Annotated in this window: 52 protein-coding genes and 1 pseudogene (1 of these 53 running past the window's edge); 28 read left to right on the top strand and 25 right to left on the bottom strand. The window is 56.7% G+C overall.

Annotated elements, in window-relative coordinates:
• Positions 1–90, bottom strand: a pseudogene (locus FQK12_RS27810) (inorganic pyrophosphatase); the annotation flags it as partial.
• Between the two features lie 403 nt (positions 91–493).
• Here FQK12_RS27810 and ytfQ point away from each other — a divergent pair.
• The 4 genes from ytfQ (at position 494) to yjfF (ending at position 5072) form a co-directional block, all read left to right on the top strand.
• Complete coding sequence (ytfQ, locus tag FQK12_RS25420; protein ID WP_004098043.1) at positions 494–1450, top strand: galactofuranose ABC transporter, galactofuranose-binding protein YtfQ; 957 nt, start codon at positions 494–496, stop codon at positions 1448–1450.
• Between the two features lie 110 nt (positions 1451–1560).
• Positions 1561–3063 carry a galactofuranose ABC transporter, ATP-binding protein YtfR gene (ytfR, locus tag FQK12_RS25425; RefSeq protein ID WP_014227644.1) on the top strand — a complete coding sequence of 501 codons (1503 nt, stop codon included), beginning with the start codon at positions 1561–1563 and terminating at the stop codon, positions 3061–3063.
• A 10-nt stretch (positions 3064–3073) separates the two neighbouring features.
• Positions 3074–4099, top strand: coding sequence for a galactofuranose ABC transporter, ATP-binding protein YtfT (gene ytfT / locus FQK12_RS25430; protein WP_014227645.1), 1026 nt, complete (start codon positions 3074–3076; stop codon positions 4097–4099).
• Positions 4086–5072, top strand: a complete 987-nt coding sequence (gene yjfF, locus FQK12_RS25435) for a galactofuranose ABC transporter, permease protein YjfF (RefSeq protein ID WP_004098052.1) — start codon at positions 4086–4088, stop codon at positions 5070–5072. The genes ytfT and yjfF overlap by 14 nt, the downstream gene beginning before the upstream one ends.
• Before the next feature lie 44 nt (positions 5073–5116).
• Here the strand turns inward: yjfF and fbp are convergent, their stop codons facing one another.
• Positions 5117–6115, bottom strand: a complete 999-nt coding sequence (gene fbp, locus FQK12_RS25440) for a class 1 fructose-bisphosphatase (protein WP_004098053.1) — start codon at positions 6113–6115, stop codon at positions 5117–5119.
• 175 nt (positions 6116–6290) lie between these two features.
• Between fbp and mpl the strand changes: the two genes are divergently transcribed.
• Both mpl and FQK12_RS25450 read left to right on the top strand, forming a co-directional pair.
• Positions 6291–7664 carry a UDP-N-acetylmuramate:L-alanyl-gamma-D-glutamyl-meso-diaminopimelate ligase gene (gene mpl, locus FQK12_RS25445; RefSeq protein WP_014227646.1) on the top strand — a complete coding sequence of 458 codons (1374 nt, stop codon included), beginning with the start codon at positions 6291–6293 and terminating at the stop codon, positions 7662–7664.
• Positions 7665–7728: 64 nt separating this feature from the next.
• Entirely contained in the window at positions 7729–8274 is a 546-nt protein-coding gene (locus FQK12_RS25450; protein WP_014227647.1) for a GNAT family N-acetyltransferase, read from the top strand.
• 291 nt (positions 8275–8565) lie between these two features.
• Here FQK12_RS25450 and FQK12_RS25460 read toward each other — a convergent pair whose 3' ends face one another.
• The 4 genes from FQK12_RS25460 to yjgA form a co-directional block, all read right to left on the bottom strand.
• On the bottom strand, positions 8566–9774 hold the full coding sequence (locus FQK12_RS25460) for an aldose 1-epimerase family protein (protein WP_014227648.1): 1209 nt from the start codon (positions 9772–9774) through the stop codon (positions 8566–8568).
• Positions 9775–10101: 327 nt separating this feature from the next.
• On the bottom strand, positions 10102–11244 hold the full coding sequence (locus tag FQK12_RS25465; protein ID WP_014227649.1) for an iron-containing alcohol dehydrogenase: 1143 nt from the start codon (positions 11242–11244) through the stop codon (positions 10102–10104).
• Positions 11245–11438: 194 nt separating this feature from the next.
• A complete protein-coding gene (locus tag FQK12_RS25470) occupies positions 11439–12950 on the bottom strand; it encodes a CoA-acylating methylmalonate-semialdehyde dehydrogenase (protein ID WP_004098061.1) in 1512 nt (503 codons plus the stop codon).
• Positions 12951–13586: 636 nt separating this feature from the next.
• Complete coding sequence (gene yjgA / locus FQK12_RS25475) at positions 13587–14138, bottom strand: ribosome biogenesis factor YjgA (protein WP_004098062.1); 552 nt, start codon at positions 14136–14138, stop codon at positions 13587–13589.
• A 94-nt stretch (positions 14139–14232) separates the two neighbouring features.
• Between yjgA and pmbA the strand changes: the two genes are divergently transcribed.
• From pmbA to FQK12_RS25535, 12 genes are all read left to right on the top strand, one after another.
• A complete protein-coding gene (pmbA, locus tag FQK12_RS25480; protein ID WP_004098067.1) occupies positions 14233–15585 on the top strand; it encodes a metalloprotease PmbA in 1353 nt (450 codons plus the stop codon).
• Between the two features lie 36 nt (positions 15586–15621).
• Positions 15622–16008: a cytochrome b562 gene (gene cybC, locus FQK12_RS25485; protein ID WP_009652340.1), complete on the top strand. Its 387-nt coding sequence runs from the start codon at positions 15622–15624 to the stop codon at positions 16006–16008.
• 291 nt (positions 16009–16299) lie between these two features.
• Positions 16300–16638 (top strand): PRD domain-containing protein, encoded by a 339-nt coding sequence (locus tag FQK12_RS25490; protein ID WP_004098070.1) that lies wholly within the window; start codon positions 16300–16302, stop codon positions 16636–16638.
• 11 nt (positions 16639–16649) lie between these two features.
• On the top strand, positions 16650–17012 hold the full coding sequence (locus FQK12_RS25495) for an SFCGS family glycine-rich protein (RefSeq protein ID WP_004098072.1): 363 nt from the start codon (positions 16650–16652) through the stop codon (positions 17010–17012).
• A 2-nt stretch (positions 17013–17014) separates the two neighbouring features.
• Entirely contained in the window at positions 17015–17314 is a 300-nt protein-coding gene (locus FQK12_RS25500) for a DUF4312 family protein (protein ID WP_004098073.1), read from the top strand.
• Positions 17315–17335: 21 nt separating this feature from the next.
• Positions 17336–18112, top strand: a complete 777-nt coding sequence (locus FQK12_RS25505; RefSeq protein WP_004098075.1) for a DUF4311 domain-containing protein — start codon at positions 17336–17338, stop codon at positions 18110–18112.
• A 12-nt stretch (positions 18113–18124) separates the two neighbouring features.
• Positions 18125–18769 carry a DUF4310 family protein gene (locus tag FQK12_RS25510; protein ID WP_004098076.1) on the top strand — a complete coding sequence of 215 codons (645 nt, stop codon included), beginning with the start codon at positions 18125–18127 and terminating at the stop codon, positions 18767–18769.
• A 42-nt stretch (positions 18770–18811) separates the two neighbouring features.
• Positions 18812–19945: an amidohydrolase/deacetylase family metallohydrolase gene (locus tag FQK12_RS25515; protein ID WP_014227651.1), complete on the top strand. Its 1134-nt coding sequence runs from the start codon at positions 18812–18814 to the stop codon at positions 19943–19945.
• The gene (locus FQK12_RS25520) at positions 19929–21047 is read left to right on the top strand and encodes a DgaE family pyridoxal phosphate-dependent ammonia lyase (RefSeq protein WP_014227652.1); all 1119 of its coding nucleotides are present in this window, start codon (positions 19929–19931) and stop codon (positions 21045–21047) included. The genes FQK12_RS25515 and FQK12_RS25520 overlap by 17 nt, the downstream gene beginning before the upstream one ends.
• Positions 21044–21784, top strand: a complete 741-nt coding sequence (gene dagF, locus FQK12_RS25525) for a 2-dehydro-3-deoxy-phosphogluconate aldolase (protein WP_014227653.1) — start codon at positions 21044–21046, stop codon at positions 21782–21784. The genes FQK12_RS25520 and dagF overlap by 4 nt, the downstream gene beginning before the upstream one ends.
• Before the next feature lie 87 nt (positions 21785–21871).
• A complete protein-coding gene (locus tag FQK12_RS25530) occupies positions 21872–23023 on the top strand; it encodes a lactonase family protein (RefSeq protein WP_014227654.1) in 1152 nt (383 codons plus the stop codon).
• Positions 23024–23045: 22 nt separating this feature from the next.
• Positions 23046–24956 carry a BglG family transcription antiterminator gene (locus tag FQK12_RS25535; protein ID WP_014227655.1) on the top strand — a complete coding sequence of 637 codons (1911 nt, stop codon included), beginning with the start codon at positions 23046–23048 and terminating at the stop codon, positions 24954–24956.
• A gap of 54 nt (positions 24957–25010) precedes the next feature.
• On the opposite strand, the gene FQK12_RS25540 is transcribed toward FQK12_RS25535, so the two are convergent.
• Positions 25011–25403 (bottom strand): DUF4280 domain-containing protein, encoded by a 393-nt coding sequence (locus FQK12_RS25540; protein ID WP_038422892.1) that lies wholly within the window; start codon positions 25401–25403, stop codon positions 25011–25013.
• A 576-nt stretch (positions 25404–25979) separates the two neighbouring features.
• Between FQK12_RS25540 and FQK12_RS25545 the strand changes: the two genes are divergently transcribed.
• Positions 25980–26465 carry an Hcp family type VI secretion system effector gene (locus FQK12_RS25545; RefSeq protein WP_014227657.1) on the top strand — a complete coding sequence of 162 codons (486 nt, stop codon included), beginning with the start codon at positions 25980–25982 and terminating at the stop codon, positions 26463–26465.
• Positions 26466–26655: 190 nt separating this feature from the next.
• Complete coding sequence (locus FQK12_RS25555) at positions 26656–28488, top strand: type VI secretion system Vgr family protein (protein ID WP_038422891.1); 1833 nt, start codon at positions 26656–26658, stop codon at positions 28486–28488.
• 17 nt (positions 28489–28505) lie between these two features.
• Here FQK12_RS25555 and nrdG read toward each other — a convergent pair whose 3' ends face one another.
• The 3 genes from nrdG to FQK12_RS25570 all read right to left on the bottom strand — a co-directional run bounded on the left by nrdG (position 28506) and on the right by FQK12_RS25570 (position 32545).
• Complete coding sequence (gene nrdG, locus FQK12_RS25560) at positions 28506–28970, bottom strand: anaerobic ribonucleoside-triphosphate reductase-activating protein (RefSeq protein ID WP_014227659.1); 465 nt, start codon at positions 28968–28970, stop codon at positions 28506–28508.
• A gap of 322 nt (positions 28971–29292) precedes the next feature.
• Complete coding sequence (nrdD, locus tag FQK12_RS25565) at positions 29293–31431, bottom strand: anaerobic ribonucleoside-triphosphate reductase (protein ID WP_014227660.1); 2139 nt, start codon at positions 31429–31431, stop codon at positions 29293–29295.
• A gap of 370 nt (positions 31432–31801) precedes the next feature.
• Complete coding sequence (locus FQK12_RS25570; protein ID WP_032695179.1) at positions 31802–32545, bottom strand: MurR/RpiR family transcriptional regulator; 744 nt, start codon at positions 32543–32545, stop codon at positions 31802–31804.
• A 260-nt stretch (positions 32546–32805) separates the two neighbouring features.
• Here FQK12_RS25570 and FQK12_RS25575 point away from each other — a divergent pair, with 260 nt between their 5' ends.
• The 3 genes from FQK12_RS25575 (at position 32806) to celB (ending at position 35883) form a co-directional block, all read left to right on the top strand.
• Entirely contained in the window at positions 32806–33114 is a 309-nt protein-coding gene (locus FQK12_RS25575; RefSeq protein ID WP_014227662.1) for a PTS sugar transporter subunit IIB, read from the top strand.
• Between the two features lie 79 nt (positions 33115–33193).
• Complete coding sequence (locus FQK12_RS25580) at positions 33194–34501, top strand: 6-phospho-beta-glucosidase (RefSeq protein WP_014227663.1); 1308 nt, start codon at positions 33194–33196, stop codon at positions 34499–34501.
• 26 nt (positions 34502–34527) lie between these two features.
• On the top strand, positions 34528–35883 hold the full coding sequence (gene celB / locus FQK12_RS25585; protein ID WP_014227664.1) for a PTS cellobiose transporter subunit IIC: 1356 nt from the start codon (positions 34528–34530) through the stop codon (positions 35881–35883).
• Between the two features lie 124 nt (positions 35884–36007).
• Here celB and treC read toward each other — a convergent pair whose 3' ends face one another.
• The 3 genes from treC to treR form a co-directional block, all read right to left on the bottom strand.
• Positions 36008–37663: an alpha,alpha-phosphotrehalase gene (gene treC / locus FQK12_RS25590; RefSeq protein WP_014227665.1), complete on the bottom strand. Its 1656-nt coding sequence runs from the start codon at positions 37661–37663 to the stop codon at positions 36008–36010.
• Between the two features lie 54 nt (positions 37664–37717).
• Positions 37718–39136, bottom strand: a complete 1419-nt coding sequence (treB, locus tag FQK12_RS25595; protein ID WP_014227666.1) for a PTS trehalose transporter subunit IIBC — start codon at positions 39134–39136, stop codon at positions 37718–37720.
• Between the two features lie 128 nt (positions 39137–39264).
• Positions 39265–40212 carry a trehalose operon repressor TreR gene (gene treR, locus FQK12_RS25600; protein WP_014227667.1) on the bottom strand — a complete coding sequence of 316 codons (948 nt, stop codon included), beginning with the start codon at positions 40210–40212 and terminating at the stop codon, positions 39265–39267.
• Positions 40213–40392: 180 nt separating this feature from the next.
• Here treR and mgtL point away from each other — a divergent pair, with 180 nt between their 5' ends.
• Entirely contained in the window at positions 40393–40446 is a 54-nt protein-coding gene (gene mgtL / locus FQK12_RS28055) for a mgtA regulatory leader peptide MgtL (protein WP_219620490.1), read from the top strand.
• Between the two features lie 144 nt (positions 40447–40590).
• Positions 40591–43299, top strand: coding sequence for a magnesium-translocating P-type ATPase (gene mgtA, locus FQK12_RS25605; protein ID WP_014227668.1), 2709 nt, complete (start codon positions 40591–40593; stop codon positions 43297–43299).
• 67 nt (positions 43300–43366) lie between these two features.
• Here the strand turns inward: mgtA and ridA are convergent, their stop codons facing one another.
• From ridA to FQK12_RS25635, 5 genes are all read right to left on the bottom strand, one after another.
• Positions 43367–43753, bottom strand: a complete 387-nt coding sequence (gene ridA, locus FQK12_RS25610) for a 2-iminobutanoate/2-iminopropanoate deaminase (RefSeq protein ID WP_009652347.1) — start codon at positions 43751–43753, stop codon at positions 43367–43369.
• 154 nt (positions 43754–43907) lie between these two features.
• Positions 43908–45377, bottom strand: coding sequence for an N-acetylglucosamine-binding protein GbpA (gene gbpA, locus FQK12_RS25615; protein ID WP_041165261.1), 1470 nt, complete (start codon positions 45375–45377; stop codon positions 43908–43910).
• Between the two features lie 260 nt (positions 45378–45637).
• Positions 45638–46099 (bottom strand): aspartate carbamoyltransferase regulatory subunit, encoded by a 462-nt coding sequence (gene pyrI, locus FQK12_RS25620; protein WP_004098115.1) that lies wholly within the window; start codon positions 46097–46099, stop codon positions 45638–45640.
• Positions 46100–46110: 11 nt separating this feature from the next.
• Entirely contained in the window at positions 46111–47046 is a 936-nt protein-coding gene (gene pyrB, locus FQK12_RS25625; protein WP_014227670.1) for an aspartate carbamoyltransferase, read from the bottom strand.
• Positions 47047–47082: 36 nt separating this feature from the next.
• A complete protein-coding gene (locus FQK12_RS25635) occupies positions 47083–47187 on the bottom strand; it encodes a pyrBI operon leader peptide (protein WP_072351778.1) in 105 nt (34 codons plus the stop codon).
• Positions 47188–47379: 192 nt separating this feature from the next.
• Between FQK12_RS25635 and FQK12_RS25645 the strand changes: the two genes are divergently transcribed.
• The gene (locus FQK12_RS25645) at positions 47380–47832 is read left to right on the top strand and encodes a YhcH/YjgK/YiaL family protein (protein WP_014227671.1); all 453 of its coding nucleotides are present in this window, start codon (positions 47380–47382) and stop codon (positions 47830–47832) included.
• Between the two features lie 111 nt (positions 47833–47943).
• Here the strand turns inward: FQK12_RS25645 and argF are convergent, their stop codons facing one another.
• Positions 47944–48948 carry an ornithine carbamoyltransferase gene (argF, locus tag FQK12_RS25650; RefSeq protein WP_014227672.1) on the bottom strand — a complete coding sequence of 335 codons (1005 nt, stop codon included), beginning with the start codon at positions 48946–48948 and terminating at the stop codon, positions 47944–47946.
• Positions 48918–49013 carry a putative translational regulatory protein ArgL gene (gene argL, locus FQK12_RS28060; protein WP_370798676.1) on the bottom strand — a complete coding sequence of 32 codons (96 nt, stop codon included), beginning with the start codon at positions 49011–49013 and terminating at the stop codon, positions 48918–48920. Before argL ends, argF begins: the two co-directional genes overlap by 31 nt.
• A 99-nt stretch (positions 49014–49112) precedes the next feature.
• On the opposite strand from argL, the gene rraB reads away from it, so the two are divergent.
• The gene (gene rraB / locus FQK12_RS25655; protein WP_004098122.1) at positions 49113–49538 is read left to right on the top strand and encodes a ribonuclease E inhibitor RraB; all 426 of its coding nucleotides are present in this window, start codon (positions 49113–49115) and stop codon (positions 49536–49538) included.
• A gap of 52 nt (positions 49539–49590) precedes the next feature.
• The gene (miaE, locus tag FQK12_RS25660; RefSeq protein WP_014227673.1) at positions 49591–50349 is read left to right on the top strand and encodes a tRNA isopentenyl-2-thiomethyl-A-37 hydroxylase MiaE; all 759 of its coding nucleotides are present in this window, start codon (positions 49591–49593) and stop codon (positions 50347–50349) included.
• A gap of 40 nt (positions 50350–50389) precedes the next feature.
• On the opposite strand, the gene FQK12_RS25665 is transcribed toward miaE, so the two are convergent.
• The 5 genes from FQK12_RS25665 to pepA form a co-directional block, all read right to left on the bottom strand.
• Positions 50390–51412 (bottom strand): alpha/beta hydrolase, encoded by a 1023-nt coding sequence (locus tag FQK12_RS25665; protein ID WP_014227674.1) that lies wholly within the window; start codon positions 51410–51412, stop codon positions 50390–50392.
• Between the two features lie 152 nt (positions 51413–51564).
• On the bottom strand, positions 51565–52068 hold the full coding sequence (locus FQK12_RS25670; protein ID WP_004098126.1) for a GNAT family N-acetyltransferase: 504 nt from the start codon (positions 52066–52068) through the stop codon (positions 51565–51567).
• A 122-nt stretch (positions 52069–52190) separates the two neighbouring features.
• Entirely contained in the window at positions 52191–55046 is a 2856-nt protein-coding gene (locus FQK12_RS25675) for a valine--tRNA ligase (RefSeq protein WP_004098127.1), read from the bottom strand.
• The gene (holC, locus tag FQK12_RS25680) at positions 55046–55489 is read right to left on the bottom strand and encodes a DNA polymerase III subunit chi (protein ID WP_014227675.1); all 444 of its coding nucleotides are present in this window, start codon (positions 55487–55489) and stop codon (positions 55046–55048) included. Before holC ends, FQK12_RS25675 begins: the two co-directional genes overlap by 1 nt.
• Positions 55490–55611: 122 nt before the next feature.
• Positions 55612–56955, bottom strand: partial view of a leucyl aminopeptidase gene (gene pepA / locus FQK12_RS25685; RefSeq protein ID WP_004098131.1) — the 3' portion only. It continues 168 nt past the right edge of the window; the window shows 1344 of its 1512 coding nt (coding positions 169–1512); its start codon lies beyond the right edge, outside the window — the gene reads right to left on this strand; the stop codon is at positions 55612–55614.

Below are 56955 nucleotides of genomic sequence, written 5' to 3' on the forward strand. Positions count from 1 at the left end.
TTTGATAGGATCTGCGTTCGCCGGGATCTCGATCACGACGTAGATGTCTTCCGGCAGATCTTTGCCCGCAGGTACGTTGAGTAAGCTCATGTCTGTTTCCTTTAAAATGTATGGCAAACAAGTGCCCGGTATTATAGCCAACTCACATCGAATGTCTTCGCTTCTTTTTCCCCAGAACGGGTGGGTGGAGTCTGAATTTTTCAGCGTAAGACAGCCTGAAAATCCATAAACATAGCCGCATACTGAATAAAATTATGTAACCGTTTTCATTGCATATGCTTGATATCTCAAAGTGTGCAAAATTTCGTCATAAACGGCGAAGCTCGCGCGGCTCGCGAAGCCTCACCGGCTCTCCGCTGGTGAGATGGCCGCCGATTAACATCTAATTAACTTTTTTGAAGTGTGATGTAACGCATTCAGTTACATCTCCGATTGTCTATAGTTTGTCCGCAGGTGAGGCTTTAACCAACAATAACCCTACGAGGATCCTCTTATGTGGAAGCGCTTACTTCTTGTCACAGCAGTTTCCGCAGCTATGTCGTCTATGGTCATGGCTGCCCCTCTTACCGTAGGTTTTTCGCAGGTCGGTTCTGAATCCGGCTGGCGTGCGGCCGAAACTAACGTCGCGAAAGAGGAGGCCGCGAAGCGCGGCATCACTCTGAAGATTGCCGACGCGCAACAAAAACAGGAAAACCAGATTAAAGCCGTACGCTCCTTTATCGCTCAGGGCGTCGATGCCATCTTCATCGCGCCGGTCGTGGCGACCGGCTGGGAGCCGGTACTGAAAGAAGCGAAAGAGGCCAAAATCCCGGTATTCCTGCTCGACCGCTCAATTGATGTTAAAGACAAAGATCTCTACATGACCACCGTTACCGCGAACAACGTGCTGGAAGGCCAGCTGATCGGCGAGTGGCTGGTCAAAACCGTCGACGGTAAGCCGTGTAACGTTGTTGAACTGCAGGGCACCGTAGGGGCCAGCGTGGCGATTGACCGCAAGAAAGGCTTCGCTGAGGCCATTTCTAAAGCCTCTAATATCAAAATTATCCGCTCCCAGTCCGGCGATTTTACCCGCAGCAAGGGCAAAGAAGTCATGGAGAGCTTTATCAAAGCGGAAAACAACGGCAAGAACATCTGCATGGTTTACGCCCATAACGACGACATGGTGATTGGCGCCATTCAGGCGATTAAAGAGGCCGGGCTGAAGCCGGGCAAAGATATCCTCACCGGCTCTATCGACGGCGTGCCGGATATCTATAAAGCGATGATGGCCGGCGAGGCCAATGCCAGCGTCGAACTGACGCCGAATATGGCCGGTCCGGCGTTCGATGCGCTGGAGAAATACAAAAAAGACGGCACCCTGCCTGAAAAAGTCACCATCACCAAATCGACCCTCTACCTGCCGGATACGGCGAAAGAAGAGTTAGAGAAGAAGAAAAATATGGGCTACTGAGTAGCCGAATGACAGGTTCACCGCCGCCTCCGGGATGTCCCCGGTCGCTAAAGCGCGGCTGATTTCCCTCTCCTCCCATCGGGGAGAGGGCAAAGGTGAGGGGGGAGAGCATGAACGGCGAATTACATCAGGAAATCCTTCGTACTGAAGGGCTTAGCAAATTTTTCCCCGGCGTGAAGGCGCTGGATAACGTTAATTTTAGCCTGCACCGGGGCGAAATCATGGCTCTGTTAGGCGAAAACGGCGCGGGTAAATCCACCCTGATCAAAGCGCTGACCGGCGTCTATCATGCCGATCGCGGGGCCATCTGGCTGGAAGGGCGGGAGATCGCGCCGAAAAATACCGCTCACGCCCAGCAGCTGGGGATCGGCACCGTCTATCAGGAAGTGAACCTGCTGCCTAATATGTCGGTGGCGGATAATCTGTTTATCGGCCGCGAGCCCAGACGCTTTGGCCTGCTGCGGCGTAAAGAGATGGAAAAGCGCGCCACCGCGCTGATGGCGTCCTACGGTTTTTCTCTTGATGTCCGTGAACCGCTGAACCGCTTTTCGGTGGCGATGCAGCAGATTGTCGCGATCTGCCGGGCGATCGACCTGTCAGCAAAAGTGTTAATTCTTGATGAACCGACCGCCAGCCTGGATACCCAGGAGGTGGAGATGCTCTTTACCCTGATGCGCCAGCTGCGCGATAGCGGGGTCAGCCTGATTTTCGTCACCCACTTCCTCGACCAGGTGTATGCCGTCAGCGATCGCATCACCGTGCTGCGTAACGGCGGTTTTGTCGGCTGCCGGGAAACCCGCGAGCTGCCGCAAATTGAACTGGTGAAGATGATGCTGGGCCGTGAGCTGGAGCATAACGCCCTGCAGCGCGCGGGCCGCACCCTGCTGAGCGATAAGCCGGTGGCCGCCTTCGAAGATTTTGGCAAAAAAGGCACCATCGCACCGTTTAGTCTGCAGGTCCGTCCCGGTGAAATCGTCGGCCTGGCGGGGCTGTTAGGCTCGGGACGTACGGAAACGGCGGAGGTGATCTTCGGCATTAAACCCGCCGACAGCGGCAAAGCGTGGATCAAAGGCAAGCCGCAAACCCTGCGCTCGCCGCATCAGGCATCCTGCCTCGGGATCGGCTTCTGTCCGGAAGATCGTAAAACCGACGGCATTATCGCCGCCGCCTCGGTGCGGGAAAATATCGTTCTGGCGCTACAGGCGCAGCGCGGCTGGCTGCGGCCGATTGGTCGGCGCGAACAAAATGAGATTGCCGAACGTTTCATTCGCCAACTGGGTATTCGTACCCCCAGCGCTGAACAGCCGATTGAATTTCTCTCCGGCGGTAATCAGCAGAAGGTGCTGCTCTCCCGGTGGCTGCTGACGAAGCCGCAGTTCTTGATCCTTGATGAACCGACTCGCGGTATTGACGTTGGCGCCCACGCCGAAATCATCCGCCTGATTGAAACCCTGTGCGCCGATGGTCTGGCGCTGCTGGTCATTTCTTCAGAGCTGGAAGAGCTGGTGGGTTACGCCGATCGGGTGATTATCATGCGCGATCGCCAGCAGGTGGCGGAGCTGGCTCTGAGCGAGCTCTCCGTGCCGGCGATCATGAACGCTATTGCGGCATAAGGAGTAACCGATGATGCCTCAATCTGTTCCGAAAACCGGCCAGCCGAAACGGCGCTTTAACTGGCCAAAAGGGATGCCGCAAATTATTGCGCTGCTGCTGGTGCTGGTCGTTGACAGCCTGGTCGCCCCGCATTTCTACCAGATCGTGCTCCAGGACGGGCGACTGTTCGGCAGCCCGATAGATATTTTGAACCGCGCCGCGCCGGTGGCGCTGCTGGCGATTGGCATGACGCTGGTTATCGCCACCGGCGGGATTGACCTCTCCGTCGGAGCGGTGATGGCGATTGCCGGCGCAACGGCGGCGTCAATGACCGTGGCGGGGCACAGCCTGACGGTTGTGCTGCTCGCATCGCTGGGGGCCGGCGCGCTGGCCGGTCTGTGGAACGGCATTCTGGTGGCGGTGCTGAAGATCCAGCCGTTCGTCGCCACGCTGATCCTGATGGTCGCCGGACGCGGCGTGGCGCAGCTGATCACCTCCGGGCAGATCGTGACCTTTGACTCTCCGCATCTGGCGTGGCTCGGCAGCGGATCGCTACTGCTGTTCCCGACGCCGGTGATTATCGCCATCGTGACGCTGGTGCTGTTCTGGCTGTTTACCCGCAAAACCGCGCTGGGGATGTTTATCGAAGCGGTGGGGATTAACATTCGCGCGGCAAAAAACGCCGGGGTAAATACTCGCATCGTCGTGATGTTGGCCTACGTGCTGAGCGGCGTTTGCGCGGCGATTGCCGGCATTATCGTTGCGGCGGATATTCGCGGCGCGGATGCCAATAATGCCGGGCTATGGCTGGAGCTGGACGCCATCCTGGCGGTGGTTATCGGCGGCGGCTCGCTGATGGGCGGGCGCTTTAACCTGCTGCTCTCGGTCGTCGGGGCGCTGATTATCCAGGGGATGAATACCGGGATCCTGCTGTCAGGATTCCCGCCGGAGCTTAATCAGGTAGTCAAAGCGGTGGTGGTGCTGTGCGTACTGATCGTCCAGTCGCCGCGCTTTATCAGCATACTGAAGGGGATGCGCGGCCATGATAAAACGTAATTTACCGTTAATGATTACCCTCGCGGTCTTCGTACTGGGATACCTTTACTGCCTGACCCAGTTTCCCGGCTTTGCCTCGACGCGGGTGATCTGCAATATCCTGACCGACAATGCCTTTCTTGGGATCATCGCCGTCGGCATGACCTTCGTGATCCTCTCCGGCGGGATCGATCTGTCGGTCGGGTCGGTGATCGCCTTTACCGGCGTATTTCTCGCTAAAGCGATCGGTTTCTGGGGGATTTCGCCGCTGGTGGCGTTTCCGCTGGTGCTGGTGATGGGCTGCGCCTTTGGCGCGTTTATGGGCCTGCTTATTGATGCGCTGAAGATCCCGGCGTTTATCATCACCCTCGCCGGGATGTTTTTCCTGCGCGGCGTCAGCTACCTGGTCTCGGAAGAGTCGATTCCCATTAATCATCCGGTGTATGACGCGCTGTCAGGACTGGCATGGACCATCCCCGGCGGTGGGCGTCTGAGCGCGATGGGGCTGCTGATGCTGCTGGTGGTGATCGGCGGAATTTTTATGGCCCACCGCACCCGCTTCGGTAATCAGGTTTATGCCATCGGCGGCAACGCGACGTCGGCGAACCTGATGGGGATTTCCACGCGGAGCACGACGATCCGCATTTATATGCTCTCTACCGGGCTGGCGACGCTGGCGGGGATCGTCTTCTCCATCTATACCCAGGCGGGCTATGCGCTGGCGGGCGTTGGCGTTGAACTGGACGCGATTGCATCGGTGGTTATCGGCGGTACGCTGTTGAGCGGTGGGGTGGGGACGGTTCTCGGCACGCTGTTTGGCGTCGCCATTCAGGGGCTGATTCAAACCTACATCAACTTCGACGGTACGCTGAGTTCATGGTGGACCAAGATCGCTATCGGTATCCTGCTGTTCATCTTTATCGCGCTGCAGCGCGGCCTGACGGTGCTGTGGGAGAATCGGCAGAGTTCGCCGGTGACAAGGGTGGGGCACTGACGGAAGGATTTCCCCTCCCGTAAGGCGGGAGGGGAAGAGGCGGGTTACGCGTCCGGGAACTCTTTAATAAAGTTTTCGACGTCTTCAACCATATGGTTGTTGCCGACGAAGAAAGAACGGCGCTGATGCAGACTTTCCGGGATGATATCCAGAATACGCTCTTTACCATCGCTGGCCTTACCGCCCGCCTGTTCCGCAAGGAACGCCATCGGGTTGCATTCGTACAGCAGGCGCAGTTTACCGTCCGGGTGGCTGGCGGTGCTCGGATAGAGATAGATGCCGCCTTTAAGCAGGTTGCGGTGGAAATCCGCCACCAGAGAGCCGATGTAGCGTGAGGTATACGGGCGCTGGGTCTCTTTATCTTCTTCCTGGCAGTGCTTAATGTACTTCTTCACACCCATCGGGAACTTAATGTAGTTACCTTCGTTAATCGAGTAGGTGTTGCCTTTTTCCGGGAAGCGCATGCGCTCCTGGCACAGGCAGAAGACGCCAAGGGAGGGGTCATAGGTAAAGGCGTGGACGCCGCAGCCGGTAGTGTAAACCAGCATCGTCGAGGAGCCATACACCACATAGCCCGCGGCGACCTGTCGGTTGCCCGGTTGCAGGAAATCTTCTTCGGTAACGGGGGTGCCCACCGGCGTGACGCGGCGGTAAATAGAGAAGATCGTGCCAACAGAGACGTTAACGTCGATGTTAGAAGATCCATCCAGCGGGTCCATCAGCACCACGTATTTGGCGTGTTCGCATCCTTCAAAGACGACGATCTCATCTTCTTCTTCAGAGGCGATCCCGGCAACAATATCGCGTGCTCGCAGTGCGGCTTTCAACTTTTCATTGGCAAACAGGTCGAGTTTTTGCTGAACCTCGCCCTGAACGTTTTCAGCACCGCTGGCACCCAGGATATCGACCAGGCCGGCCTTGTTGATATCGCGGTGGATGATCTTGGCGCCTAACTTTATCGCCGACAACAAAGCAGTAAGCTCGCCGGTTGCGTGAGAGAACTCGTGCTGCTTTTCGACAATAAATTCACCTAACGTTTTCATAACCCGTTCCCTGCATGTTTATGTGAAGTAAAACGAACATAACAATCTTAACAAAGAATAAAAAAAGTTCGCACTGGTGAATCGCGCCAGCAAAATACGGATTCGCCTGAAATGCATTTCTTTCCCCCCCAACATCCCGGTAAACTGTGCTTCAGATAAGAGAAGGAAATGACGAATGCGCATTCATATTTTAGGAATCTGTGGCACGTTTATGGGGGGGCTGGCGATGCTGGCGCGTTCCCTCGGTCATGAGGTAACGGGGTCGGATGCGAACGTCTATCCGCCAATGAGTACCCTGCTGGAAAACCAGGGAATTGAGTTAATTCAAGGATATGATGCCAGCCAGCTGGATCCGCAGCCGGACCTGGTGATCATCGGTAACGCAATGACGCGCGGAAACCCGTGCGTGGAAGCGGTGCTGGAAAATAATATCCCTTACATGTCCGGTCCGCAGTGGCTGCACGATTTCGTGCTGCGCGATCGCTGGGTGCTGGCGGTTGCCGGAACGCACGGGAAAACCACCACTGCCGGCATGGCGACCTGGATCCTCGAAGCCTGCGGCTACAAGCCGGGCTTTGTTATCGGCGGCGTTCCGGGCAACTTCGATGTTTCCGCGCGCCTCGGCGACAGCCCGTTCTTCGTGATTGAAGCCGATGAATACGACTGCGCTTTCTTCGATAAACGTTCCAAATTTGTTCATTACTGCCCGCGCACGTTGATTCTCAATAACCTTGAATTCGACCACGCGGACATCTTTGACGATCTAAAAGCTATTCAGAAGCAATTTCATCATCTGGTGCGTATTGTGCCGGGCAAAGGCAAGATTATCCTGCCGGAGAACGACATCAATTTGAAGCAGACGATGTCGATGGGCTGCTGGAGCGAGCAGGAGCTGGTTGGCGAACAGGGGCACTGGCAGGCGAAAAAGCTCACCACCGATGCTTCCTCCTGGGAAGTGTGGCTGGACGGCGAGAAAGTCGGCGAAGTGAAGTGGGCGCTGGTCGGCGAGCATAATATGCATAACGGCCTGATGGCCATCGCCGCCGCCCGGCATGTCGGCGTGCTGCCTGCCGATGCGGCCAACGCGCTGGGCAGCTTTATCAACGCCCGCCGCCGTCTGGAGCTGCGCGGCGAAGCCAACGGCGTGACCGTATACGATGATTTCGCCCACCACCCGACGGCGATTCTGGCGACCCTGCAGGCGCTACGCGGCAAAGTTGGCGGTACCGCGCGTATTCTTGCCGTGCTTGAACCCCGTTCTAACACCATGAAAATGGGCATTTGCAAAGACGACCTGGCGCCGTCTCTCGGTCGCGCGGACGAGGTCTTCCTGCTGCAGCCGCAGCATATCCCGTGGCAGGTTGCTGAAGTGGCTGACGCTTGCGTACAGCCTGCACACTGGAGCGCCGATGTCGATGCGCTGGTGGATATGATTGTTAAAACCGCCCATCCTGGCGACCACATTCTGGTGATGAGCAACGGTGGATTTGGCGGCATTCATCAGAAGCTGCTCGATAAGCTGGCGAAAAAAGCCGAGGCGGCCGAGTAGGCTATTCTCCTCGTTTATCCGCCCTCCGCGTGAGGGCGGATAGTTTTTGTGGCCAGGAGGGTTCATGTTGAATTCAGAAAGAGTGACCTCTACCGATTCCGCGCATTTTCCCGCGCTTGATGCGCTGTACGGCAGGGCCTTCCCGTGGCACGAGCAGCGTGAAGCCGAGGCTAAGCAGCAGGCGCTTGATAATCCGCATTATGAACTGGAAGCCTGGTTCGATGATGGCCAGTTTATTGGCCTGAGCGGCTGCTGGCGGTTTGCTGACTATCGCTACGTTGAACATCTGGCCATCGACGATACCTTGCGATCGCGCGGCTACGGCAAGCGGCTGTTAGCTGAAATACTTCAGCGCGCGCCGCTGACCGTTCTGGAAATCGATCCGCTGACCAGCGAAGTTGCCCATAAGCGCCTGCGCTTTTATCAAACCATGGGCTTTTGCGCGAATCCCTGGGCGCATCGCCATCCGACCTATCATCAAGGCATCGCCGATCATGAACTGATCGTGTTGAGCTATCCGCAGCCGATTAATGAGGCGCAGTACCAGCGCTTTGCGCAGGATTTGCGTTTGGTGGTCATGGAGCAGGCTGGCGCGGTCAAGGTTTTGTAGCCCGGACAAGGCGCGTCAAGCGCCGCCTCCGGGAAGCAGCGCGCAATGTCACCTCCGCTGTTCTCCCGGCTCGCGCTGCGCTTAGCCGGGCTACGGGTTTACCGTCGTCTGCGGGCCGGTAGTCCGGACAAGGCGCGTCAAGCGCCGCCTCCGGGAAGCAGCCCGCAATGCCACCTCCGTTTTCTCCCGGCTCGCGCTGCGCTTAGCCGGGCTACGGGTTCAGCGCCGTCTGCGGGCCGGTAGCCCGGGTCAGGCGTTACGCCGCAACCCGGGATGGGCTCAAAGCTTACGCTACTCCTTCGCGATAGGCGTTTCGTCTTCCGCTACTTTGGTATCGCCCTGAATGGCAGCGATTTTCTTCTCCACGTCGGCAACCTGCTCGCTGCTGTGCAGCAGCGTATAGGTCAGATCAAACTGGGTGCTTGCCCCGGGCTGAAGCTGCTTAACGCGTTTTTGCTCGCGCTCGATGGTTACCGGATAGGCGTAGCTGGTACCCGGCTCAATACCGGTCACGTAACCCTGTTTCTCGGTATCGGTGTTTTTCCACAGCGTCAGCACCGGCAGCTGGCGGGTATCAAACTGAATCGATGCCCCTTTGTCGCCGGCTTTGTTGACCACCGCGGCCAGCGTTTGATGATTTTCGTCCGCCAGCGGCTGCATGTTAAACACCATTTCATCGAAATCTTTGGTTGGACCGGCGTAGGTTTGCCAGGTTTTTAAGCCGGCTTTGGCGTAGTCATTGAACGGGCTGATGCTGGCGATCGGCGCCATAAAGCGGGCCCCCTCTTCGAGGATCGGCTTGCCAAAGTTGCTGTGATAGATAATCTGATAGTCATGCGGATAGTCAGCATGGTTGGTTAAGACATCGTGCAGGCTGAAGCTGTTGCTGCCGGGTACATAGCGCAGCTCGGTCATGGTCTGCAGATCCGCTTTCTTAAACGTGCTCTCCTTCACCAGCCCGCGAACGCGAATTTCATACGGCGCGGTGTCCGCGACTTCCACTTCCACCTGTGAAGCCGGCGTGTTGCCGACCTTGCCGTGCAGGGTATAAATCTGTCCGTCTGCGGTTACCGGGTGGCCGGTCCATTCATAGCCGCAGCGCACCATCATTTCATTGAAGCCTTCCAGCCAGCCCAGCCCGTTGCGGCTTTCGAGGTTAATAAAGGCCGGGTTGACCACCTCTTTTACCGGTGAGTCCCAGCCCATCCGTGAACCAAAACCTTCGATTTTCAGCAGATTCATGCCGCGAGTCGGGCTCAGGGTAATCGTCAGGCCGTCTTTGCTGTGGATTACGAGGATTTTGCTGCCTTCCTGTTTCCCGCCGTGAAGGACTTTTTGCTCAATGCTGAAGTTATGATCTTTTATCTTCAGCTGGTCGCTGGTTATCTGCCAGTTTCCTTTATCCATGCCGCTTTCAGCGCTTGTCAGCACCCATGTTTTCGCGACTACTGGCCCAGAAACAAGCATGGCAATTGCTGTTAAAGCTAATGTTTTTTTCATTTTTTAACCCTTTTGCTGAATCGATTGTGTTGCTGATGCAGGAAATTTAGTTGTAAGTGGATTATGAAAATGTGAAGTGTCTCACCTGGTGAGAAAACGGCCGTTTTTATATTTTTAAATGAGATTTAAATCGCTTTTTTTAAGTAATTATAAAAGTTGTTGCTAAAAAAATGTGAATCAGGATGATTTTAGCTTTAACGATTCAGCTATTACTGGCTACGGCTATGATGAAGCCTTTAGAAACGACAGGGCCGCCGGGCTTTAGTGGCCCAGGCGGCCCTGGTTGAAGCGGCTTTATCGTTTAAAAAAAACGCAGCGGGGAGGTTATCAAGCGCCGTAGAACGCTTTGGTATAGAGCCCTTTGACATCCTGAACGGACGGATAGTTAGGATTCGTTAATGTGCAGGGATCGTCAACGGCATGGTGACTCATTCTGTCGAGGACGTTCACAAAGGTGATTTCATTGATTTCAACTTCGCCGCACTGGCTTAGCGTTTTCGGCACGCCCAGACGTTGATTCAGCGCGTTGATCGCTTCAATCAGGTTTTTGATGCCTAACGCCGCTTCCAGCTGACGATATTTTTTGGTGAACTTCGCATTATATTGAATGATATAAGGCAGCATAATCGCGTTTGCCAGACCGTGGGTAATACCAAACTCGCCGCCAATCTTATGCGCCATTGAATGAACTAACCCCAGCGAGGCGTTGGTGAAGGCGATTCCCGCCAGCGCAGAAGCATTGTGCATATGCATGCGGGCGTTTAAATCATCAGGTGAGCACCAGGCGATTTCCAGATACGTAAACACCAGCCGAATCGCTTCTACCGCATAGGGGTCAGTAAACGAGTTGGCCGCGGTGGAGACATAGGCTTCAATGGCGTGGGTCAGAACGTCCATTCCGGTATGAACGGTAACGTGCGGCGGCATTTTTGCCGGAATGGTGGGGTCGAGAATGGCGATATCCGGTACCAGATCGGCGGCAACAATCGGGTATTTGATATGATTTGCCGTGTCGGTGATCACCGAAAATGCGGTGATCTCAGAGGCGCTGCCGCTGGTGGAAGGGATCGCCACAAATCGGGCTTTATTGCGTAGCGCCGGCATGGAACCGACCGGGAGAATATCCTCGAACTTCAGCTGCGGATGCTCGTAGAAACACCACATTACTTTTGCGGCATCAAGCGCGGAGCCGCCGCCAATCGCCACTATCCAGTCCGGTTCAAAAGCCTGCATCGCTTTTGCGCCGCGCCAGACGGTTTTAATGGACGGATTGGGTTCGACATTATCGATAATAATGCACTCCATACCCGCTTTATTAAGTTCGCTGACGGCTTTATCCAGAAAGCCAAAACGCTTCATGGAACTTCCGCCAGTGACTAACGCGGCTTTTTTGCCGCTCAGCGTGGAAAGATGTTCTAAAGCATTTTCGCCATAAATAATACTGCGAGGAATTGAGAAGGCCTGGGTCATAGGAAACTCCATTTAATATTAAGGATTTTTTTAGTGTGCATTCGTCATTTACGATTCAGCGACACGTGCAGAGTAAAAAAATCGAATTAATGCTCCAGATATTGCCGAAGCAATATCTGGAGGGAGTTGACCGTCATACTTCGAGCGGCTGGTGCGTTGACTGCAACTTGAATTATTTGGGGTATTAGCGGCGTTTAAATCGTACCGTCCCAGGAGTCGACTTTTTCGCGTTTCGCTTCCTCTTCATCAAACCAGCGCGAGGTCACGCATTTTGATTCGGTGTAGAAACGGACGCCGTCTTTGCCCAGGCAGTGCAGGTCGCCGAAGAAGGACTGCTTATGGCCTGAGAACGGGAATACGCCGACCGGCACCGGAATACCGACGTTGATACCGACCATGCCGCCGTGGGTGCGTTTCTGGAATTCGCGGGCGTAGTAGCCGCTTTGGGTGAAAATAACCGAGCCGTTGGCAAACGGGTTATTGTTCATAAGTTGCAGACCTTCCTCGAAGGTTTTGACCCGCTTAAAGCACAGCACCGGCCCGAAAATTTCCTGCGTGCCGACGCTCATCTCTTCGGTTACGCGATCCAGGATGGTTGGCCCGACGTAGAAGCCATTTTCCTGGCCCGGCACCTGAATAGCGCGACCATCGAGCACCAGCTTTGCCCCCTCCTCAATGCCTTTATTAATCCAGTTGATGACCGATTGCTTATGATCTTTAGAAATCACCGGACCCATATCGGTATCGCGCAGATAGCCGGGGCCGATTTTCAGCTGTTTGGCTTTCTCGACGACGGCGGCAATCAGCTTATCAGCGATCTCTTCCTGCACCACGACAACCGGCAGCGCCATGCAGCGTTCGCCCGCGCAGCCAAACGCGGCGTTGATAATCCCCGCTGCGGTACGGTTAATTGGCGCATCGGCCAGCACCAGGGCATGGTTTTTCGCTTCGCACAGCGCCTGAACGCGCTTGCCGTGAGCGGCGGCTTTGGAGTAAACGTGCAGACCCACGGAGGTTGAGCCGACGAAGGAGACGCCGTTGACGTCCGGGTGGGTCAGCAAGATATCGGCTTCATTGCGTGAGCAGGTCACGACGTTAATCACCCCATCCGGCACCCCTGCTTCCTGATAGAGTTTGGTGATTTCCATACAGGTCATCGGCGTCATACTGGCCGCTTTAATCACCATGGTATTACCGGAGGCGACGCATAATGGCGCCATCCATCCCATCGGGATCATTGCCGGGAAGTTAAACGGCACAATACCGGCGAACACGCCAATTGGCTCACGATAAAGGTTGGTGTCGATCCCGGCAGAGGCGTCCATCAGGTTTTCACCGGCCATGAGAGTGGGAATCGAGCAGGCAAGCTCGGTACCTTCTTTCGCTTTTAATACATCGCCCTGGGCGTCGCCCCAGGCTTTACCGTTTTCTTTTGCCACCAGCTCGGTTAAGCGGTCCTGATGCTGGATTAATAATTCGCGAACGCGGAACATAATTTGCGAGCGTTTAATGGCCGGCGTATCTGACCACGCCGGAAAGGCTTTGCGCGCCGCGGCAACGGCATCCAGCACTTCTTGCTCGGTGCAGCAGGGGGCCTGAGCCATGACTTCCCCGGTACTTGGGTTATAGACGTCCATATAGCGTTCGGTCTGCGATACGCGCCATTGACCATCAACGAAATATTTCAGCCTTGGTACAGTAGTCATATTTTTCTCCATGATGATAGCTGTCGACTCTCTAAAATCTGGCTCCGGTCGGCGGCAAATAACCGACCGCCGGGTTAGCCCCTCTCGTGAAAAGTGAATTCCAGCTTCTTGCCGGACGATGGCCTCCGCTGGGCGATTCACCTGCGGCGGTGCGGATGATTTTGTCGACTTTCTGCTGAGGAAAGCCTGCAGACGCCAGGTTTTAATGAACAGAACTCACTGGCCAAAAATACGCGCACGCACCGTTTCGGTTCTCGTACTTTAATGAAATTTATTTTTCATTATTATGATGTATGAAATATCAAAACCGTTTTGAGAGGTGGATCAAAGATAAGCAAACTGCTGATAAAGTCAGCGCCATAAAGCAGGATTATATAGTTTTATATAATAAAGTTAACAGGTTGTGTTGATGGCATTGGCGTTGATGGCGAGGGGAAATTGCCAGCCGGATTGCAATGGAACGGCTTTTTTGTGAAATAAAAGTTAAATATAAGCGCGAACTGGAATGAAAATGAAAAATTAAAACCGATTTAAATGCAGGGGAAATTCGAATTGACCATTGTCCATGGCATTGCGTTCGAGGGAGTGGGTCGCCCGGATCGGGCAATAGCCGTAATCCGGGGGAGTCATACAGAATTAGCCTTCGCTTTCGGCCAGTTCGCGCAGGTACTGGAAGATAAGACGCGCGGACTTCGGCGGCTTGTTGCCTTCTTTCTCTTTTTTGGCGTTGCGGATCAGCGAACGCAGCTGCTGACGATCGGCATCTGGCCACAGGTTCAGCACTTCAGCCACGGCATCATCACCATTATCAATCAGACGATCGCGGATCTGCTCAAGCTTATGGAACAGCGCAACCTGCTGGTTGTGGCGGTTCTTCAGCTTGTCCAGCGCCTGACGAATCGGCTCGACGTCGCGGCTGCGCAGCATTTTACCAATCAGCTGCATCTGGCGGCGGCGGCCTTCTTTCTTGATACGCTGGGCGAGTTCAATCGCGTCGCGCAGGTCGGTATCCAGCGGGATTTTATCGAGCGCGTTTTTACCCAGCTCGACCATTTCCGCGCCAAGACGCTTCAGTTCTTCGGCGTCACGCTTAATTTCACTTTTACTGACCCAGATAATTTCATCGTCTTCATCTTCGACGTCATCACCAGGGACGTCGTCGAGCCAGTCTTCGGGCTGCTTTGTCATCTCAGGCTCCTTAAAAAAGAGACTAATGTTACCAGTTAAGGCGCGCACTGAAAAACGGTTCTCTGTTAGACTTCAGTTAACTCCTTCTTACATTATGGCATTAGCGATGAAAGTCATCTCTCAAGTTGCACAACAGCGTAAGACGCTGGAAGAGGCCGTGACCACGGCGCTGGAACTGGCGGCAGGCAAATCCGACGGCGCGGAAGTCTCCGTCAGTAAAACTACCGGTATCGGCGTGAGCACCCGCTACGGCGAAGTGGAGAACGTAGAATTCAACAGCGATGGTGCTCTCGGCATCACCGTTTATCACCAGAATCGCAAAGGCAGCGCGTCTTCGACCGATCTCAGCCCGCAGGCTATTGCCCGCACGGTGCAGGCGGCGCTGGATATCGCCCGCTATACCTCGCCGGACCCGTGCGCGGGCGTGGCGGATAAAGAACTGCTGGCTTTTGAAGCCCCGGATCTTGACCTGTTCCATCCGGCGGAAGTTTCCCCGGATGAAGCCATCGAGCTGGCCTCCCGCGCTGAACAGGCGGCGCTAAAAGCCGATAAACGCATCAGCAATACCGAAGGCGGCAGCTTTAACAGCCACTACGGCATTAAAGTGTTCGGCAACAGCCACGGCATGCTGCAGAGCTACTGCTCTACCCGCCACTCGCTCTCCAGCTGCGTGATTGCCGAAGAGAATGGCGATATGGAGCGCGATTACGCTTATACCATCGGACGGGCGATAGACGACCTGCAATCGCCGGAGTGGGTTGGCGAAGAGTGCGCCCGCCGCACCCTGTCGCGCCTGGCCCCGCGTAAGCTATCGACGATGAAAGCGCCGGTGATTTTCGCCAACGAAGTCGCTACCGGTCTGTTTGGCCATCTGGTCGGGGCGATCGCCGGCGGTTCGGTTTACCGTAAATCCACCTTCCTGCTTGATGCGCTGGGTAGCCAGATCCTGCCGGACTGGCTGACCATTGAAGAGCATCCTCACCTGCTGAAAGGTCTGGCTTCGACGCCGTTTGATAGCGAAGGCGTCCGTACGGAACGCCGGGATATCATTAAAGACGGCGTACTGACCCAGTGGCTGCTGACCAACTACTCGGCGCGTAAGCTGGGGCTGAAGAGCACCGGCCACGCGGGCGGTATTCACAACTGGCGGATCAACGGCCGCGGCCTGAGTTTTGCAAAGTTGCTTAAAGAGATGGGGACCGGTCTTGTCGTCACGGAACTGATGGGGCAGGGTGTAAGCGGCGTCACCGGCGACTACTCACGCGGCGCGTCCGGCTTCTGGGTAGAAAACGGCGAAATTCAGTATCCGGTCAGTGAGATAACCATTGCAGGAAATCTGAAAGATATGTGGCGTAATATCGTGACCATCGGCGACGATATCGAAACGCGCAGCAACATTCAGTGCGGTTCCGTACTGCTGCCGGAGATGAAGATCGCCGGGCAATAACACTTGTGTGCTTAATAATAAAAAAGGAAGTGAGCAATGCGTAAAAAACTGTTAGCGATGCTGGCCGTATCGGCTTTTGCGCTTGGTTCGGCATCGGCTTTCGCCGATCTGGGCGAAGATATGGATACCCTTGCTGAGAACCTGCAAGTGGTGCAGAAAACTTCAGATGCCGGCGAGCTGAAAGCGGCGCTGAATAAGATGCGCACAGCGGCGGTTGACGCCCAGAAAGAGACGCCGCCGAAGCTGGAAGGTAAAGCGGCGGACAGCGCGGAAATGAAAGACTATCGTCACGGTTTCGATGTGCTGATCGGCCAGATTGACGGCGCGCTGAAGCTGGCTGATGAAGGCAAAGTCAAAGAAGCCCAGGCCGCAGCGGAAGAGTTTAAAACCACCCGCAATACATACCATAAGAAGTACCGTTAATTTCTCTTTGTGGGGAGGCGTCAGCCGATGCCTCCCACATTCTGTTAATTCAAAACTCCATCACCGTCACATTTTTCGCTTTTCCTGCATGCCGGTTTTCGCCACCGTGACACCGATGATCTTGTGATGTTCATCACGAGAATTGGTTGGGGCGAATACATCCACAATAACTATGTGAAATAGATCACGCCTGCCTTCTTCCTTTCCACTTCGAAGTGGAAAACAACTCGCTACAAACTCTTTGCCCCCGGCATTAGTGTTATCCCCAGAGACATCAACGGGGTAATTCAAGTGAATAACGGAGCGGTAACACACGTCCCAGAGGAGCAGGCCACGCTAACCGAACAGCTGGCCGACAAGATGCTGCAGCAGGTTTTCGCACTATTAAGCCGCCGCAACATCGTCCCCAACGACGTTCAGGAGCAAATGCTGACTTCCCACGTTCGGGCGATGGCCCATCGGTCAATCAGCGGCGAGCCGCTGCCGGAAGTGGATGCCAGCCTGTTCGAAGAGATCTCAGAAGATTCAATGATGCTGGCCCGCGAAGTGGTCGCGCAGTTCGGCAATCTGCCAGATGAAGAAGCCTGGCTGCTGTCCGTCCACTTCGAAGTCGCGAAAGATAACCTGTAAGGAGCACACAAATGGAACAAATCACCGTTGTTATTGGCGATCGCCTGGGTAAAGGACAAAAAGTTGCCGCAGGTGCGGAAAAAGCCGGCGCTCGCGCCGTGGTCGTGCCGGGCGTTGCCGCGGATATGAAGCTGGGCGACATGATGAAGGCGGAAAACGCCACCTTCGGTATCTCTTTCTGCGGCAGCGGCGGCGCAGGGGCTATCACCGCGCAGAATAAGCACGGCTACAAGGCGAAATATGGCATGCGTTCCGTTGATGAAGGCGTCACCGCGATCAACGAAGGCTACAACGTACTGGGCTTCGGCTTTATGGATAAAGAAGAGCTGGGTGAACGCCTGGTTGAGGCCTGGAAGAAGAAGTACGGCGCGTGAGCATGAAAGAGCAATTCACCACCACGGTGAGCGTAACCGGCAAAGGCGAGAGCAAAACGCGCGCTTTTGCCGATGCCCTGAACCATGTCCAGGCGGCGGTGATGAAAACGTCGCCGCACATCTTACTGCGTATTGAACCACAGGACGTGGAGGTTGTTCATGCGCGTGAAGCGGTACGGAAAGAGGCCTTTTTATTCTTCTTTTTGCGCCGTGAGCGACGAACCTACAGCGTGGAGCTGAAGGTCACCGTCACCGTGACCGCCATTAATCTCGATAAAGTGGATTTCGTCACGCAAACCTGATTTTCACCAAAGGGTCAGACTATGTTCCTGATAATTTTAATAAAATCGCTTATCATCGGCGGCCTGGTTGGCGTCGGCGTAGGCGCCGGAGCGGCACGCATGTTTCATGCGCCCACCACGCAGGGGATGGGGGCGTTTCGTACCTTGGGCGAGCTGAATTCATGTGAAGGCGATCCGGCTTCCCACTTCTCATTTGGCCTGGGCTTCTTCTTCAACGCCTGGGCCTCTTCCGTCGCGGCAGGCTCCTTCACTCAGGACGTTGACCACCGCATTATCCCCAACTGGGGGGCGGCAGCGCTGATGATTAAAAACCGCAACGTCGGCGAGACGCTGCACGATCCGAAAAAGATGGCCATCGCCTGCGGCATTATCGGCATGATCGTGGTCGCTTTCCTCAACCTCACCGCCTCTTCTGTACCGGAAGCGCTGCAGGTGACGGCGGTAAAAGTGCTGGTTCCGGCGGCAAACCTGCTGGTGAATACGGTGATGCCGGTCATCTTCTGGCTGGCGGCGATTGATGCCGGTAAAAAATCGGGCTTCTGGGCGACGATTTTCGGCGGCGCGGCGCAGCTGATTATGGGTAACGCCGTTCCGGGCCTGGTGCTGGGCATCCTGATCGGGAAAGGCGTTGAAGAGAGCGGCTGGCACCGCGTCACCAAGGTGATGATGGTGGCGATCGTCGCGTTGTTCGTTCTGAGCGGCTTCTTCCGCGGTTTCGATATGAAGATGATTGAATCCTTCCATCTGACCGTGCCGAACTGGCTGGAACTGATCCACAACTCGCTCAGCGGTAAATAACAGGAGCCTCTCATGGAACAAAATAAAGGTTTTTGGTATGCCGACTGGTCGTTCCCGATCTTTGTTGGCCTGCTCTCCGCCGGCGTCTTTGCCGGGACGCATATGTACTACCTCTACGGCATCGGCGCGTTTAACGAAGTCGCCTTCGTGGCGATGCTGAAAGCGGGAATTGATACCGGGGCCTACGGCGCGGTAGCGGCGTTCGGCGCCAGCTTCCTGTTCGCGCGTATTATCGAAGGCTCGCTGGTGGGGATTCTGGATATCGGCGGGGCGATTCAGACCGGCGTCGGCTTAGGCGTTCCGGCGCTGCTGCTCGGCGCGGGCTTTGTTTTCCCGGTCGCCAACTTTGCCGCCTCGCTGGTCACCGGCCTGGTGCTGGGCCTCGCGATTGGCTACATCATTATCCTGGCGCGTAAATTCACCATCAACCAGAGCGATTCCACCTACGGTGCGGACGTCATGATGGGGGCCGGTAACGCCTCAGGCCGTTTCCTCGGACCGTTGATTATCCTCAGCGCCATGACCGCTTCCATTCCTATCGGCATCGGTTCCCTGGCGGGCGCGCTGCTGTTCTACATCTGGCAGAAGCCTATCACCGGCGGCGCGATCCTTGGCGCCATGCTTCTTGGGTCAATCTTCCCGGTGGCGATTAGTTAAGTCCTGCGGGCGCCTCGGCGCCCGCGTTAACAGGAGAGAGACATGTTTGATTTACTCCTGCGCCGTGCGCGCCTCGTCGACGATACCCTGACCGATATCGCCATCCGGGACGGTAAAATCGCGGCGCTTGGCGAGATTAGCGCGCCTGCGCGCAAAACCCTTGAGCTGGACGGTCGTTATTACGTCAGTGCAGGCTGGATTGACTCTCACGTTCACTGCTATCCGAACTCGCCGATTTACCATGATGAGCCGGACAGCGTGGGGGTTGCTACCGGCGTGACCACCGTGATTGACGCGGGCAGCACCGGCGCGGACGACGTGGATGATTTCTACCAGCTGACCCGCAAAGCCGCGACCGAAGTTTACGCCCTGCTTAACATCTCCCGCGTCGGGCTGATTGCCCAGAATGAACTGGCCAATATGGCGAATATCGACGCGGAGGAGGTGAAGCAGGCGGTCAACCGCTACCCGAACTTTATCGTCGGCCTGAAGGCGCGGATGAGCAGCAGCGTGGTGGGGGAAAACGGCATTACGCCGCTGGCGCGCGCAAAGGCGATTCAGCAGGAAAACGGCGGCCTGCCGCTGATGGTGCATATCGGCAACAATCCGCCCGACCTTGATGAGATCGCCGACCTGCTGACCTCCGGCGACATCATTACCCACTGCTACAACGGTAAACCCAATCGTATCCTGACGCCGTCCGGCGAGCTGAAAAGCTCGATTTCCCGCGCGCTACAGCGCGGCGTGCGCCTTGATATCGGCCACGGCACCGCCAGCTTCAGCTTCGAGGTGGCGCGGCGGGCGATTGCTATGGGCATTCTGCCGCACACCATCAGCTCCGATATTTACTGCCGCAACCGTATCGACGGCCCGGTGCGCTCGCTGGCGCTGGTGATGTCGAAATTCCTCGCCATTGGCATGTCGCTGCCGCAGGTCATTGACTGCGTGACCGCCAACGCCGCTGAAGGCCTGCGTCTTAGCCACAAAGGGCGGCTGGAAGTGGGTTACGACGCCGACCTGACGCTGTTTACTCTCGCGCAGACGCCAACGGTGCTGGTGGATGCGGAAAAAGAGAGCCTTCAGACCGACAAGACTCTGCTGCCGCTTGCCGCCGTTCGCGCGGGCAAGGGCTATCTGACCGAACAAGGGAGCGCGGAAAATGCCTTCGATTTTTGAGAAATATGATTTAAAACAGGTGATTAATACCTCCGGTCGTATGACCATTCTCGGCGTCTCCACGCCGCGGCCGGAAGTGGTGGACGCCGCGATGGCGGGGATGAACCAGTACTTCGAGATGAAAGATCTGGTCAATAAAACCGGCGCGTATATTGCGAAGCTGCTGGACGTGGAAGGGGCGACCGTCGTCTCCTGCGCCTCGGCGGGCATCGCCCAGTCGGTGGCGGCGGTGCTGGTAAAAGACAGCGACTGGCTGCTGGAAAACCTGCACGTGACGCCGATTGAAAACAACGAAATCGTGCTGCCTAAGGGTCATAACGTCAATTTTGGCGCGCCGGTGGGCACCATGGTGGCGCTGGGCGGCGGTAGGCTGGTGGAAGCGGGCTACGCCAATGAATGTTCCGCCGGGCAGCTGGCGGCGGCCATTACCCCGCGCACCGCGGCCATTCTGTATATCAAATCCCACCACTGCGTGCAGAAAAGCATGCTCAACGTGGCGCAGGCGGCAGCGGTGGCGCAGAGCCATAATCTGCCGCTGATTGTCGACGCGGCGGCGGAGGAAGACCTCCAGGCCTACTATCGCGCCGGCGCGGATCTGGTGATTTATAGCGGCGCGAAGGCGATCGAAGGGCCGACCAGCGGGCTGGTGATTGGCAAAACCCAATACGTTGAGTGGGTTAAACGTCAGTCGAACGGCATTGGCCGGGCGATGAAGGTGGGCAAAGAGGGGATCCTCGGCCTGACCTGCGCCATTGAGCACTATCTGACGGCGCGCAAAGAGAGCGGTGAAGAGATGGTGGCGAAGATGACGCCGTTTATTCAGCAGCTCAATACGCTCGATGGCGTCACCGCGCGGGTGGTCTGGGACAGCGCCGGCCGCGATATCGCGCGGGCGGAGATCAAGTTTGATGAAGCGGTGACCGGCGTCGATACCGGCGATCTGGTCAATGCGCTGAAGCAGGGCGAATACGCCATCTACTTCCGTGGCTATAAAGCAAATGAAGGCATTATTGAAGCCGATGTCCGCAGCGTGAACGCGCAGCAGCTGGAGATTGTCTCCCGTCGCATCGCAGAAGTTTTGAACAAGGAGAAAAACGCATGAAACTGACCCCTAATTTTTATCGTGACCGCGTCTGCCTGAACGTGCTGGCGGGGAGCAAAGAGAACGCCAGCGAGATTTATGAGGCGGCGGAAGGTCATGTACTGGTGGGCGTGCTCTCCAAAAATTACCCGGACGTCGCCAGCGCGGTTGCCGATATGCGTGAATACGCGCAGCGGATTGATAACGCGCTCTCCGTGGGACTGGGCGCGGGCGACCCGAACCAGTCGGCGATGGTCAGCGAAATTTCGCGTCAGGTGCAGCCGCAGCACGTCAACCAGGTATTTACCGGCGTGGCGACCAGCCGCGCGCTGCTGGGGCAGAACGAAACCGTGGTTAACGGCCTGGTGTCGCCAACCGGTACGCCGGGAATGGTGAAGATCTCCACCGGTCCGCTCAGCAGCGGCGCGCCGGACGGCATCGTACCGCTGGAAACGGCGATTGCGCTGCTGAAAGATATGGGCGGCAGTTCGATTAAATATTTCCCGATGGGCGGGCTGAAGCATCGCGACGAGTTTATTGCGGTGGCCGAGGCCTGCGCCCGTCATGATTTCTGGCTGGAGCCCACCGGCGGGATCGATCTGGAAAACTACGGCGAGATCCTGCAGATCGCGCTGGACGCAGGGGTAAGTAAAATTATCCCGCATATCTACAGTTCGATTATTGATAAAGCCAGCGGTCACACCCGCCCGGCGGACGTGCGTCAGCTGCTTTCGATCACCAAACAGTTAGTAAAATAGCGCCGATTATCCCTCACCCGGCCCTCTCCCCAACGGGGAGAGGGTTAGGGCGAAGGGAAACCGCCACCGAACCATCAAGGAGTCACCATGCCAACCGCTCGTCACCTGCTTGTTGCTTCACTCTCTCTGCTCGCCGCCGGCGCCGCTGCGCAAACCCAGTACGCCTGGGTCGGCACCTACAACCCCAATGGCGAAGGGCTGTATCGCTTTACCGTCGATAGCCAGACCGGGGCGCTGCGCGATAAAACGCTGGTCGGGACGCTGCCTGACCTGGCCCAGCTTACCGTCTCGGCGGATGGCAAAACCCTGTACGGCGCCAGCGAAGTGGAAAAGGGAGTGGTGCAGGCGTGGCGCATCGGCAGCAACGGTGAACTGAGCGAGCTGAATCAGGTCGCTTCCGGCGGCGCCGGGCCGGTTTATCTCTCCCTGACCCCCGATGGACGTCATCTGCTGGTGGCAAACTACGTCAGCGGCAGTATCGCCGTGCTGCCGGTGAAAGAAGATGGTAACCTGGGCGAGGCGGTGGATGTGCGTCAGGATCAAGGGCCTGCGGGCGCGGAACGCCCGGCGGCAGCCGTCGAAGGCAGTTTTGCCATTAGCGATCATAACGGCCCCCACGCCCATATGATCGCCGCCGATCCCAGCGGTAAATTCGTTTACTCCACCGATCTCGGCCTGGACCGGATCTATCAGTACCGGCTGGATAGCGCCACAGGGAAGCTGACGCCGAACGATCCGCCGTTTATCGCGGCCTCATCTCCCGGCTCCGGACCGCGCCACTTTGTGTTTACGCCGCAGGGTGACGGACTATGGTTGATTAACGAAGAGGCGTCGACGCTCACTTTTTATCATCTCGATAAGCAAAGCGGCCTGCTGCGCGAGGGGAAAACGGTCTCGGCGCTGCCTGCAGAGTATAAGGGCACCAGCTTTGCCGCCGGCCTGGTCCTGAGCCGCGATGGCAAACAGCTGTACGTCGCCAACCGACTGCATAACAGTATCGCCCACTTTACGGTGCTGGCTGACGGCAGCCTGAGCCACCAGGACGATATCTGGACCCGCGGCGACTATCCGCGCACGCTGACGCTGGACAGTCAGGGACAGTGGCTGTACGTCATGAACCAGCGTAGCGACAACATCACCCGCTTTCGCGTCGCGTCGAAGGATGGCAGGCTGACGTTCTCTCCGGACTACACCCCGGTTGGCAGCCCGTCGCAGATGGTGATATCCGCTCAACCCTGAGCCGTAAGAAAAAGGAACTGACATGCGATTTCCCCATCAACGTTTAGCGCAGCTGTTTACTCTGTTGCAAAACGAAACGCTGCCGCAGGAGGAGCTGGCGCAGCGGCTGTCGGTTTCTACTCGCACGGTACGCGCGGACATCACCGCGCTGAACGCGCTGCTGCTGCACTACGGCGCGCAGTTTAACCTCAGCCGCGGCAGCGGCTATCAGCTGGTGATTCACGATCCGACGCGCTATCAGACGCTGGAAGAGAGCGCGCCGAAAGCGCAGCATATCCCGCGAACCGCGGCGGATCGCATCCACTTTTTGCTGGTGCGCTTTTTAACTTCCGCGTTTTCTATCAAGCTGGAGGATCTGGCCGATGCGTGGTTCGTCAGCCGCGCCACCTTACAGGGCGATATGGTTGACGTACGCGAGCGTTTTCAGCGTTATCAGCTCACCCTCGAGACCCGGCCGCGCCACGGCATGAAGCTGTTCGGCAGCGAGGTCTCCATTCGCGCCTGCCTGACCGATCTGCTGTGGGAGCTGAGCCAGCAGGGGCCGCTTAACCCGCTTATTGGCGAAGAGGCGTTTGACGCCAGCGTACCGACGCTGCTGGCCGGCGTGCTGCAGGAGACGTTAACCCGCCATCACGTGCGGCTGACGGACGCGGGGGAGCGCTTTATCTGCCTGTACGGTGCGGTTGCCGTGCGCCGCGTGAGCGAAGGGTATCCGCTGGCCGATTTTAGCGCCGAGGATGTGGCGCAAAACGTACGCGACGCCGCACGCGAGCTGGCAAACACGATGCAGCAGCTGGCGGGCAAACTGCTTGCTCCGGCGGAAGAGGAGTGGCTGTGCGTCCACCTTGCCGCCCGCCAGGTGCAGGACGTCGATCCGGGCACCATCAGCGCCGACGACGATGAAGCGCTGGTGAACTACATCCTGCGCTATATCAATCAGCAATATAACTACAATCTGCTGGACGATGCCCAGCTGCATGCGGATTTACTGACCCATATTAAGACCATGATCACCCGCGTGCGCTACCAGATAATGATCCCCAACCCGCTTCTGGAAAATATCAAACAGCACTACCCCATGGCGTGGGACATGACCCTGGCGGCGGTATCGAGCTGGGGGAAATATACTCCCTACGCCATCAGCGAAAACGAGATCGGCTTTCTGGTGCTGCATATCGGCGTCGGGCTGGAGCGCCATTACAATATCGGCTATCAGCGTCAGCCGCAGGTGCTGCTGGTCTGCGATACCAGCAACGCGATGGTGCGGATGATTGAAGCCATCCTGCAGCGTAAGTATCCGCAGCTGGAAATTGCCGCCACCCTTTCGCAACGCGAATATGAACAGCGGGAAGAGATCGCGGAAGATTTTGTTATTTCCACCGTGCGCATCAGCGAGAAAGAGAAGCCGGTGGTCACCATTGCGCCGTTTCCTACCGACTACCAGCTCGACCAAATCGGCAAGCTGGTGCTGGTGGACCGCACGCGTCCCTGGATGCTGAATAAATATTTTGATGAGGCCCACTTCCAGGTGATAGATACCCCGATGGATCAGCAGGCGCTGTTTGCCACGCTGTGCCAGCAGCTGCAGCAGGAGGGGTTTGTCGGAGCGGAGTTTCATGGGTCGGTGGTGGAGCGTGAGGCTATCGTCAGCACCATGCTCGGTGACGGGATCGCGCTGCCTCACGCCCTCGGCCTGCTGGCGAAAAAGACCGTGGTCTATACGGTTATCGCCCCGCACGGTATCGCCTGGGGCGATGAAACCGCGCATATCATCTTCCTGCTCGCCATCAGTAAAAGCGAGTATGAAGAGGCGATGGCCATCTACGATATTTTCGTCACATTCCTGCGCGAACGGGCAATGGCCCGCCTTGCCGCCACCCGCAGTTTTGCTGAGTTTAAAACGGTGGCCATGGAGTGCGTCAGCCGGTTTTGATTTTTACCGTACGGCCCTTCGCCACGTTTTATGCATCTGTCACCGTTCACAAAATCATGCCACGACCGTCGTCACCTGTCCCGGAAAACTAATTTGAATTACCCCGCCCCATATGCAGATTAACTTCGACTGGGCGGTGAGGGCGGGCATATTTCCCACCAGCACCGTTGGCGAACCCGGCGCCCACGGCGCGGGCGTTGTCGGAATACAGGGCATCGGCGTCAGCACACCGAGCGCCGCGGCGGTGGCGGCGGCAACCGTCGGATTGGCAATACTGCTGCACATCCCGTACGGCATAATATTCACAAACGGTTTGTTATCCATAATATTCGCCATCGGCATGTTGCTGACGAGGGTGCGGCTTGTGGGCAGTATGTTCAGCGTGCCAGGCGCGATGCCAAATGAACACTGCAATAATGCGCCGGTACAAACTCCGGGACAGCTCATGGTAATACCCCCAGTTGCCGCCATAGTCGGCGGACGATGACTCGCGGAATAAACTGATGCGCCTTTATAACCTTAAGTGCCCGTTTATTAGTTTGAACAGATACTACATAACCAAAGTAATAAATAAAGCAGATGCGTTTTTTGATTCACATCACTATTTATAATTTAACCTGTTAAAGCGTTAATATCAGCGAGAGGTTTTCATCGATGTATATTTTGATTGGTTGCTTTACATCTAATTGATTTTGATTAATTACTTGTTTTTAATTTGATTTTTATCAATTTTCACTCGGTGATTGGCAGCGAATAATTTGATTGATATTTATTTGTGGTTGTGTCTTTTATATTGCTTATGGTCGCCGTAAAAATACCATTTGGATAGTATGGCGATATAAGTAGCGCTACGAATATTCTCGTAATAAGAAAGGATGAATATAGGCGAAGACGCTTAGCATTAAAGTTATTGTATTAGTTCAATGTGCGTAAAAATAACGGGAATGTGAAAAAAAACGGTGCGATTCGGCTGATGGCGGAATTGCCGCTACCGGTTGCCGTCTGATTGATAAGGAGTAACCCATGGATGTGATTTTTTTAAAGCTCGACAATATCGAAGGTGAAAGTCAGGCCAAAGGATTTGAAAAACAGCTTGAGATCATGACCTTCAGCCATAACGTGGCGATGCCGGTCACCAACGACGTCAGTAATAATGAACGCACCTCAGGGCGGGCGCATGTCGGTGAAATGTCGTTGACCAAGTTTGTCGATCTCGCGACGCCAAAGCTCAATGAGTACTGCTGTAGCGGGAAAATGATTAAAGAAGCTGTGCTGACGTTGTGCCGTAATGATAACGGTAAAATGCTGCCATTCATCATATATACCCTGACGAATGTCGTTATCTCACATCTGAGCGTTAGCGGCGGTTCCGGCGGCAAGCCGGTCGAAACAATGTCGCTGAACTTTACCAAAATTAAATGGGAAATCAGCGCTCAGAAATCGGATAGTCAGAAAGAAGGCAACGTCTCTTCCGTTTGGGATATGGCGACGAATAAAAAAGGTAGCTGAGGGTGGAAGCTTCGCACCGCCTGCCTTTCCGGTAAATTATACCGCTATAAAATCAAGCTACGTAGCGCCGGGTATCAGGTCGAGGATGAGTAGGTTATCGTTCCTGCGATCGCCATAGGTCGGTGCGATGGTGATGATGTTTATCATCAGGCTGACCGGCGTTAGCGCTGCTGCTGAAAAGGAGTTTCCTATGCCCGAAACCACCATAATAAAACTCATCGCTCCAACCTTAAACGGCCTCACCGCCGCGACCGCGCGCACCGAATCGCAACTTAACGGCCTGACCACCGCGACCATCGCCGCTACCGCCTCTGCGCCGTTAACCCTTAATACCACGCTGGCGGCCCATCTTACCGCCGCCATAAACAGCGCTGACTACGACGGGCTGATCGCCGAAGCGCGCCTGCTTCCGGCAAACGGCAACGCTGTCCGCTATCAGTTTGTGCTGCGCCCGTGGCTGTGGTGGCTGACGCTCGGCAACAACAACCGCGTTTTCCAGAACCTCAGCGCGCAGGAAATCGTCGCGAAAGTGTTTAAGGATGCCGGATTTAGCGACTACACATTCCAGCTCAAAACCCAACCCCAAAAACGCGAATACTGCCTGCAATATAACGAAAGCGACTTCAATTTTGTCTCACGGCTGCTGGAGCAGGAGGGGATCTTCTGGTTCTTCACCCATAAAGAAGGCAAGCACACGCTGGTGCTGGCGGATGATAATAGCGCCTTCCCGGCCATTTCTGGCGGCAAAAAGGTGAAGTATCAGGCAACATCAAGCGGCGCCCGGGAAACCGGGATGATTCGCCAGGTAGAGCTGCGTTTACAGGCCATCGCGCAGGGGGCGCACCCCGGCAATGCTCAATCTGAGCAGCCGAAACAGCTTATCGCCGAAAGCGACTGCGCAGCGCTGATGGCAGGGCACTGGTTTACCCTCGCCGAACATGACGACAAAGCATTAAATATCGACTGGCTCATCACCGCCGTCAGCCATGAATATGACGGTGAACGCTATCGCAACCGCTTTACCGCTATCCCAAAAGCCACGCCGTATCAACCACGGTACGCCACGCCAAAGCCGTTTATGCCTACGCAAACCGCAACGGTGGTTGGCAAAAACGGAGAAGAAAACTGGACCGACAAGCTCGGACGGGTAAAGGTGCAGTTTCCGTGGGATCGGGAAGGCAAAAACGATGAGACCAGCTCCTGCTGGCTGCGGGTTGCTACCGCCTGGAGCGGCAACGGTTTTGGCGCGCAGTTTATCCCGCGTATCGGCCAGGAAGTGGTGGTGAGCTTTATCGACGGCGACCCGGATAAGCCGCTCATTACCGGCTGTGTGTACAACGGCGCGAATGCTCTGCCGTATGCGCTACCGGCGAATCAAACCCAGTCCGGTATTAAAACCCGCAGCGAAAAAGGCTTCAACGAACTGCGCTTCGACGACAAAAAAGATGCCGAGCTGCTGGCGATGCAGGCGCAAAAGGACTTCCAGCTCAACATACTGAACGACAGTCACACCACGATTAGCCACGATGAAATTCACAGCGTCAAAAACGATCGCACCCGCACCATCGAAGAGGGCAACGAAACCGTCACCCTGAAAAAGGGCAGTCGCACGGTGAAAATCGACAAGGGCAGCGACATGCTGGAGGTGAAAGAGAAACGCAGCGTAACGGTGAAGGGCGATCAGGAACACGCCATCGACGGTAATGAGACGCATAAGGTAAAAGGCAACTACACGCTCAATGTTGACGGTAATCTGACGATTAAGGTCAGCGGCACGCTCACCCTGGAGAGCGGCAAAACCCTGGACATAAAGAGTGGGGCGGGTCTTAACGCCAGCGCGTCAGGCAGCATGAAGCTGGATGCCGCCAGCATCGCCAGTGAAGCCAAATCCTCACTGACCCAGAAAGCGGCAACCATCAGCCAGGAAGCTAAGGCTACTCTGACCAGCAAAGCCAGTGCCACCCAGACCGTTGACGGCGGCGGGATGCTGGTGATTAAAGGTGGTCTGGTGAAAATTAACTGATGAACGCCATGCTGGTATTAACGCAAATGATGTACAACCTGGTTGCTGCTGCCGCGCCAGATTAGCGCCGGGTCTTTTAAGTCCTGCACAAATTTGCCATCAACCAGCACGTTGATGAGATCCACCACCTGCATCTGCGCGGCGTTAAGTTCGTCCAGCTTGTAGCCGGTCCACACCCAGATATCTTTGCCGGGGCACTCGGCGCGAACGCGCTGCACCAGCTTAAGGATCTCCGGGACGTTCTGCGGGTGCAGCGGGTCGCCGCCGGAAAGCGTGATCCCCTGGCGCTTAACGCGGGTATCGTTGAGGTCAGCAATAATGCGGTCGGCCATCTCGGCGGTGAACGGCATGCCGGAGTTTAGCCGCCAGGTGCTCTTGTTATAGCAGCCGGGGCACTCGTGAACGCAGCCGGAAACGAACAGGGTGCAGCGAGTGCCCGGACCGTTAACGATATCTACCGGGTAATATTGATGGTAATTCATTTTTCGCTTCTCAATTAACGCCATAGCCGCGTTGGCTGCGCTCGCTCACCCCAGTCACGTACTTAATGTACGCTCCCGGGGATTCCCTCGTTTGCCGCCTTGCTCTGACGCGAATTGCTTTGCGAAAACGGAGGAGCTTTGCATTTGTAAAGGGAACGGCTCCCGGCGTCGCTGCGCTCGGCCGGGCTACGAAGAGCCGCATACGCGGTTGTAGCCCGGATAAGGCGCTTTGCGCCGCGATCCGGGAACAGCTCCTGAGTGGCCGGCCGGTCCCCTCTCCCGGCAGGGGAGAGGATTAGGGGAGGGGCTAAACCACCCGGAATTAACCGATCTGCCCGTTGCCCAGATGCTTCACGCGGCGCTTCACTTCTTCCTGCTTGCCGGCGTTGAACGGACGGGCGTCCGGGCTCCCGAGATAGCCACACACGCGGCGGGTTACCGACACGCGGGAGGCATCGTGGTTGCCGCATTTCGGGCAGGTGAAGCCTTTGCTGGTGCATTCGAACTCACCGGTAAAGCCGCACTCGTAGCATTCGTCGATCGGCGTATTGGTTCCGTAATAGGGCACGTGCTGATAGCTGTAATCCCACACGTCTTCCAGCGCTCTCAGGTTGTGCTGAATATTCGGGTACTCGCCGTAGCAAATAAAGCCCCCGTTAGCCAGCGGCGGATAAGGCGCTTCAAAATCGATTTTATCGTACGGGTTTACCTTCTTCTCTACGTCAAGGTGGAAGCTGTTGGTGTAATACCCTTTATCGGTTACGCCTTCGATCACGCCGAACTCAGCGGTATCCAGACGGCAGAAGCGGTCGCAGAGGTTTTCGCTCGGCGTGCTGTACAGGCTAAAGCCGTAGCCCGTCTCGTCTTTCCACTGGTCTACCGCTTCGCGCAGGCGCTGAACGATGGCGACGCCTTTCTCACGCAGCGCTGCGCTATCGTACATATGCTTGTTGCCGAACAGCGCGTTGATGGTTTCATGAATGCCGATATAGCCCAGCGAAATCGACGCGCGGCCGTTTTTGAAAATCTCAGAGACATCGTCGTCCGCTTTCAGACGCACGCCGCAGGCGCCTTCCATATACAGAATCGGCGCCACGCGAGCCTTCACCCCTTCCAGGCGGGCGATGCGGGTCATCAGCGCTTTACGCGCCAGCTGCAGGCGTTCGTCGAGAAGTTTCCAGAACTCAGTCTCGTCGCCACGGGCTTCCAGCGCGATGCGCGGCAGGTTGAGGCTGATAACGCCGAGGTTGTTGCGGCCATCGTGCACCTGTTCGCCGTCCTCGTTTTCCCACACGCCGAGGAAGCTGCGGCAGCCCATCGGGGTTTTGAACGAGCCGGTCACCTTCACGACCTGATCGTAGTTAAGAATATCCGGATACATGCGCTTGCTCGCGCACTCCAGCGCCAGCTGTTTAATGTCGTAGTTCGCATCGCCGAACTTGTGGTTCAGGCCGTCGCGAATGGCGAAGACCAGCTTCGGGAATACCGCCGTTTTACGGTTTTTACCGAGTCCCGCAATGCGGTTGCGCAGAATGGACAGCTGAATCAGACGCGATTCCCAGCTGGTGCCGAGGCCGAAACCGAAGGTCACGAACGGCGTTTGGCCGTTGGCGGTATGCAGGGTGTTCACTTCATATTCCAGCGACTGGAAGGCGTCGTAGCACTCTTTCTCGGTGCGGGAACGGGCGTAGCCTTCGGCGTCGGGGATGTGCCACTCTTCGGCAATTTTACGGTGCTTATTGAAGCTTTCGGTAACAAACGGCGCCAGTACTTCATCGATGCGGTTGATGGTCGTACCGCCATAAATATGGCTGGCGACCTGAGCGATAATCTGCGCCGTCACCGCGGTAGCGGTAGAGATCGACTTCGGCGGCTCAATCTCGGCGTTGCCCATTTTAAATCCCTGGGTCAGCATGCCTTTAAGATCGATCAGCATGCAGTTGAACATCGGGAAGAACGGGGAGTAGTCGAGATCGTGATAGTGGATCACGCCGCGCTCGTGGGCCATGACCACGTCATGCGGCAGCAGGTGTTGGCGCGCGTAGTGCTTGGCGACGATGCCCGCCAGCAGATCGCGCTGGGTAGGGATGACTTTACTGTCTTTGTTGGCGTTCTCGTTGAGTAACGCCGAGTTGGTCTGCTCAACCAGGCCGCGAATTTCCTGGTTCAGACGACCGCGCTTTTCACGTTGACTATCGCGGTCGTGGCGATATTCAATGTAGGCGCGCGCCAGCTGCTTGTAGGGACCGGACATCAGCTGGTTCTCAACGGCGGTCTGGATCTCGCTGATATCCACCTGAGCGCGGCCCTGCATTTGCTGGCTAACGACTTCTGCGACGGTGGCGCAATAGTCTGCGTCATCGACTCCCGCTGCTTTAGCTGCACGTAGAATTGCTTCATTAATGCGCTCTGACTTGAACGGCACTTTACAGCCATCGCGTTTCATCACATGCGGTGTCATGATCACTCCATAATTTTTTACAGAACAGGTTATCCACAGAGGCGGAAGGTCAACCGAAGCCCCGGGGCGCTGTAGCTGCCGCCGTTTCCCTCCGATCCTGGCCCTTTTTATCCACATCCCATCACCGCCTGAGTACGATGGGAGTGGTGATATAATAGACTATTAATACAATATGTGGGGCCGGAATGCATTTTAAGTTCTATATGTAGTGCTTTGCATCAAAGATGTTTGCAATTTTATTGATGCAGAACAAAGTAAAAAGAGGAGAGCAGGAATGATGGGCGCTTGCGCTTAATGTAAATTTATCCGCTTATAAAATAAGCAAAAATGGGCCCTTAACGCAGGAAATTCAGGCCCAAAAGGAATAACGTCAGGCGAGCAGCGCGTCGTTAAGCAGGTCAACCAGCAGCAGCAGGGCGTAACGCGCGGCCTGAGCATTCTCAGGCAGGGGCAGCAGCGCGGAGGCCATATTGCTCAACGCGTGGTTGGCGGGGGTGAGGGCGAAAATTGTCGCTTCCTGTACCCGGGCCAGCAGGGTCGCGCCCTGCAAAATCGCGTCGGCCTCGCCGGTTGCCAGCACCAGCAGGAGATGATCGTCGCTGAGGGTACTGGCGATCATCCGCATCAGGGCGCTGTCCTGGCAGAGATTCATCACGATCCCGATGGAGAGTAGCTGGTGCTGAAGCAGCGTCGCCAGCGCGATGTCCTGTGCGCCGAGGGCGAAACAGTGTACGGCGCGGGCATTTTGCAGGCGCGTGCGCAGCTTTTGCAGCGTTGATTCGGGCGTGCTCACCAGCTGCTGCTCAAGATGTGTGCTAATCAGGCTTAATTTGTCGCGCCACGCGGCGGGCAGCGCGGCGCTCTCCTCGTTAAGCCAGCTGGTACGACGTTCGCAAGCCTGCGCCAGCTGCTTTCGCAAATCACGAATATCCTCGCAGCCGACGGAGCGGGCAAAGCGGGTAATTGTGGCTGCGCTCACGCCAGCGCGCACCGCCAGTTCATCAATCGAAGCGCTGGCGGTAAAACTTAAATTCTGCAGAATAAATGCCGCGACTCTTGATTCCTGAGCGCTAAAGCGAGTCATGCCTTCCTGTAACTGTCCTACGATATCCATGCTTTCAGCCTCTTTCTCCGCCACCGCCTGATTGAAAATATTTTTCAATTAATGAGGGCTTTTTATACCACGCAACCACGCACAATGCCTGAGATTATTGCCAATTTCTCTTTTATGCCGGAGTAAAGAGGTGAAAAATAACGCTCCGATCACGTACGTGAAAAAAATTTTCATATAGCCTTCACCCATACCGGCACCTCGTCTTATAGTCGATGGTGTCTGTTTAGCGCTCGCTTACGCCAAATCCATTGGGAGGAATTATGCCACGTATCGTCCTGTGCTGCGCCGCCGGAATGTCCACCAGCATGCTGGTTAACAAAATGAAGGCCGAGGCGCAGCAGCGCGCGCTGGGGCTGGAGATTTACGCCGTACCCGTCGCCGAGTTTGAGCGCGAGTTGCCCAATGCCGACGTGATCTTACTGGGGCCTCAGGTGAAGTATGAAGCGGCCCGATTGACGGAGCTTGCTGCACCGCACGGGAAAGCCGTGGCGGTGATCGACATGGCGGATTACGGCATGATGCGCGGGGCCGCCGTCCTCGATAAAGCGCTCGCTCTGCTGAACTCCTAACCCTTTCCCATCAACGCGTTCATTTCGCAACGCCGCTGCGGCCTTGCGCGGGGATCTGTACGCCAAAAATGAGGCCACTATGCAAACATTGAAAATTGCCGTCATCGGCGGCGGCAGCAGCTATACGCCGGAACTTATCGAAGGCATTATCCTTCGCCATCAGCAGATTCCGGTCACGGAACTGGCGCTGGTGGATGTCGAAGCCGGGCGCGAGAAAGTGGCGATTATCGCCGCGCTGACCCAGCGTATGCTAAAGCGCCATGGCCTTGAACAGGTGAAGGTCAGCGTGCATTTCGGCCTCGATGAGGCCATTCGCGGCGCTCAATTCGTGCTGACCCAGCTGCGGGTTGGGCAGCTGGCGGCGCGGGCGGCGGATGAGCGGTTGGGGCTGAAGTACCATCTGCTGGGTCAGGAAACCACCGGCGTCGGCGGCTTTGCCAAAGCGCTGCGCACGATTCCGGTGATTTTACAGGTTGCCCGCAAGGTGGAAGCGCTGGCGCCCGACGCCTTTATCCTTAATTTTACCAATCCGGCAGGGATCGTGACGGAGGCGGTGAGCCGCTACAGCAGCGCGAAAATCATCGGCCTGTGCAACGTGCCCATCAATATGCAGCACATGATTGCCGGAATGCTGGACGCAAAAGAAGAGGAGGTCCGGCTGAGCTTCGCCGGGCTGAATCATATGGTCTGGGTACACAAGGTGATGCAGGGGCGGGAAGAGGTGACCAGTAAGGTCATCGACATGCTGTGTGACGGTCAATCGCTCTCGATGAACAATATTCAATCGCTGCCGTGGCCGGCGGAGTTTCTGCGGGCCCTGAAGGCCATCCCCTGTCCCTATCATCGCTATTTCTGGCTGACGCCGGCGATGCTGGCGGAAGAGATTGAGGCGGCCAAAACCAAAGGCACCCGCGCGGAACAGGTGATGAAGGTGGAACAGGAGCTGTTTGATATCTATGCCCGGCCCGAGCTGGATGAAAAGCCCGAACAGCTGAGCTTCCGCGGCGGGGCGTACTACTCCGAAGTGGCGGTGGAGCTGATTAACGCCATCTACAACAATCTTGGCAAAGAGATGGTCGTCAACACCCGCAACAACGGCGCGATTCAAGGCTTCGATGATGATGCGGTGGTGGAAATTAACAGCATTATTGACGCGCAGGGCGCACGACCGCTGGCCTTTGGCGCGCTGCCACCGATCATGAACGGTCTGACGCAACAGGTGAAAGCCTTCGAGCGCTTGACGATTGAGGCCGCGGTCCACGGCTGCCGGGATAGCGCGCTGCTGGCGCTGGTGAGTAACCCGCTGGTCGGGAATGTGACCGATGCCCGGGCGCTGCTTGATGAGGTGTTAACCATCAACCGCCCCTGGTTAACGCAGTTTAACTAAACTTTTCCGCCTTCGGGGATACCACTATGTCTCGTACTTCATTTATTGAACGCTATGTCATGCCCGCCGCGCTGAAAATCGGCGGTCAGAAGCATGTCCTGTCGGTACGCGACGGCATTATTCTCAATATGCCGTTTATGCTGATTGGCTCGTTTTTCCTGATATTCGCCTACCTGCCGATTCCCGGCTACGGTGAGATGATGACCAGCGTGTTTGGCGATGCCTGGCGCGATAAGATGCTGTACCCGGTCAAAGCGACCTATGACATCATGGCGCTGCTCTCCGCGTTCGGCATTGCCTACCGGCTGGCGGAAAAATATCGCACCCTGGACCCGCTCAGCGCCGGGGCGATGTCGCTGGTGGCGTTTGTGATGACGATCCCCCAGGTGACGCTCTTTACGCCGGCAGACGGTTCGGCGGCGCAACTTGTCAAAGGCGTGCTGCCGGTGGGGATGATTGGCAGCCAGGGGCTGTTTGTGGCGATTGTGATTTCGCTGCTTTCCACGGAGATCTACCGCCTGGTGGCCAGCCGTAATCTGGTGATCCGCATGCCGGAGGGCGTACCGCCCGCGGTGGCGAAATCTTTTCTCGCCCTGATCCCCGGCTTCTGCGTGCTGGCCGTGGTGCTGGCGCTGCGCCTGATCGTTGAAGCTTCGCCGTTCGGTGATATCAATAGCATGATTACCACCCTTATCGGTATTCCCATGTCGCACGTCGGCGGTTCGCTGCCGGGGATGATTATCTCGGTGATCCTGATTGGTATCCTGTGGACCCTGGGGCTGCATGGCGACACCATTGTGCTGGTGTTTATTCGCCCGGTCTGGCTGTCGAATATGTCGGAAAACCTGGAAGCGTTTCAGAATGGGCTGCCGATCCCGCATATCATCACCCAGCAGTTTTATGACCTGTGGATTGCGCCCGGCGGTACCGGAGCGCTGCTGGGGCTGGTGATTTTTATGCTGCTGCGCAGCCGTAGCCAGCAGATGAAACAGCTGGGGAAAATTGCCGCGCCGGGAGCGCTGTTCAATATCAGCGAGCCGATGGTATTCGGCATTCCGCTGGTGATGAACCCGTACTTCTTCCTGCCGTTTATTTTGACGCCGGTCCTGCTGGTGATTGTCTCGTATACCGCGATGGCCACCGGGCTGGTGATGAAGCCGGCGGGGATTGCGCTGCCGTTTACCACGCCTATTTTTATGAGCGGCTATCTGGCGACGGGAGGGCATATTTCCGGCGCGGTGCTACAGGTGGTGAACCTGGCGATCTCGCTGGTGATCTACTATCCGTTCTTCCGGGCATGGGATCGCCTGAAGGCGAAAGAAGAGCAGGCGTCCGCGCAGCCGGAAGCCAGCGCGACGCTGTCTGCGGCCGATCGTATTTAAAGCATATTCCCGGAGGCGGCGCTTGACGCGCCTGTCCGGGCTACCGGCTCGCAGAAGATGGTGAACCCGTAGCCCGGGTAAGCGCAGCGCGACCCGGGACTCTCAGCGCAAGCCGGGTAGGGGGTTACGCCTGCAGCCACCATACCGCTTCAAACGGACGCAGGGTCATATCGGCAGGGCGGTTCGCCGCCTCCGCGTAGTTGCTCATCAGCATCCGCCAGTCGCCGCTCATCGCTTCCGGCTGCCAGCGCTGGAACTCGCGGCTCAGGTTCGCCACGACCACCAGGGTTTGCCCCTGCCACTGACGGCGATAGCACCACAGCGACGGATGTTCCGGCAGCAGATCCTGATAGTCGCCCCAGGTCAGCACCGGCGTGCTCTTGCGCAGCGTAATCAGCTGCTGATAGGCATAAAATACCGATTCCGGGTCCGCCAGCGCCGCCTCGGCGTTAATCTCGCGATAGTTATCGCACAGCGCAATCCACGGCTCGCCGGCGGTGAATCCGCCGCCCTCACCGCTGTTCCACTGCATGGGCGTGCGGCTGTTATCGCGCGATTTGCTGGCCAGAATCGCCAACAGTTCATCCGCATCCCGGCCCTGCGCCGCGCGTTCGATAAACATGTTGTGGCTCTCAACGTCGCGATAATCGGTGATGCGCGTAAAGTGCGGGTTGGTCATGCCAATCTCTTCGCCCTGATAGATATAGGGCGTGCCCTGCATGCCGTGCAGCACCATCGCCAGCATTTTCGCCGCCGGGACGCGGTACTCCCCCTCGTCGCCGAAGCGGGAGACGATGCGCGGCTGGTCGTGATTACACCAGAACAGCGCGTTCCACGCGCGATTGTGCATCCCCTGCTGCCAGTGCCTGAACAGCGATTTCAAGGCCACAAAATCCGGGCGCGCCAGCGTCCACTTCTCGCCGCCGGGATAGTCCACCTTCAGATGGTGGAAGTTAAAGGTCATCGATAGCTCGCTGCCGTCGAGCGCCGCGTACTTCTGGCAATGCTCAAGCGTGGTGGAGGACATTTCGCCCACCGTCATCAGGTTGCGCGGGGTAAAGACATCGCGGCTCATCTCCTGCAAGAATTCGTGCGCTCGCGGACCGTCGGTATAGAAGCGCCGGCCGTCGCCCGCGGTATCCGACGGGAAGGTCTGGTCTTTGGAGATAACATTGATCACGTCGAGGCGCAGGCCATCGACGCCGCGATCGGCCCAGAATTCGCAGACTTTTTTCAGCTCCGCGCGCACCGCCGGATTTTCCCAGTTCAGATCCGCCTGCTCGACGGCGTACAGATGCAGATAGTACTGCTCGCTTTCGGCGTGCCACTGCCAGGCGTTGCCGCCAAACTTAGATTGCCAGTTGTTCGGCGGCGTGGTCGGTTCGCCGTCGCGCCAGATATAGAACTGACGATACGGGCTCTCTTTGTTGAGCGCTTCGCGGAACCAGGCGTGCTCGGTCGACGTGTGGTTCAGCACCATATCCAGCACGATACGAATTCCTCGCGCCTTCGCCTGGGCCACCAGCTCGTCGAAATCGTCGAGCGTGCCGTAGGCGGGATCGATAGCGGTATAGTTGGCCACATCGTAGCCGTTATCCACCTGCGGCGAGACGTAAAACGGCGTCAGCCAGATAGCGTCAACGCCGAGCTTTTGCAGATAGTCGAGGCGGGAGGTCACGCCGCGCAAATCGCCGGTGCCGGTCCCGGTGGTGTCCTGGAAACTCTTTGGATAGATTTGATAAATAACGCCGTTTTGCCACCAGAGGGGAAGGGTATTCATATTGCGTTCCTGCTACAAAAAAGGGGGGCGACAGCGCGCCCCGAAAATAAGTCGTCAGACAATCTGTAAGGTGCCCTGGCGGAATTTGCGCTGGTAAACAACCGTTGTCAGGACAATCGGCACGACCACGGCGATAGCCATCGCCAGCGCGTAAACCTGCCAGTAGGTTGGCTGGATAGAGAGAATGCCCGGCAGGCCGCCGACGCCGATGCCGTTGGCCATCACGCCGTTCAGGCCGCACAGCAGCCCGGCAAGACCGGAGCCGACCATCGCGCAGAGCATCGGGAAGCGGTATTTCAGGTTGATGCCGTACATGGCCGGTTCCGTGACGCCGAGGTAGGCGGAAATGGCGGCCGGAACGGAGATTTCGCGTTCGTTCTGTTTACGGCTGGCGATGATGATACCCACCACCGCCGACGCCTGGGCGATGTTGGACAGCGCGATCAGCGGCCAGACCGGCGTACCGCCCATGCTTTGAATCATCTGCATATCGATGGCGAGCGTGGTCTGATGGACCCCGGTAATCACCAGCGGCGCGTACAGGAAGCCGAACAGCGCGGCGCCAATCGGCGCGAAGCTGCCGGTTAACAGATGACGCACGGCCCAGGCCACGCCGTCGCCAATCATGCGGCCAACCGGGCCGATAAAAGCGTGGGCGAGAAAGACCGCCAGGATCAGCGAACAGACCGGCACGATCACCAGATAGAGGTAGTCAGGCACGATGCGTTTCAGCCGCGTTTCGATAAAGCCGAGCGCCAGCCCCGCCATCAAGGCCGGGATCACCTGCGCCTGGTAGCCGACTTTCTCAATGGTGAACAGGCCGAAGTTCCATACTTCCGGCACCTGCTGGCCCAGCAGGTAGGCATTCATCAGCTGCGGAGAAACTAACGTAACGCCCAGCACGATGCCGAGGATTGGCGTGCCGCCCATTTTCTTTACCGCGGACCAGCAGATACCCACCGGCAGGTAGAAGAAGATCGCCTCGCCAATCAGCCACAGGAAGTCATAAAGGGTTTTCAGCGACGGGTGCATCTGCGCCAGCGTCTGGCCGTTGCTCATCGGCAGATCGCCGATCACGTTGCGGAAGCCTAAGATCAGGCCGCCGCTGATCAGCGCAGGCAGCAGCGGGAAGAAGATCTCCGCGAAGTGTGAAATGAGCTGTTCATGCCACTTCATATTCTGCCGCGCGGCTTTCTTGGCTTGTTCTTTATCGGCGCTGGCCTGGCCGGTGGTCGCCAGCAGCGCTTTATAGTAGTCGCCAACCTCGGTACCGATCACCACCTGGAACTGCCCGGCGTTGGTAAAGCAGCCCTTCACCATGCGGAGCTGTTCAATTTCTTTCGGTTTGGCAATGGCTGGATTATTCAGCACAAAGCGCAGACGGGTAATACAGTGGCTGACGGTGGCGATATTGTCGCGCCCGCCCACCAGTTCGATAAGTTTATCGATGTCCTGCTGATTCACTTTACTCATGATGAGGCCTCATGACCGAGGGGAGAGGTTGCATTTAACTTGCATTGGATCCTACTCGCTCCGTTTGAATTGCAAAATGGGAACGTTCCCGAAACCCAGCGAAGATCACATAAATCGTTAAGACAGGCTTAATTCAGTACGGCGGGAATCACGATTTGACGGGGTTCACGGTTTCCGGCGATCTGCTCGATCAGCTGCTGCGCCGCCTGGCGTCCGGACTCGGCGTAGCCGGGATCGACCGTCAGGATCTCCGGGTGGAGAAACTTCATCAGCGGCGTGCTGCCGACGCTGGCGAGCTGGAGACGATCGATTCCCTGCTGCTGGAGATATTTGCTGGCTCCCAGCGCGAGGGTATCGGTGGCGCAGACCAGCGCGCTGGTTTCAGCCGACAGCACGCCGGCGACGTTTTCATACCCCTGCTTCATGCCCAGGCCCGGCAGCGCGGCGAGGGGCGTGAGGTGTTTTTTCTGGCAGAAATCGAGGTAGGCCTGGTGGCGGCGCTGCCCGGTGGTGATGTCGCTGTGCGGCACGCCGAGGAAACTGATGTGGCGATGCCCGCGATCGTACAGGCGCTGCATCAGCATCCTGATCGAACCTTCATCGTCATAGCAGACGGAGGCGATGCCCGGCGCGTCGCGGGCCAGCAGCACCAGCGTCTCTCGCCACGGGGTGAGCATCTCTTCATGGATGCCGGTGAAACCAAACAGCACCACGCCGTCGATATTGCGCCGGGCGAGCATGCCGAGATGCTCCTCGACCAGCGCCGGGGAGAACTGGCTCTCCATCATAATCGGATCGTAGCCCTGAGCGTAAAAGGCGGGAAGCATGGTCTGTACGGCGAGGTTTTCCGATAGCGAATCCAGACGGGTGACGATGATCGCCACCACTTTATCGCTCTGGCCGCGCATCGCCCTGGCGGAACGTGAGGGCGAAAACCCGTGCTGCTGCATCACCGCTTCAACGCGCTCACGCGTGCGTTCGCTGACGCCGCTTTCGTTGTTAAGCACGCGCGATACCGTCGATTTCCCGACGCCGCTTAAGCGTGCGATATCTTTGATGGTCAGCCGGTTTTGCATGCAGGGTTCTCGTTGTGGTCCGCTTAAAGTGAGCCTAATGCTACTCAACGAAACCACAATGAGCAAAGTCTGGTTTACGTCTGGTTTAGTTGCCCGGGGGTATTATCGCCATAATAGCCACAAATAGATTATCGGCGACGGTATAATTCGCGCCGTTTGTATTCATTTACCGGAGATTTTATGGACCCCGATCCCACTCCTCATCCTCGATGGAGCCCCCTTATTTTCCGGTAAATCTGCGTAGCGCTGCTTTACCGGAAGCGTAAAGCAGCGATGTCTTTGACGTCCCTGCCATAAAAATAACATGCCTGACAGGTAAGGTTGACTCGCGCCTGTCGGTAGCCTGCGTTCGCTCGCGCGAGCGCGGAGGGACTGTTTATGTTTAAAAATTTTACCCGCCAGCTGTTTGCCCAGCTTGGTCGTCATTTACCGCGTCGTTTAGTACAACGCGATCCGCTACCCGATGCCCGCAATCTGGCGAGCGCGCCGATCCCGGACTCCCTCGGCAAGCAGTGCCTGGACGTGGCGGCAATGGATGAGAATGAAATCTGGCGCGCCTTCGCCAGCCATCCGGAAGGGCTAAATGCGGGCGAAGTGGCGCAGAAAATCGCGCAGTATGGCGAAAACCAGATCCCGGCGCAGAAGCCGTCGCCGTGGTGGGTGCATCTTTGGAGCTGCTACCGCAACCCCTTCAACCTGCTGCTGACCGTTCTGGGTATCGTCTCCTACTCAACGGAAGATCTGTTTGCCGCCGCGGTTATCGCCCTGATGGTGGGGATCTCCACGCTGCTGAACTTTATTCAGGAAGCCCGCTCGACCAAAGCGGCGGACGCCCTGAAGGCGATGGTCAGCAACACCGCGACGGTCCTGCGGGTGGTGAACGAGCAGGGCGAGAGCCGCTGGTGCGAGCTGCCCATCGACCAGCTGGTGCCGGGGGATATCGTCAAGCTATCGGCGGGAGACATGATCCCGGCAGACCTGCGCGTCATTCAGGCGCGCGACCTGTTTGTCGCTCAGGCCTCGCTGACCGGTGAATCGCTGCCGGTCGAAAAAGTGGCCCGCACCCGCGACCCGCTGCAGGCAAACCCGCTGGAGTGCGACACCCTGTGCTTTATGGGTACCAACGTGGTGAGCGGTTCGGCGCAGGCGATTGTTTTCGCTACCGGCGGCGGCACCTGGTTTGGCCAGCTGGCTGGCCGCGTCAGCGAGCAGGAAAGCGAGCCGAACGCCTTTCAGAAAGGGATCAGCCGGGTCAGCATGCTGCTAATCCGCTTTATGCTGGTGATGACCCCGATCGTGCTGCTGATTAACGGCTACACCAAAGGCGACTGGTGGGAGGCGGCGCTGTTCGCGCTCTCCGTCGCGGTGGGCCTGACCCCGGAAATGCTGCCGATGATCGTCACCTCGACCCTGGCGCGCGGGGCGGTGAAGCTGTCGAAACAGAAAGTGATCGTCAAGCACCTCGACGCGATACAGAACTTTGGCGCGATGGACATCCTGTGCACCGATAAAACCGGCACCCTGACGCAGGATAAAATCGTGCTGGAGAACCACACCGATGTCTCCGGCAAGGTGAGCGAACGCGTGCTGCATACGGCATGGCTTAACAGCCACTATCAGACCGGGCTGAAGAATCTGCTCGATACCGCGGTGCTGGAGGGCGTCGAGCTGGAGTCAGCGCGCGGGCTGGCGGAACGCTGGCAGAAAGTCGATGAGATCCCGTTCGATTTTGAGCGTCGCCGCATGTCGGTGGTGGTGCAGGAGCAGGACAACGTCCATCAGCTAATCTGCAAGGGGGCGCTGCAGGAGATCCTCAACGTCTCGACCCAGGTGCGCTATAACGGCGACATCGTACCGCTGGACGACACCATGCTGCGGCGCATCCGTCGCGTAACCGACACCCTCAACCGTCAGGGACTGCGCGTGGTGGCGGTGGCGACGAAGTACCTGCCCGCCCGAGAAGGCGACTACCAGCGCGCGGATGAATCCGACCTGATCCTTGAAGGCTATATCGCCTTTCTGGATCCGCCTAAAGAGACCACAGCCCCGGCGCTGAAAGCGCTGAAGGCCAGCGGCATTACGGTCAAAATCCTGACCGGAGACAGCGAGCTGGTGGCGGCCAAAGTCTGCCACGAAGTAGGTCTGGATGCGGGTGACGTGGTGATCGGCAGCCAGGTTGAAGCGCTGAGCGATGATGAACTGGCCGAGCTGGCAAAACGTACCACCCTGTTTGCGCGCCTGGCGCCGCTGCACAAAGAGCGTATCGTGACTCTGCTGAAACGCGAAGGACACGTAGTGGGATTTATGGGCGACGGCATTAACGACGCTCCGGCGCTGCGCGCGGCGGATATCGGTATTTCCGTCGACGGCGCGGTGGATATCGCCCGCGAGGCGGCGGATATCATCCTGCTGGAGAAGAGCCTGATGGTGCTGGAAGAGGGGGTTATTGAAGGCCGCCGGACCTTCGCCAATATGCTCAAATACATCAAAATGACCGCCAGCTCCAACTTCGGCAACGTGTTCAGCGTGCTGGTGGCCAGCGCCTTCCTGCCGTTCCTGCCGATGCTGCCGCTGCATCTGCTGATCCAGAATCTGCTGTACGATGTATCCCAGGTCGCCATTCCGTTTGATAACGTTGACGATGAGCAGATCCGTAAACCGCAGCGCTGGAACCCGGCGGATCTCGGCCGCTTTATGGTCTTCTTTGGGCCAATCAGTTCGATATTCGATATTCTGACGTTCTGCCTGATGTGGTGGGTGTTCCACGCCAACACGCCGGAACATCAGACCCTGTTCCAGTCCGGCTGGTTCGTGGTTGGCCTGCTGTCGCAGACGCTGATTGTGCATATGATCCGTACGCGGCGGATCCCCTTTATCCAGAGCCGCGCGGCCTGGCCGCTTATTGTGATGACGCTGCTGGTGATGGTAGTGGGGATTGCGCTGCCGTTCTCGCCGCTGGCGGGCTACCTGCAGCTTCAGGCGCTGCCGCTCAGCTACTTCCCATGGCTGATTGCGATCCTTGCGGGCTATATGACGCTAACCCAGATGGTCAAAGGCTTCTACAGCCGCCGCTACGGCTGGCAGTGAGCGAGGCGCTTTACGTGCAGAAACAACAAAGGCAGCCCCGGGCTGCCTTTGTTCATACTGTCTACGATTAGCGACGAATGGCGATCGCTTCAATCTCAATTTTTACGTCTTTCGGCAGACGCGCCACTTCCACGCAGGAGCGCGCCGGGAAGGTGGCGTTGTGCTCGGTGAAGAAGGCTTCATAGGTGGCGTTAACGGTGGCGAAATCGTTGAGGTCTTTGACGAAAACGGTGGTTTTAACGATATCGCCCACTTTCAGGCCCGCGGCTTCGACGATAGCTTTCACGTTCTCCAGAGACTGACGCGCCTGAGCGGCGACATCTTCCGGCACGCTACCGGTTTTCGGGTCTACCGGGATCTGGCCGGAAGTGATGATCATGTTACCCAGATCGACGCCCTGAACGTACGGGCCGATGGCTGCTGGCGCATTTTCCGTCGCGATAGTTTTAGACATGAGTTCTCCTGAAATATGTGAATGTAATCTGACTGGCGTGGGTCATTATAAAGAGTGCTGGCTGCTTTATCATTAAGCAGGCCGCATTTTGCGAAGGAGAAAAGCGGATAACGCAGCGCGCTATCCGCATAAGGCGTGAGCCTGAAGGATGAAGTTAGTGGGTGACTTCCGTCCATGCCATGGCCCAGTCAGAACCTGTGCCCGGTTCGAACTGAGTGGCGTACTGGCTCCACTGCACGCAGTAGCCGCTGTAGGGGAACGGGCGACATTGGTACACTTTGCCGTTTTTAGGCTGCATGACTTTCGTTCCCGCCTTATAGCTTTTCAGGTTATCCGGGAAGGTATAGTCGTAGTTTCCCGCAGGCGCAGGCGTCGGGGTCGGATCCGGCTGAACCGTACTCTCTTCCAGCATCAGGTCAATGACCCCCTGGCTGAGGGTGGCGCCCTGCGCATTGCTGGCAGAGTAGCGCAGCATATGATGACCTGCCTGAACGTTGGTCAGCGGAATAGATACCGTCAGGGAGCGATTATCTATCGTCTGCTGAATGCTCCCTTTCTGCGTGCCCGCATGGTCGTTGACGGTGGCGGTGAGATGCATTTTGCCCCTGGCCGTGGCGTTGAACGTCACCGTCGCTTTCCCGTTGGCGATTTTGGTTGCGTTAACGTTGGCGACGCTCAGGGATTCTTCCACGATATCGTCTGACTGCGACTCGGCGTAGGTCAGCGTAACGCTTTGAACGGTGCTGTCTTTTGGCACATACACCTGGTTAACGCCGTGGAGGGGGGTAATGTTGCCATCACTCCCTTTTACCCCGGCGCGCAGCTTACCCTGATGCGCGGTATTAATAGCTTCAGCCAGATCGTAAGACCACTGGCTGCTTTTTCCTTGCGCTTCGCTGGCGATGGTCAATTCCGTTTGCAGAGAATGAACTTCACCGCTCGCGTTAAAGAAATGGGCAATGACTTTATCTCCCGCATGGAGATCTTTCCCGCTAAGCTGGCCTGCGAGCTGCGTAGTCCAGAGGGATTCATTCTCCGTTTCATCGCTGGCGCCGCCGAAATCAACGTCAATGGCCTGATAAAAACTATTTGCCGTATCGGCAATTTCCCAGACGGCATAAATAACCTGATAGCCGGTGCGATCGGGTACATTACAGGAGTGCGTGACCTGTACAGCCGGCGTCGCGCCATTACCGTCGATTTGACAAAATGGCTTACTTTCAAAATCGCTGCGCGTCAGCGGCTTATTTTGATCCCAGTTCTGTTTGGTAATGTAATAACGCCAGTTAGTCGTTCTATGCGGCGCAGAATGGTGCCAGACGAAATTATTTTTACCGCTCTTTATCGTGGTTTTCGCCCAGCGAGTCGGGCTCTGGCTATCCAGCTGCGAGAAGTTGCTTTTACCCGCGCTGGCCAGTTTACCATCAGGCGGCATTGCCCCTTCAGGAAAACCGCTCGCTTGCTCGACGCTTTGCGGTTCCCACTGCACCGAACCGCAGTCGGTGTTTTTCCCTAAATGACATTGGTACGCCCGACTTGGCGGCGATTCCACATAGCCGTGAGCCAATGCTGAGGAGGTAAATAATAATGTTGCTGTATATAACGATATTTTTTTCACTTTCATAATTCATCCTGTGAACATTGATTAAAAAAATAGAAAACGCACTGGAGTGTATGAAGGGAAAAATTCAGGTTCAATAGCAGTGATATTTAATGATTAATCTCATTGTTTGTTATTTTTAATCATGAGACGTGTTGATGAGAAATTGATGAATGTTGATTATCTGACCCGAGGTCAGTGAGTTGACGGCCGTGCGGATGATTTAAATTATCGTTCAGGAGCAGTCCCGCTTATCGGGCTGCTCCCGATAAAACCTGGCGAATTTAATTTGCCAGCACGACATGATGTGAAAATTCTTTTTCACAATATTTGCACTTCAGCGCGATATCGTTTTCGCGTTTCTTCACCGCAAAGCTGGAGGACACCGGCTCGGCGTGGCTAATACAGTTGCTGTTCGGGCATACCAGCACGTTGTTAATACGGTCCGGCAGATTCGGTCGGGATTTACCGACGACTTCATACTCATCAATGCGGTTTACCGTGGCCTGCGGCGCGTACAGGGAGAGCTGGTTGACCTGCTCGTCGGTCAGGAAGGTGTTCTCAATTTTGATCAAATCTTTGCGGCCCATTTCGCCTGACGGCAGGTTCAGGCCGATGGTGATGCGCTGATCCGTTTCGGTCAGTTTGAACAGGGTCAGCAGCTTAAAGCCGACCTGCGCCGGGATATGGTCGATAACGGTGCCACGTTTGATGGCTTCTACCTGTAATTTATTGTCGTGTGTCATCTCTTTTCCCCTTACAGTGCCAGATCGCTATTCAGTACCAGCGCCAGTAACGCCTGGCGCGCGAAGATGCCGTTGCCCGCCTGCTGGAAGTACCAGGCGTGCGGCGTTTTATCGACGTCGGTGGTGATTTCATCAATGCGCGGCAGCGGATGCAGCACCTTCATGTTCGCGCGTGCGCCTTCCAGGTCTGCGGCGCGCAGGACGAACTGCGCCTTCACGTTGGCATATTCCGACGGGTCGAGACGCTCTTTCTGCACGCGGGTCATATACAGAATGTCCACCTCTTCCATCACCTCTTCAATGGCGCTATGCAGGCTCCAGGCAATGCCTTTTTCATCGAGCATGTCGAGGATGTACTGCGGCATGGCCAGCGCGTCCGGGGCGATAAAGTAGAAGCGGTTGCCGTTAAATTTCGCCAGCGCCTGGGTCAGGGAGTGGACGGTGCGGCCATATTTCAGGTCACCCACCATCGCCACGTTAAGATTTTCCAGACGACCCTGGGTCTCCTGAATGGTGAACAGATCCAGCAGGGTCTGCGTCGGATGTTGGTTCGCGCCGTCGCCGGCGTTGAGTACCGGAATACCGCCGGAAAACTCGGTCGCCAGACGCGCCGCGCCCTCCTGCGGGTGGCGCATGACGATGGCATCGACATAGGTGCTGATGACCGAGATGGTATCGGCCAGGGTTTCGCCTTTTTTGCCCAGCGAGGTGTTGCTGCTGTCTGAGAAACCGACCACGCTGGCACCCAGGCGGTGCATGGAGGTCTCAAACGACAGGCGGGTGCGGGTCGACGCTTCAAAAAAGCAGCTGGCGATCACTTTATGCTTGAGCAGCTCCGGCTGCGGATTGGCTTTGAGTTTTGCTGCGGTTGCCAGTACCAGTTCAAGGTCTTCGCGGCTGAGATCGTTTATGGAAATGATATGTTTTTGATATAGCGGGTTAGCCATGTTTATCTCCTGACGCCTGGGCAAAAAAAAAGCCCCTTAAATAAGGGGCTTTACGAATACGGATGCAACGGAAAGAAAAAACGGCAGGCCAGCGTCTGTTTTCAGACGCGGTAAGACGCGATGTCGTACACACTGAACCATAATTCCTCCCGGCAAAACGGGTGGCATTATACGCAGCTCATATTTCGGATCAAGCGATTAATCCACAAACAGGTAAACGTTTGCCTGGGGAATCATGCGTTAACGCAAAAAACCCGCAAAAAGAGGTGGTATGGCAGTCGGATGGGGGGTATAAACGCGAAATGAAAAGCTGTTTTATATTTGAGGGCTATTATGATCGTTGGAAATATTCACCATCTGCAAAGCGGATTGCCGGCGTCTCTGCGTGAGGCGATCGAACATGTTAAAGCGCATGTCACCGACGCGACGCCGCTGGGTAAACATGATATTGACGGCAACAACCTGTTCTATCTCATTTCCGAAGATACCACCGAGCCGATGGCCGACCGCCGCGCCGAGTATCACGCCCGCTACCTGGATATCCAGATTGTACTGAAAGGCCAGGAAGGAATGACCTTTAGCGTTCTCCCTGCCGGCGCGCCGGATATCGACTGGCTGGCGGAGAAAGACATCGCTTTCCTGGCGGAGGGGGCGCAGGAAAAAACCGTCATCCTCAGCGAAGGCGACTTTGTGGTGTTCTATCCCGGTGAAGTGCATAAGCCGCTGTGCGCCGTCGGCACACCGGCGAAGGTGCGCAAAGCGGTTGTGAAGATGCTGATGGCGTAAAAAATACCCCGGGCTGCGGCTGGCGCCTTGCCCGGGCTACAGATCCGCGCGGTTTGGGGGCGGGTAGCCCGGATAAACGCAGCGCAATCCGGGGGAATATCGCGAGAACGCTTACTTACCCAGCGTCGCCACCATCACCGCTTTGATGGTATGCATGCGGTTTTCCGCCTGGTCGAAAACGATGCTCGCCGCGGATTCAAATACCTCGTCGGTCACTTCCATACCACCGTGCAGGCCGTACTCCGCCGCCATCTGTTTGCCGAGCGTGGTCTGGTCGTCGTGGAACGCGGGCAGGCAGTGGAGGAATTTCACCTGCGGATTGCCGGTCAGCGCCATCATCTCGCTATTTACCTGATACCCGCGCAGCAGCGCGATACGCTCCGCCCACTTCTCTTTGGCTTCGCCCATCGATACCCAGACGTCGGTATAGATAAAGTCCGCGCCCTTCACGCCCGCCGCAATATCTTCGGTCAGCGTAATATTGCCGCCGTTTTTCTGCGCCAGCGCCCGGCACTGCTCGACCAGCTTCTCTTCCGGCCAGCAGGCGGTTGGCGCGACCAGACGCAGATCCAGCCCGGTCAACGCGGCGGCTTCGAGCATGGAGTTGCCCATATTATTCCGCGCGTCGCCGGCGTAGACCAGGGTCATCTGATTAAAGGCTTTGCCCGGCAGATGCTCCTGCATGGTCAGTAAGTCCGCCAGCAGCTGGGTGGGGTGGAATTCGTTGGTCAGGCCGTTCCATACCGGAACGCCGGCATACTCGGCCAGGGTTTCAACCACTTCCTGGCCGTGGCCGCGATATTGAATACCGTCGTACATGCGCCCCAGCACGCGGGCGGTGTCTTTAATCGACTCTTTATGGCCAATCTGGCTGCCGCTGGGGCCGAGCCAGGTGACGCGAGCGCCCTGGTCAAATGCGGCAACTTCGAAAGAGCATCGGGTGCGGGTAGAGTCTTTTTCGAAGATGAGCGCGATGTTTTTGCCGGTGAGATGCTGAATTTCAATATTGTTTTTCTTATCAGCTTTAAGCCTGGCCGCCAGCTCAAGCAGAGCGGTGATTTCGGCGGGGGTAAAATCGAGCAACTTTAAAAAATGCTTCTGATAAAACGCGGACATGGTTCCCTCACATGGCTCAAGCCATTTGTTGAATTAAAATTCACTTTATATGTATGAATATTCATTTGCAACCCCGTGTCATAAATCTTTCGCTCAGAAGGTGGAGGCAATCACGGCGGTATGTGACAATAGAAGCATCCGCGACACATTATGAGGAACGAGCCATGGCAAACCCGGAATTACTGGAAGAACAGCGTGAAGAAACGCGCCTGATTATTGAAGAGCTGCTCGAAGACGGCAGCGATCCTGACGCGCTGTACACCATTGAGCATCATCTCTCTGCCGATGATTTCGAAACGCTGGAGAAAGTGGCGGTCGAGGCCTTCAAGCTGGGCTACGAAGTGACTGAGCCGGAAGAGCTGGAAGTCGAAGAGGGCGATACCGTGATTTGCTGCGATATCCTCAGCGAATCCGCGCTGAATGCCGAGCTGATTGACGCCCAGGTTGAGCAGCTGATGACCCTGGCGGAAAAATACGACGTTGAATACGACGGCTGGGGCACCTACTACGAAGATCCGAACGGGGAAGACGAAGAAGGTGACGACGACGAAGATCTGGTTGATGAAGACGACGACGGCGTTCGCCACTAAGTAGCAGAGGTATACGGCGGTGCGATATGCCGCCGTATAGCAAGGAATTTTAATGGATTACCCGCAAATACTCGCCCCGATTTTAAGCTTTCTGCATTGCCCAACTCCTCAGGCGTGGATTGATGAAGCCCGTAAACCGGAAAACCTCCCGCTGCTGTTGACCGACCATATGGTGTGCGAGCTGAAAGCGGCGCAAAACGCTATGCTGCTGGTGCGTCGATACGTCGCGGATAAAGCGGACGCGGATGAGCTGCTGGCCTGCCTGAAGCCGTATGAGGACTTCACCTACCGCTGGGGGCCGGAGCCGGATTTCGTCGCGCTGCATAAGCAGATAAATAAAAGCGCCATGCCGCAGACCGACGATCCCTGGGGACGTCAGCTACTCGACAGCATGATTCTGCTGATCAAAGAGGAGCTGCATCACTTCTGGCAGGTGAGGGAAATCATGCTTTCCCGCGAAATCCCGTACGTCAAAATCACCGCCAGCAACTATGCCCGCGGGCTGCGCCGGGAAGTGCGTTCTCACGAACCGGTCATGCTGATCGATAAACTCATCTGCGGAGCCTATATTGAAGCCCGCTCCTGCGAGCGTTTTGCCGCGCTGGCGCCATGGCTGGATGACGATCTGCAGAAGTTTTATCTGTCGCTGCTGCGTTCCGAAGCGCGCCACTATCAGGACTATCTGGACCTGGCGCAGAGAATCGCCCAGGACGATATCAGCGAACGCGTGCGCCAGCTTGGCGAAGCGGAAGCGGCGCTTATTAACGCGCCTGAAGCGGAGTTTCGTTTTCACAGCGGCGTGCCCGCCTGAACGTCAGGCCGCCGCTTCACCGCAGCGGCCTGACGATCCATTACAGATTGGCGTTTTTGTCTTTCTCTGCCGTCGCGGCGGCTTTGGGCGCGCCGAGGGTCGCTTTAAACCAGTTCACCACCCGTTCAATAACCGGCTTCTGATACCAGCTGTCATCGCCGTGCTCCGCGCCCGCCAGCAACACGTAATCGGCCGGGTTGCCCTCCTTTTTCAGCGCGCGATAGAGCTGTTGACTTTGTACCGGTGAAACCAGGGTGTCGGCGCTGCCGTGCATAATTAAAAACGGCGGCTTTTTACCGCTGATATGGCCCATCGGGCTGGCCGCCAGGGCTTTTTGCGGATCGCTGTCAATCGTCGCTCCCGGCCAGTCGCGAAAGGCGCTACCGTGTACCAGCAGCGCTTCAGTGACCGCCGGCGACTGGTGCACTTTTTGAATCGCCTGCGGAAAACCTTCGCCGATATTCAACAGGTTCGAGATACCGTACAGCGTGGCGGCGGCCTGCACATCCGAGGATTGTGCCAGGTTATCGCCACGCTCGAACGTTTTGTCACCGTTGGTGAGCGCCAGCATCTGCGCCATATAGCCGCCTGCGGAATCCCCCAGCACGCCAATACGCGACGGGTCTATACCGTATTCCGCGGCATGTTCGCGCAGATAGCGAACGGCGGCTTTACCATCGATAACCGGGGCCGGAAAGGTGTCGGGAACCGTACGGTATTCCGCCGCCGCGACGACGAATCCCGCCGCCGCCAGCGCCATACGCATCTCGATAAACTTATTCCAGGCCGCGCTGGTGAAACCGCCGCCGGGGAAATAGATGATTGCCGGTTTCAGATCGCCGTTACGCGGTACCAGTAAAGACATATGCAGCTGACGAACGGCGACGGTGCTTTTTACCTGGCTATAAACGATATCGTTGAGCGCATCGATACGGCCCCGGGTTTTTTCCACGCGAATGACCTGAGCGCCTTCGGTATTGCCAGCAAGTTCGCCGGCGTTAACGCAGGAAGCCATGCCGGCAAGCAGCAGGCCGCCGGTGAGCAGGAGGGGGAGTTTTTTCATGATGTTCTATCCTGAGCAAAGCCTGCCGCGGCGGCAGGCGAAAAGATCCAATGCTCGAAGAGTGTATTAGCGAAAACGGGCGGTGAATAACGCTCTTTTTGCATGAAAACCATGCATTTTTTCGATTAATCAACGTCGCCGTTTTGCGGGCGCTACAGCACTTTCAACATCCTGACTTCGCAGTCAACGTGGCCGGTGCAGCCCAGCGGCTCAGCAATATGCTCGAAGCCGAGGTGCTCATATAAACCGACCGCTTCTTTCAGGAAGGCGGTGGTTTCCAGATAGCAGCGTTTGAATCCCTGCTCGCGGGCGTAATCAAGGGCCATCAGCGCCAGCTTTTTCGCCAGCCCCTGGCCGCGCGCGGAGGTCATAAAATACATTTTTTGTAGTTCGCAGATATCGGGCTCGCTGCAGGAGAGCGGTGCCACGCCGCCGCCGCCCACCACTTCACCATTCTGCTCAACGACCCAATAGGCGGAACCCGGCTGGCTATAAAGCTCATAGAGTTCATCCAGATTCGGATCGGCTACCGTATAGCCTTTGTCGGCGGTCAGACCATATTCAGCGGAGACCTGGCGGATAACAGCGGCAATCGCCGGATTATCATTAGCCGTGATGCGGCGCAGGGTTAGCGGTAGGGTTGCGCTCGTATTCATGTGAAGACTCATTGCAAAATAATGACGGATAATGTTGTTAATAACACTGCGGGAGGGGAGAGTGCAAGCGAGGATCTTTCACAGAAAACGCCCCTTATCCGAATGGATAAGGGGCGAGTGAATTACAGCGCGGCGATAATCGCCTGCTGCTCAATCAGCTTCGCTTTTGCTTCCGCGTAACCTTCCAGCTTCTCACGCTCTTTGGCGATCACCGCTTCCGGCGCGCGCGCCACAAAGCCTTCGTTGGAGAGTTTGCTTTCGATGCGGCCAATCTCGCCTTCGATTTTGGTCACCTCTTTAGCGAGGCGCGCCAGCTCATCTTCTTTATTGATGAGGCCAGCCATCGGGATCAGCAGCTCGGCGCCGTCGATAATTTTGGTCACGGAAACCGGACCTTTATCATCGGCAGGCAGCACGGTGATGCTCTCCAGACGCGCCAGATTCAGCAGGAAGCTGCGGTTGTCGTTCACGCGACGAATCGCGGCTTCGCTGCAGCCGCGCAGCAGCAGCTCCAGCGGCTTACCTGGGGCGATGTTCATTTCCGCACGGATGTTACGCACGGCGACGATCGCTTGCTTCAGCCATTCGGTATCGGCCAGCGCCGCTTCGTCAACCTGAGACGCATCGTACTGCGGGAACGGCTGCAGCATGATGGTATCGGCAGTGATACCGCAAATGACCTTCACGCGCTGCCAGATGGTCTCGGTGATGAACGGAATAATCGGATGCGCCAGGCGCAGCAGACCTTCCAGAACGGTCACCAGCGTGTGACGGGTGCCGCGCAGCTCAGACTCGGAACCGCCGTTCATTACCGGCTTGGTTAGCTCCAGATACCAGTCGCAGAACTGGTTCCAGGTGAACTCGTACAGAATGCCTGCGGCAATATCGAAGCGGAAGCCGTCCAGCGCTTCGCGGTAGGCTTTGATGGTTTGGTTGAATTCCGCCAGGATCCAGCGGTCCGCCAGCGACAGGGTCATCTCGCCGCCGTTAAAGCCGCAATCCTGATCTTCGGTATTCATCAGCACAAAGCGGCTGGCGTTCCACAGCTTGTTGCAGAAGTTACGGTAACCTTCCAGACGCTTCATATCCCAGTTGATATCGCGGCCGGTAGAGGCCAGCGCCGCCAGGGTAAAGCGCAGGGCGTCGGTACCGTGCGGCTCAATACCGTTCGGGAACTGCTTCTCGGTACGTTTGGCGATTTTTTCCGCCAGCTGCGGCTGCATCATGTTACCGGTGCGTTTTTCCAGCAGCTCCGGCAGGGAAATGCCGTCGACCATATCCAGCGGGTCGATAACGTTGCCCTTCGATTTGGACATCTTCTGGCCTTCGTCATCGCGGATCAAACCGGTCATATAGACGGTTTTAAACGGCACCTGCGGCTTGCCGTTTTCATCTTTGATGAAGTGCATGGTCATCATGATCATGCGGGCAATCCAGAAGAAGATGATGTCGAAGCCGGAAACCATCACGCTGGTCGGGTGGAACTGACGCAGGGCATCGGTGTTTTCCGGCCAGCCGAGGGTGGAGAAGGTCCACAGCGCGGAGGAGAACCAGGTATCGAGAACGTCTTCGTCCTGGCGCAGCGCCACGTCGGCGCCCAGGTTATTTTCCTGACGTACTTCGTCTTCGGTGCGGCCAACGTAGACGTTGCCGTCGTTGTCGTACCATGCCGGGATGCGGTGACCCCACCACAGCTGGCGGGAGATACACCAGTCCTGAATATCGCGCATCCAGGAGAAGTACATGTTTTCGTACTGCTTCGGCACGAACTGGATGTCGCCGTTCTCCACCGCTTCAACCGCCGGTTTAGCCAGCACGTCGGCGCGGACGTACCACTGGTCGGTCAGCATCGGCTCAATTACCACGCCGCCGCGGTCGCCGTACGGAACGGTCAGATCGTGCGGTTTAATCTCGTCCAGCAGGCCCAGGGCGTCGATAGCGGCAACCACCGCTTTACGCGCGGCAAAGCGCTCCAGCTTCTGGAACTCCGCCGGGATGGCGTTTGAGTAGACATCGGACTCGTTGCCTTTGGTGTCGTAAACTTCCGCGGTTTCGCGGATGTCGCCGTCAAAGGTCAGGATGTTGATCATCGGCAGCGCATGACGCTTGCCCACTTCATAGTCGTTAAAGTCGTGCGCCGGGGTGATCTTCACGCAGCCGGTGCCCTTTTCCATATCGGCGTGTTCATCGCCCACAATCGGAATGCGGCGGTCAACCAGCGGCAGGATCACGAATTTACCGATAAGGTCTTTATAGCGCGGATCTTCCGGGTTAACGGCCACGCCGGTATCGCCCAGCACCGTCTCCGGACGGGTGGTGGCGACGACCAGATAATCTTTACCGTCAGCGGTTTTCGCGCCGTCGGCCAGCGGATAGCGGATATGCCACATCGAGCCTTTAGACTCGCGGTTTTCCACTTCCAGATCGGAGATGGCGGTGCGCAGTTTCGGGTCCCAGTTGACCAGGCGCTTGCCGCGGTAGATCAGATCTTCTTTGTACAGGCGGACAAAGACTTCTTTTACGGCGTTGGACAGGCCTTCGTCCATGGTGAAGCGCTCGCGCTCCCAGTCCACGGAGTTGCCCAGGCGGCGCATCTGACGGGTAATGGTGCCGCCGGATTCCGCTTTCCACTGCCAGATTTTATCGATAAAGGCGTCGCGACCGTAGTCGTGGCGGGTTTTACCTTCTTCGGCGGCAATCTTACGCTCAACCACCATCTGGGTAGCGATACCCGCGTGGTCGGTACCGGCCTGCCACAGGGTGTTTTTACCCTGCATGCGCTGGTAGCGAATCATGGTATCCATGATGGTTTGCTGGAAGGCATGACCCATATGCAAACTGCCGGTGACGTTCGGCGGCGGGATCATGATGCAGAAACTTTCCTGGCTTTCGTCGCCATTGGGTTTGAAATAGCCCTGCTTTTCCCAGTGCTCGTAAAGCGGCTGTTCGATATCTTGGGGGTTGTATGTCTTTTCCATTATTTCCAGGTTGCCGTGTTCAGGTTGAAACCAGCCATGCGGTACGCTTTATAGCGTTCGCGCGCCAGTTGTTTCAAAGAATCTTCATAAGGGACGAAGTCTATCACTTCTGTGAAAGCGGTGGCAAAATCTGCAAAGTTTAGCCGCAGGCTAATCAGAATATCCCGCGGGCTGCTGTTGCGCTTTTGCGGCCAGGCGATCTCCACCGGCGCGCCGCCGCGCGGACCTTCTCCCGCCAGATTATGCGGAACGAAACTTTCCGCGGGTCGAGCCCAGAGCGCTTCGTCCAGACGAACGGCCTGCTGCTCATCTTCACAGGCGATGAGTACCCGCTTGCCGCTGCGCCAACGTTCTGCGGCAATGTCACACACCAGTTGTTCAACGGCGCTCAGGCCGTCTTGTTGCGTATCATTGTCCAGAAGATAGAACGTTGCGTTTTTCATATATGGGGCTTCTTGTGGTGACTTTAAATGCTTAAGCCGGGCGGCGCTACGCTGACCCGGCCTATAAACGGCATCTTTTCGTTGGCCCGGCAAGCGTAACGCCGCCGGGCATCAGACGGCAATTACTCTTCGCCGGTAAATCCGGCGCGGTTGAGCAGGAACTGCGACAGCATCGCCACCGGACGACCGGTCGCGCCTTTGGCTTTTCCGGAACGCCACGCGGTACCGGCGATATCCAGGTGCGCCCAGTTGTACTTGCGGGTAAAGCGCGCCAGGAAGCAGCCCGCGGTAATCGCCCCGCCGGGACGGCCGCCGATATTGGCCATATCCGCAAAGTTAGACTCCAGCTGCTCCTGGAACTCGTCGCCGAGCGGCAGACGCCATGCGCGATCGCCCGCCAGTTCGGACGCACCGATCAGCTCGTGGGCCAGCGGGTTGTGGTTCGACATCAGACCGGTGATGTGATGGCCCAGCGCAATCACGCAGGCGCCGGTCAGCGTGGCCACGTCGATAACGGTTTCCGGCTCGAAGCGCTCAACGTAGGTCAGCACATCGCACAGCACCAGACGCCCTTCGGCATCGGTGTTCAGCACTTCCACCGTTTGCCCGGACATCGTGGTCAACACGTCGCCTGGACGATAGGCGCGGCCGCCCGGCATGTTTTCACATCCGGCCAGCACGCCGACAACGTTCAGCGGTAGCTGAAGTTCGGCAACCATACGCATCACGCCGTACACCGCCGCCGCGCCGCACATGTCGTATTTCATCTCGTCCATGCCTTCGGAAGGCTTGATGGAGATGCCGCCGGAGTCAAAGGTCAGACCTTTACCCACCAGCACGATAGGGCGCGCGTCTTCCGCCGGGTTGCCTTTATATTCAATAACCGACATCAGCGATTCATTTTGCGAACCGTTGCCGACCGCCAGATAGGAGTTCATTCCCAGCTCTTTCATCTGCTGTTCGCCGATAACGCGAGTAATGACGTTCTTACTGTAGGTATCGGCCAGCTGGCGCGCCTGAGAGGCCAGATAGGCGGCGTTACAGATGTTTGGCGGCATATTGCCGAGATCTTTCGCCGCTTTGATGCCGGCAGCAATCGCCAGACCGTGCTGAATAGCGCGTTCGCCGCTGGTCAGCTCGCGACGGGTTGGGACGTTGAAGACCATTTTACGCAGCGGGCGACGCGGCTCGCTTTTGTTGGTTTTCAACTGGTCAAAGCTGTACAGCGTCTCTTTGGCGGTCTCGACCGCCTGACGCACTTTCCAGTAGTTATTGCGGCCTTTGACGTGCAGCTCGGTCAGGAAGCAGACGGCTTCCATTGAGCCGGTATCATTCAGCGTATTGATTGTTTTCTGAATGACCTGCTTGTACTGACGTTCATCCAGCTCGCGCTCTTTGCCGCAACCAATAAGCAGAATGCGCTCTGACAGAATGTTCGGCACATGGTGCAGCAATAAAGTCTGGCC

The sequence above is a fragment of the Klebsiella sp. ME-303 genome (assembly GCF_007910085.1).
Classification (GTDB): domain Bacteria; phylum Pseudomonadota; class Gammaproteobacteria; order Enterobacterales; family Enterobacteriaceae; genus Klebsiella; species Klebsiella michiganensis.

What these genes read in the sequence shown, in the direction of transcription:
- ytfQ (WP_004098043.1), top strand. Translation starts at nt 494, where the DNA reads ATGTGGAAGCGCTTACTTCTTGTCACAGCAGTTTCCGCAGCTATGTCG.
- ytfR (WP_014227644.1), top strand. Translation starts at nt 1,561, where the DNA reads ATGAACGGCGAATTACATCAGGAAATCCTTCGTACTGAAGGGCTTAGC.
- ytfT (WP_014227645.1), top strand. Translation starts at nt 3,074, where the DNA reads ATGATGCCTCAATCTGTTCCGAAAACCGGCCAGCCGAAACGGCGCTTT.
- yjfF (WP_004098052.1), top strand. Translation starts at nt 4,086, where the DNA reads ATGATAAAACGTAATTTACCGTTAATGATTACCCTCGCGGTCTTCGTA.
- fbp (WP_004098053.1), bottom strand. Translation starts at nt 6,115, where the DNA reads ATGAAAACGTTAGGTGAATTTATTGTCGAAAAGCAGCACGAGTTCTCT.
- mpl (WP_014227646.1), top strand. Translation starts at nt 6,291, where the DNA reads ATGCGCATTCATATTTTAGGAATCTGTGGCACGTTTATGGGGGGGCTG.
- FQK12_RS25450 (WP_014227647.1), top strand. Translation starts at nt 7,729, where the DNA reads ATGTTGAATTCAGAAAGAGTGACCTCTACCGATTCCGCGCATTTTCCC.
- FQK12_RS25460 (WP_014227648.1), bottom strand. Translation starts at nt 9,774, where the DNA reads ATGAAAAAAACATTAGCTTTAACAGCAATTGCCATGCTTGTTTCTGGG.
- FQK12_RS25465 (WP_014227649.1), bottom strand. Translation starts at nt 11,244, where the DNA reads ATGACCCAGGCCTTCTCAATTCCTCGCAGTATTATTTATGGCGAAAAT.
- FQK12_RS25470 (WP_004098061.1), bottom strand. Translation starts at nt 12,950, where the DNA reads ATGACTACTGTACCAAGGCTGAAATATTTCGTTGATGGTCAATGGCGC.
- yjgA (WP_004098062.1), bottom strand. Translation starts at nt 14,138, where the DNA reads ATGACAAAGCAGCCCGAAGACTGGCTCGACGACGTCCCTGGTGATGAC.
- pmbA (WP_004098067.1), top strand. Translation starts at nt 14,233, where the DNA reads ATGGCATTAGCGATGAAAGTCATCTCTCAAGTTGCACAACAGCGTAAG.
- cybC (WP_009652340.1), top strand. Translation starts at nt 15,622, where the DNA reads ATGCGTAAAAAACTGTTAGCGATGCTGGCCGTATCGGCTTTTGCGCTT.
- FQK12_RS25495 (WP_004098072.1), top strand. Translation starts at nt 16,650, where the DNA reads ATGGAACAAATCACCGTTGTTATTGGCGATCGCCTGGGTAAAGGACAA.
- FQK12_RS25500 (WP_004098073.1), top strand. Translation starts at nt 17,015, where the DNA reads ATGAAAGAGCAATTCACCACCACGGTGAGCGTAACCGGCAAAGGCGAG.
- FQK12_RS25505 (WP_004098075.1), top strand. Translation starts at nt 17,336, where the DNA reads ATGTTCCTGATAATTTTAATAAAATCGCTTATCATCGGCGGCCTGGTT.
- FQK12_RS25510 (WP_004098076.1), top strand. Translation starts at nt 18,125, where the DNA reads ATGGAACAAAATAAAGGTTTTTGGTATGCCGACTGGTCGTTCCCGATC.
- FQK12_RS25515 (WP_014227651.1), top strand. Translation starts at nt 18,812, where the DNA reads ATGTTTGATTTACTCCTGCGCCGTGCGCGCCTCGTCGACGATACCCTG.
- FQK12_RS25520 (WP_014227652.1), top strand. Translation starts at nt 19,929, where the DNA reads ATGCCTTCGATTTTTGAGAAATATGATTTAAAACAGGTGATTAATACC.
- dagF (WP_014227653.1), top strand. Translation starts at nt 21,044, where the DNA reads ATGAAACTGACCCCTAATTTTTATCGTGACCGCGTCTGCCTGAACGTG.
- FQK12_RS25530 (WP_014227654.1), top strand. Translation starts at nt 21,872, where the DNA reads ATGCCAACCGCTCGTCACCTGCTTGTTGCTTCACTCTCTCTGCTCGCC.
- FQK12_RS25535 (WP_014227655.1), top strand. Translation starts at nt 23,046, where the DNA reads ATGCGATTTCCCCATCAACGTTTAGCGCAGCTGTTTACTCTGTTGCAA.
- FQK12_RS25540 (WP_038422892.1), bottom strand. Translation starts at nt 25,403, where the DNA reads ATGAGCTGTCCCGGAGTTTGTACCGGCGCATTATTGCAGTGTTCATTT.
- FQK12_RS25545 (WP_014227657.1), top strand. Translation starts at nt 25,980, where the DNA reads ATGGATGTGATTTTTTTAAAGCTCGACAATATCGAAGGTGAAAGTCAG.
- FQK12_RS25555 (WP_038422891.1), top strand. Translation starts at nt 26,656, where the DNA reads ATGCCCGAAACCACCATAATAAAACTCATCGCTCCAACCTTAAACGGC.
- nrdG (WP_014227659.1), bottom strand. Translation starts at nt 28,970, where the DNA reads ATGAATTACCATCAATATTACCCGGTAGATATCGTTAACGGTCCGGGC.
- nrdD (WP_014227660.1), bottom strand. Translation starts at nt 31,431, where the DNA reads ATGACACCGCATGTGATGAAACGCGATGGCTGTAAAGTGCCGTTCAAG.
- FQK12_RS25570 (WP_032695179.1), bottom strand. Translation starts at nt 32,545, where the DNA reads ATGGATATCGTAGGACAGTTACAGGAAGGCATGACTCGCTTTAGCGCT.
- FQK12_RS25575 (WP_014227662.1), top strand. Translation starts at nt 32,806, where the DNA reads ATGCCACGTATCGTCCTGTGCTGCGCCGCCGGAATGTCCACCAGCATG.
- FQK12_RS25580 (WP_014227663.1), top strand. Translation starts at nt 33,194, where the DNA reads ATGCAAACATTGAAAATTGCCGTCATCGGCGGCGGCAGCAGCTATACG.
- celB (WP_014227664.1), top strand. Translation starts at nt 34,528, where the DNA reads ATGTCTCGTACTTCATTTATTGAACGCTATGTCATGCCCGCCGCGCTG.
- treC (WP_014227665.1), bottom strand. Translation starts at nt 37,663, where the DNA reads ATGAATACCCTTCCCCTCTGGTGGCAAAACGGCGTTATTTATCAAATC.
- treB (WP_014227666.1), bottom strand. Translation starts at nt 39,136, where the DNA reads ATGAGTAAAGTGAATCAGCAGGACATCGATAAACTTATCGAACTGGTG.
- treR (WP_014227667.1), bottom strand. Translation starts at nt 40,212, where the DNA reads ATGCAAAACCGGCTGACCATCAAAGATATCGCACGCTTAAGCGGCGTC.
- mgtA (WP_014227668.1), top strand. Translation starts at nt 40,591, where the DNA reads ATGTTTAAAAATTTTACCCGCCAGCTGTTTGCCCAGCTTGGTCGTCAT.
- ridA (WP_009652347.1), bottom strand. Translation starts at nt 43,753, where the DNA reads ATGTCTAAAACTATCGCGACGGAAAATGCGCCAGCAGCCATCGGCCCG.
- gbpA (WP_041165261.1), bottom strand. Translation starts at nt 45,377, where the DNA reads ATGAAAGTGAAAAAAATATCGTTATATACAGCAACATTATTATTTACC.
- pyrI (WP_004098115.1), bottom strand. Translation starts at nt 46,099, where the DNA reads ATGACACACGACAATAAATTACAGGTAGAAGCCATCAAACGTGGCACC.
- pyrB (WP_014227670.1), bottom strand. Translation starts at nt 47,046, where the DNA reads ATGGCTAACCCGCTATATCAAAAACATATCATTTCCATAAACGATCTC.
- FQK12_RS25635 (WP_072351778.1), bottom strand. Translation starts at nt 47,187, where the DNA reads ATGGTTCAGTGTGTACGACATCGCGTCTTACCGCGTCTGAAAACAGAC.
- FQK12_RS25645 (WP_014227671.1), top strand. Translation starts at nt 47,380, where the DNA reads ATGATCGTTGGAAATATTCACCATCTGCAAAGCGGATTGCCGGCGTCT.
- argF (WP_014227672.1), bottom strand. Translation starts at nt 48,948, where the DNA reads ATGTCCGCGTTTTATCAGAAGCATTTTTTAAAGTTGCTCGATTTTACC.
- argL (WP_370798676.1), bottom strand. Translation starts at nt 49,013, where the DNA reads ATGAATATTCATACATATAAAGTGAATTTTAATTCAACAAATGGCTTG.
- rraB (WP_004098122.1), top strand. Translation starts at nt 49,113, where the DNA reads ATGGCAAACCCGGAATTACTGGAAGAACAGCGTGAAGAAACGCGCCTG.
- miaE (WP_014227673.1), top strand. Translation starts at nt 49,591, where the DNA reads ATGGATTACCCGCAAATACTCGCCCCGATTTTAAGCTTTCTGCATTGC.
- FQK12_RS25665 (WP_014227674.1), bottom strand. Translation starts at nt 51,412, where the DNA reads ATGAAAAAACTCCCCCTCCTGCTCACCGGCGGCCTGCTGCTTGCCGGC.
- FQK12_RS25670 (WP_004098126.1), bottom strand. Translation starts at nt 52,068, where the DNA reads ATGAATACGAGCGCAACCCTACCGCTAACCCTGCGCCGCATCACGGCT.
- FQK12_RS25675 (WP_004098127.1), bottom strand. Translation starts at nt 55,046, where the DNA reads ATGGAAAAGACATACAACCCCCAAGATATCGAACAGCCGCTTTACGAG.
- holC (WP_014227675.1), bottom strand. Translation starts at nt 55,489, where the DNA reads ATGAAAAACGCAACGTTCTATCTTCTGGACAATGATACGCAACAAGAC.